The sequence below is a fragment of the Paracoccus aminophilus JCM 7686 genome, assembly GCF_000444995.1.
GTDB classification, from domain to species: Bacteria; Pseudomonadota; Alphaproteobacteria; order Rhodobacterales; family Rhodobacteraceae; genus Paracoccus; species Paracoccus aminophilus.
The window spans coordinates 112,817-168,317 of sequence record NC_022049.1 but is presented as its reverse complement, the minus strand read 5'-3'; the positions used below and the strand labels follow the sequence as shown (position 1 = coordinate 168,317).

Here is a 55,501-nt window from a genome sequence, read left to right as displayed (position 1 = left end):
GGATTTCGGCCTGATCCCAAAGGCTTGGCCTTAAAGCCCGCCGATGCAGGTGTATTTGGTTTCGAGGAAGTCATCGATGCCCTGATGGCCACCCTCTTTGCCCATGCCGGATTCCTTGATGCCGCCGAAGGGGATCTCGGGGGCGACGATCAGCACCTCATTGATCCCGATCAGCCCATATTCGAGCCCGTCTTGCAGCCGGAAGATCCGCGCGAGATCGCGGGTATAGGCATAGGCGGCCAGACCGAATTCGGTGTCATTGGCCGCAGCAATCGCCTCGGCCTCGGTCTCGAACGGATAGATCGCGGCAATCGGGCCGAAGATCTCTTCGCGCGCAATCCGCATCTGCTCATTGGCTGCGGCAACCACGGTCGGCTCAAAGAAAAGCCCGCCGCGCGCATGGCGCTTGCCCCCGGTCGTCAGCGCGCCGCCATGAGAGAGCGCATCGCCCAGAAGCTCCTCCATCTTGGCAATCGCGGCCTCGTCGATCATCGGGCCTTGTTCGGCGCCGGGCTCGATCCCGGGCGCGACTTTCAGCGCGGCGACGCGGTCGGAGAAGGCTTTGACGAAGCGGTCATAGATCCCCGATTGCACATAAAGCCGGTTGGTGCAGACGCAGGTTTGCCCCGCATTGCGGAATTTCGCAATCATCGCGCCGCTCACTGCCGCCTCGAGATCGGCGTCATCGAAGACGATGAAGGGCGCATTGCCGCCAAGCTCCATCGAGACGCGTTTGACCGTGCCCGCGCATTGCCGGATCAGCTCTTTGCCGATCTCGGTCGAGCCGGTGAACGTCAGTTTGCGCACTTTGGGATTGGCGGTGATCTCGCCGCCGATGGCGCGCGCGCTGCCGGTCAGGATATTGACCGCGCCCGCGGGATAGCCCGCTTGCTCGGCCAAATGACCCCAGACGAGCCCCGAAAGCGGGGTCGCGGTTGCGGGTTTCACGATGGTGGTGCAGCCGGTCGCAAGCGCGGGCGCGAGCTTGCGCGCGAGCATCGAGGACGGGAAGTTCCAAGGCGTGATCGCGGCGACGACGCCGACCGGGTGGCGCGTGGTCAAAAGGCGACGGCCTGCCGTCGGCGCGGGAATGATCGCCCCATCGGCGCGGCGGACCTCTTCGGCAAACCACAGGACATAGCCCGCCGAGGAGGTGACTTCGGCGCGCGCCTCGGCCAAGGGTTTGCCCTGTTCGGCGGTCAGCATCGCGGCCATCGGCTCGAGATTGTCCATGATCGCCTGATGAAGACGGCGCAGCAGCGCGACGCGCTCGCCCAGAGCCATGCCCGAGAGGATCGGGAAGGCGGCATGGGCGGCCTCAATGGCGCGCTGGGTTTCAGCGGCGCCGCAATTCGGCACGCGCGCAATCACCTCGCCGGTCGCGGGGTTCGTCACCTCGACGGTGCGCCCGTCATCGGCCTGAACCCAGGCCCCGTTGATCAGGTTCGCCTCGCGGACCAGTGCGGAAAAATCGGTCATGGGAAGTCCTCGTCCTCGACGTTGTTGCGAAATCCGGCATGCGGAAACGGGCGGCGCGAGGGGCTCGCGCCGTCTGGGCCGACCGCAAGGATCGGCGGGACTTTGGGGCGGGCTTTAGCCGCCCAGAACCTCGGTCACGGCGGCTTTCAGGACCGCGACGGTCTGATCGACCTCGGCGCGGGTGAAGCACAAGGGCGGCGCAAAGCCGATGATATTGCCCTCGGGCATGGCGCGCGCCATGACCCCGCGCGCAAGCATCGCCGCCGAGATCTTCGGCCCGACCGTCATCGGCTCGAACCAGCGCATCGCGGCGGGATCCTCCATGAACTCGATCGCGGCCATCAGCCCGACGCCGCGGATCTCGGCGACATTGGCGTGTTGGCCCAGTTCGGCGCGCAGGCGCTCGATCAGGTAAGGCCCGACTTCGGCCGCATTCTGGACGAGGCCAAGACGGTCCACTAGATCGAGCGTCGCCACCCCTGCCGCCGCCGAAACCGGATGGGCGGAATAGGTGAAACCATGGGCGAGAACGCCATGCTCCTCTGATCCCGCGACCAACACATCCATCACCCGCTGCGAGATGATCGAGCCCGAGAGCGGCGCGTAAGCCGAGGTCAAGCCCTTGGCAATGGTGATGAAATCGGGACGCAGCCCGAATTTGTCGGAACCAAACATCGCGCCGGTGCGGCCAAAGCCGGTGACGACCTCATCGGCGATCAGCAAGATGCCGTGGCGGTCCAGAACCTCTTGCACGCGCGCCCAATAGCCCTCGGGCGGGGGCAGGATGCCGCCCGTGCCCATGACCGGCTCGCCGACGAAAGCGGCGATGGTCTCGGGGCCCTCGGCTTGGATCATCGCCTCAAGCCGCTCGATCAGCCAGTCGAGGAACTGCGCCTCGGACATCGATGCATCGGGTCGGCGCAGGTAATGGGGCGCATCGGTGTGCAGGAACCCCGGCAGCGGCAGGCCCATGCGGGTGTGATAGCCCGCGAGCCCGGTCATCGAGCCCGAGACGATCCCCGAGCCGTGATAACCGCGCCAGCGCGAGATCACCTTGCGCCGTTGCGGCTCGCCGCGCAGGATATGGTAATGCCAGGCCAATTTCACATTGGTTTCATTGGCATCCGAGCCGGCAAGACCGAAGAAGACCTTCGACATATGGGCGGGCGCGCGCTCCATGACCATTTTGGCCAGACGGATCGCGGGCTCGTTCGAATTGCCGCCGAAGGTGTGGAAAAACGCGAGATCCCGCGCCTGTTTGGCGATGGCATCGGCGATTTCCGTGCGGCCATAGCCGACATTGACGCAATAAAGCGCGGCAAAGGCATCGAGGAAGCGGTTGCCGTCGCGGTCGATGACGGTGCTGCCCTCGCCTCCGGTGACGATGCGCCCGGCCATGATGCCCTTCTGGTGATTGGCAATATGGGTGGTCGGGTGCAGGAAATGTTCGGCGTCCCAAGCGGCGAGATCGTCGTTGATGCGGGTCGTCACGGTCATATCAGGCTCTCCTGCCTCGTATTGGCGATCAGCTCGGGCACGCTTGCCTGATTGGGCAGTTTGAGCAGGAAGCTGACGATCTCTCCGACGGTCTCGGGGGTGAGGCGGTCGGCTTTCGGCGTGGTGCCGGGCAGATCGGCCACCATCTCGGTGTCAATCGCACCGGGGCAGACGGCGGTGGCGCGCACGCCATCGGCCCAAGCCTCGGCGCGGATCGCTTGGGTCAGCGCCATGACCGCATGTTTCGACATGGCATAGCCGACCGAGGTGCCGTTTCTGTAGCGCTTGCCATCGGTCGAGGCGATGTTGATGACCCGACCCCGGCCCGATTGGCGCAGATGCGGCAGCGCGGCGCGGATCAAATGGAAGGGCGCTTTGACATTGATCGCCCAAAGCGCGTCGAGATCTTCGTCGCTGCCCTGATCGACCAGATCGACCATGCGCAGGATCCCGGCATTGTTGACCAGAGCGTCGATCTGGCCAAAGGCCGCGGCAGTTGCCTCGACCCAGGCCTTGCCGCTCGCGGGATCGGTCGCGTCAAACGGCACCGCGATCAGGCGGCTGGGATCGGTTGCGAATTGCTCGGCCTGCGCGAGATCACGCAGCCCCAGTGAGAGGCGCCAGCCGTCGTCAAGGAGGCGCCGGGCAATCCCCGCGCCAAGCCCGCGACCGCCGCCCGAGAGCATCACCACGCCCGCCATCAGAAGAGCCCCTGATAAACGCCACCGTCATTGACGATGTTCTGGCCCGACATGAAGCCGCTTTGCGCCGAGCACAGAAACGCGATCAGATCGCCGCATTCCGAGGGATCGGCGAAACGACCCGCCGGGCAACCTTTGATGCGGTCGGCGACAATCGCCTCATAGGTGGTGTTGCCGCGCGCCGCATGGGCGTGAAGATTGGTCTGCAGCGCATCGGTGTCGAAAAGCCCCGGGCAGACCGTGTTGATCGTGACGTTATGGGGCAAGAGCTCGCGCACCATCGCCGCCACTGCGCCCGAGAGCGCCAGCCGCGCCGCATGGCTATGGGCAAAGCCCACCTGCGGGAATTTGATGAAGCTCACCGACATATTGACGATGCGGCCGAATTTGCGCGTGGCCATGCCGGGCGCGACCGCCTGGATCATCTCGATCGACGAGAGGAAATGATCTTCCAGCCAGCGGCGCCAGTCATCGGCGGTGATCTGGTCGTAAGGCGTGGGCGTCTGGCGCACGCCGGGGTTGTTGACCAGAATATCGGCCTCGCCGCCCGCCGCGGCAAGGATCGCCGCGCGGCCCTCGGCGCTGGTGAAATCCGCGGCAATCGGCGTCACCTTGACGCCGAATTCGGCGCGCAGCGCCTCGGCCGCCGCTTCGAGCGGGGCTGCGGTGCGGGCGTTGATGACGAGATCAACCCCTTCCAGCGCCAAAGCGCGGGCGGTGGCCAGACCAAGGCCACGGCTTGCCGCCATGACGATGGCCTTGCGGCCTTTGATGCCAAGATCCATTACGCGACCTTTCCATATTGCGCGAGCAGTGCGTCCATACCGGCGAGAAGTTCGGCCTCTTGCGCGCCGGTGAGCGGGCGCAAAGGCGGACGGGGGAAGCCGCCGCCGGGCAGGCCGAGGTGGTTCATCACGGCTTTCGTCGAAGGATAAAGCGTACGCCCGCCCGCGACGAACAGCTGGGTCATGGCGATGCCGATGCGCTGAAGCTCCCAAGCCTCCTCCATCCGCCCGGCTTTGGTGGCGTGCCACAGATCAAGGCAGCCCTTGTCCCAGACGTTGGGGAAACAGTCGATCAGACCATCCGCCCCCGCCAAGGTCGCGGCAACCCCAAAGACCGAGGAGGGCCCGCAATAGACCCGGATGCGCTCTTTCACGCGCAAGAGCGTGTCGTGGAAATTCGTCCAATTGCCCGAGGATTCCTTGATCGCCACCACCTTGTCGAGATCGGCGAGCCGGTCGGCAATCGCGGGGGTGATCGCATTCCCGGCATTGCCCGGAATGTTGTAAAGGATGATCGGCAGGACGGATTTGTCATTCACCGCCTCATAATGGGCGATGATCTCGGATTCGGTCAGATGGGCGAAATAGGGCGGCAGCACCAGAACGCCGTCGATACCGGCCTCTTTCGCGGCATGGATCTGCTCGATGACCTCGCCTTCGAGGATGCTGCCGGTGCCGAGAATGGCCGGGCCTTTGCCCTGGCAGGCGGTGGCGGTGAGCTTGGCCAGATGCGCGCGCTCGGCGAGCGACAGCGTCCAGAATTCGCCCGTGCAGCCGCCAACGACCATGCCGGTCGCGCCGGCGTCGAAAAGCCGCTCCATATTGGCGATCAGGCTTTCCTCATCAATGCTGTGATCGGCGCGAAATGGCGTGGTGACAGCCGGCATCGGCCCCGTCCAAGCGATGGAGGTACGGTTCATGTCTTGCTCCTTGAGATGTCTTGGCCTTCGCCGCAGCCAGAGGCCGGGGCGAAGGGCCGGGCTACCCCTTGGGGTCAGTCCCGGTTCAGTCTGGCGCCGTTGGGTCCGGTCTCGAAGACATGGACGCGGCGGGTGTCGATGCGCAGGGGAAGCTCTTCGCCCACGCGGTAGATTTCGGTTCCGGGGACGCGGACGATGAGGTGGTGACCCTCGCCCGCGATCAGAGTGATGATGTTTTCATGCCCGGTCTGTTCGACCAGAATGACGCGACCGCGCAGATCGCCTTCGCCCAGATGAATATCCTCGGGGCGGATGCCGTAAGCGGCGGCGCCGGGACGCGCCTTGTCGGTAAGCGCGGGCAGACCAAGCGAGAGGCCCGGCGCGCGGAAGGCAAGACCGCCCGCCTCCGAGACCAGCTCGCCGTCAATCAGCGTCATGCCGGGCGTGCCGATGAAGCTTGCGACAAAGCGATTGGCGGGCTTGGCATAGACCTCGGCGGGCGGCGCGAATTGCTGAAGATTGCCGCCTTCCATGATTGCGATGCGATTGGCCATGGTCATGGCTTCAAGCTGGTCATGGGTGACATAGACCATGGTGCGGCCAAGCGTGCGGTGCAGCTCGATCAGCTCGGCACGCATATGGCCGCGCAGCTTGGCGTCGAGGTTCGAGAGCGGCTCGTCGAGCAGGAAGACCTTGGGATCGCGCACCAACGCGCGGCCAAGCGCCACGCGCTGCTGCTGCCCGCCCGAGAGCTGGCGCGGCTTGCGTTTCAGCATCGGCTCGAGATGCAGCATCTCGGCGATGCGCGCGACCTTGGCGGGATGCTCGGCCTTGGGCACGCCGCGTTTCTTCAGCGGATAGGCGATGTTTTCTGCAACGGTCATATGGGGATAGAGCGCATAGCTCTGAAACACCATCGCAATGTCACGCTCGCCCGGGGCCATGTCATTGACCCGGTTCTCGCCGATGCGGATATCGCCCGAGCTCGGCGCTTCCAGCCCGGCAAGCATCCTGAGCGTCGTGGTCTTGCCGCAGCCCGAAGGCCCGAGCAGCGCCACGAATTCGCCCGAATTGATGGTGAGGTTGAGCCCGTTCAGCGCGGTATAAGCACCGAATTCCTTGCGGACGTTATCGAAGACGACTTTGGCCATAGGTATCAGCCCTTTACAGCGCCCGCGCCGAAGCCGCGGGTCAGATAGCTTTGCAGGAATGCGAAGACGATGATCAAAGGCACGCTCATCATCACCGAGGCGGCCATCAGAAGCGACCATTCGATGTTGAAGGCCGAGACCAGCATATTCATCACCCCGGTGGTCAGCGGGCGGGTGTCATCCGAGTTCACCAACACCTGCGCATAGAGATATTCGTTCCAGCTGAGGATGAAGGTAAAAAGCGCGGTCGAGATGATGCCCGGCAAAAGCTGGGGCAGGATCACATCCTTGAAGGCTCCCATCCGCGAGGCGCCATCGACCAGCGCCGCCGATTCCAGATCCTCGGGAATGCCCGCCATGAAAGAGCGCATCAGCCACAGCGCATAGGGCAGCGCGAAGGTGGTATAGGCGATGACGAGGCTGAAAATCGTATTCGAGAGCCCGAGATTCACCAGCATCAGGTAAAGCGGCAGGATCAGCACGACCGAGGGCAGCAAATAGGTGAAGAGCACCAGAAAGGCCAAGCTCTCGCGCCCCCGGTATTTGAAGCGGACCAGCGAATAGGCGCCAAGGGTGGCGACGACAATCACCAGCAGCGTGGTTGCCCCGGACAAGACGACCGAATTGCGGAAATAGGTCAGGAATTTCGTCTGAGTCAGCAGCCGCTCGTAATGCTCGAAGGTCCAGCTTTGTGGCAGCAGGGTCGGCGGGCGCTTGAAGAGCTCGGACTGGGGTTTGAACGAGGTGACCACCATCCAGAAGAGCGGGAATGCCACGGCAAGGATGACCACCCAGGCGGCGATATTGAACGCGATGCGGCGGATCATAGGGAGTCCTTCTCGCGGCTGCGGCGGATGTAGAAGACCATGAAAATCAAGAGGATCGCCATCATCGAGACGGCATAGGCCGCGGCCATGCCCAATTGGTTCAGCGAGAAGGCCTGTTTATAGACCATGAGCGGCAGGGTCTCGGTCGAGGTGACGGGCCCGCCTCCGGTCAGCAGATAGAGCAGGTCGAATTCTTTGAAGTCCCAGATCGCGCGCAGCATGATGATGACGACCAGCACGTCGCGCAATTGCGGCAAAGTCACATCGGTGAAGCGCGCAATCGGTCCGGCGCCGTCGATGCGGGCGGCCTCGTAAAGCGAATCCGGGATGGTTTGCAGCCGCGCCAGCACGGCGATGACGACGAAGGGGAAATATTTCCACGCCCCGACAATGATGACCGAGAGCATCGCATTCGGCATCACGCCAAGAAAGTCGATCGGCATCGAGATCAGCCCGCTTGAGATCAGCAGGTGATTGAGCACGCCGTAAAGGTCGTTGAAGACCCATTTCCACACCAGAACCGCAACCACGGTCGAGAGGAAATAGGGAAAGAGGATCAGCGAGCGCGCAAGCGAGCGGAACCACAGATTCTGGTGCAAAACCAGCGCCATACCGACGCCGAAGATGATCTGAAGGGTCAGCGTGCCGACGGTCCAGACCAGCGTGGCGACCAGGCTCCACCAGAAGGCGCTTTCGCTCAGCAGTTTCTGGTAATTGCCCAAGCCCACCCAACTGCTTTGCAGCGTCGGCGTGAAGACTTGAAAGAGGGAGAGGTAGATCGCTGACAGCAGCGGATAGACGATGACCGCACAGAAGATCAGAACGGTCGGCGCGATCAGCAGCAGACCCAATGCTGCATATCGGCGCTCGAGGGGATTGGAAGTGTGTCGGGACATCGGATTTCCTGATGCTAGGGCGAACCGCCAGCGCGGCGGTTCACCAATGCCATGCCTTGATCAGGCTTTCATGATGCCGTCGATCGCCTTCACGCAATCGGCAAGGGCGGTGTCGACATTGTCGTTGTTCAGGATGACGCGCTGAACCAGATCGGCGATGGCATTCGAGGCAATGATCTCGCCCGCCTTGGTGTTCGAGCGATGCGCCGCGCTTTCAAAGCCAAGGTTGAAGCCCGCCGCCGCCGCATTGGCCATCAGATCGACCTCGGCGCTGTATTTGCTGATGATCGGATCCTGCTTGTAAAGCGGGTTGTCATTGATCGTCTTCAGCACCGGCAGAACATGGCCCGGCGCGGCGTGCAACTGCTTGATGTAGCCTTCGGGCTCATAAAGGAAGGCCGCGAATTTTTTGGCCAAATCCTTGTTCTTCGACTTTGCGGGCACGAAAATCGCCGGGAAGTCGTTGAAGGTCCAAGGCGCGATCTCTTTCGACATGCGCGGATAGACGGCGCAGGTGATGTGATCGGCGATATCGGGGTTTTGCGCATTCACATTGGCCAGAACCCGGCCACCATAGATCCCGGTCGCGGTCGCGCCCGAGACGAAAGCGGTCAGGCTTTCGCCCCAGCTGTAGTTGGTCGAGCCCGAGGGGCAGAATTCGCGCATCGAGCGGTAGAACTCCAGCGCATTGCGGGTCTCGGCGCTGTCGAGCGCGATTTCCAGATCGGGGGTAAAGATCTGCCCGCCTGCTTGATGGATGAAGCCGATAAAGACCAGCGAAGTCATCGAGTTGCGCCCGAACGGCAAAGGCGCACCAAAGACGCCGCCGGTCTGCATTTTCTGGCAGGCCGTGCGCAGTTCGTCCCAGGTTTCCGGGATCTCGGCGATGCCCGCGTTCGCCATCAGATCGCGGCGGATCCACAGCATATTGGCGGCAGTGTTGCCGATGCCGGTCGCGCAATATTTGCCATCGGCGGCGCGGAAGACGTCATTGGCGCCGGGGAAATAATTATCCGGCCCGACCGCGGCGATCACATCATCCATCGGCTCGAGCAGGCCGTTCGCGTAATAGCTTTGCGCCGCGAAGGAGGGCAGATGGGTGATGATGTCGGGGACTTCTCCGCTCGAAAACGCGGCGGCGAGCTGGGCGGCATAGCCCTCGTCCGAGGTGGTCTCGAAAACGACCTTCACGCCGGGATGAGCGGCCTCGAATGCGGCGATCTGGAAGCGGTAGGCATCAACCTGCTCGGGTGCGGCCTGCGTCGACCACCACCGCAGGGTGGCATCCTGCGCATAGGACATGCGGGGCAGCAAGGTGACCGCGGAAGCTGCGGCGAATCCCGAAAGCACGGTCCTGCGGGATATCTTGTTCGGAAATGCGATCTCTTTCATGATTTTTTATTCCTCCCTGCGCACGTTTGTTCATATAGCGCACTCTTGTTCGCAATATTGCTTTTCACTACAGTCTGGCAAGAAGAAATTTGTGGCAGGGCCTTCGCTTCATGCGAAGCTCTTGTGGTAGTCAGATCGAGAGTTCGACCAAGGATGGCGTTAGGATGACGAAAAAGACCGATGGGGCTGAAGACGAGACCTCTCAGGCGGCAAAGCGCACGGGCCCGGCCCGTTCCGGATTGATGACGGCCGCACCCGATAGCGCGGATGACACCGAGGGCTCTGAACTAAGCCCCCGTGATTACGTCAATTCCTTGGCGCGCGGCCTCGACGTGCTGCGCGCCTTCAATCGCACGCGGCGCAAGATGACGCTTTCCGAGATGGCGGTCGAGACCGGCAACACCCGCGCGGGCGTGCGTCGGATTTTGCTGACGCTGGTTCACGAGGGCTATGCGGTCGCCGATGGCAAGCTTTTCGATCTGACGCCGCAGGTGCTTGAGCTTGGCTATTCGGTGCTGTCCTCGAAAGGCGTCTGGGACATTGCCCGGCCCTTCATCGACCATCTGTCGGAAGAGCTGCGCGAATCGGTCTCGGCGGCGGTGCTCGACCGATTCGATGTCGTCTATGTTTCGGGCACGCAATATCACCGCGTGATCAGCGTCGGCATCTCGGTCGGCTCGCGGTTTCCGGCCCATACGACCGCCACCGGCCGCGTCCTGCTGGCCGCCCAGCCGCCCGAGATGTGGCCCGGCATGATCCAGAATATCCCGCTGACGCGGATGACCGATTTCACCATCACCGACCGCGAGGCGTTCCGCCGCATCCTCGAAGATGTGCGCGACAAGGGCTGGTCTCTGGTCGTCGATGAGCTGGAAATCGGGCTGATGTCGATGGCCGTGCCGCTTTACAATTCGCATGGCAATCTGGTCGGCTCGATCAATGTCGGCGCGCCGACGGTGCGGATGACGCCCGACATGATGGTCGAATATATCCTGCCGAAATTGCAGGAAACCGTCGCCAATATCAGCCGGGCGCTCAAGCAGTAATCAGATCGCGAACCGCGCCGGGCTATAGGGCGCGGCGTCCTGCGGCGGGGTCTGCCCCGTCGCAATCGCCACTGCCATGCGCGCGACCAGCGGCCCAAGCGTATAGCCCGCATCTCCGGGCAAGGCCGTGATGATGCGCGGATGGCGGGGCAACCGCCCGATCACCGAGGCGCCGTCGATCGTCGTATTCATCCCCGCCCAAGTGCGGATCACGCGCAGCCCGCCAAGCGAGGGCACCAGCTGCGCCGCCAGCCCGACATTGCCCAGAAACGAGCCCGCGAGCACCCCCGGCGGCATCCCCCTGCCCCGATCCTCGGCCGCCCAGCCGCCACCAATGACGATCTGGCCCTGACTGAGTTGTTTCAGTGTGATCGAGCGTTCCGCGTGCTGGATCAAATGGCCGATCCGGGGCGCGGCGGCCTCGGTGATGTTCATATGCAGCGGCTCGGGTTTCGAGGGGATGTTGACGCCCAGACCCGCGACGACCTCGCCCGCGCCCCAAGCGGCGGCGACGATGACCTCGGCGGCCTCATAGCGCCCCGCCGCGCCAATCGCGCAGATATGGCTGCCGTGATCTTCAAGCGAGAGCACGCGGTCGGTGAGGATCGTCAGCCCAAGGCTCGCCGCATAGGCGCGCAGTTTCGCATTGGCAATCAACGGGTTGAGCTTGCCCTCATTGTGGCAGATCTCGGCCCCCACGATCTGATCGCCCAGAAAGGGCGCGATCTGGTCCAACTGGGCGCGGTCAAGGATCTCGACCGAGAGGCCAAGCTCTTCCTCGCGCCGCGCCTTCTTTTCCAGAAAGGCCAATTGTGCGGCGCCCTCGGCCACCATCAGCCCACCCTTGCGCACCAGCTCGAACGAGCCATGACGCGCATCGAGCGCGATCCATTCCTCGGCGGCGGCGGCATAAAGCGGCAGCGAGGCTTCGACCTGCGGCACCTGATCGGGATAAAGCCGCATGAACCGGCTTTGCATCTGCACATGCAGGCTGCCCGCATTGGCCCAAGTGCCCGCATTCTCGCCCGAATCGACCAGAGCGACGCGCGCCCCGCTTTCGACCAGATGGATCGCCGACATCAGCCCGGAAATCCCCGCACCAATGACCAGAAAATCAGGACGCATCGTTCAGAGCCTTTTCAGCGGCAAGAATGGTGGCAATCGCCACGGGTTTCACCGGCACGCGCGGCGCGAAATACGAGCGGTCTCCGACCGGCTGGCCGGTGGTCTCCGCGACCATCCGCGCCATCGTCGCCGCGCAATAACGGCCCTGACAGCGGCCCATGCCGACGCGGGTCGCGCGCTTCATATTGCCCGCATGTGGGTGGGCGGTGCTGGCCATTTCCGCGCGGATCTGGCCGAGCCGGATCTCTTCGCAGCGGCACAGGATGGTCTCGTCGGGCAGAGTGGCGACGGGCGGCGGCGCGATGTCGTGAAAGGCCCAAAGTTTGGCCTGAAAGCGCCGGTGCTGGGCCAAAGCGCGCTGATCGGCGGCGCTGTCGCTCGCGCTATGTCCCGCCGCTTGCGCCGCAGCCCGGCCCGCAATCCGGCCCTCGACCATGGCGGCTGGCGCGCCGCCAAGACCCGCGCAATCGCCGATGGCGTAAAGCCCCGCGACCGAGGTCTGGCCCTGCGCGTCGCGCTGGCAGCACAGATGCCCGCGCGCCGCGTCATAGCGCATCTCGGCGCCCAAAAGCCGCAAGAGCTCGTTCTGAGGATCAAATCCCGCATTCATCAAAACCGCATCGACCTGCGCGGTTTCGCGGCCATTGGCTGTGGTGACAGTGACCTCAAGCCCCTCGGCCAGCGGGTCGATCCGGGTCAGGCGCGCGCCGTAATGGATCGGCACGCCGCGCCGTTTCAGCCCGGCGAGCATCCGCAGCCCCTTGAGCGTCAAGCCGGGATCTGCCGCGGCCAAAGCCAGCGCTTGCGCGGGGCTCGACCAGGGCGCAATCCCCGCCTCGGCGATCAGCACGATCTCTGCCCCGCCCTGCGCAAGCTCTTGCGCAACCTGCAAATTCAGCGGCCCCGAGCCGCAGATCGCGATGCGTTTGCCGGGCAGCGTGCGATAGCTGCGCCAAAGCGTCTGCGCCGCGCCCGAGGTCATCACGCCGGGCAAAGTCCAGCCCGGCACGACGATCGGGCGCTCATAAGCGCCGGTGGCGATGATCGCGGTTTTCGGGCGCAGAAGCAGCGGCGTGCCGTTTTGCGCGGCGATGAAGAAGAGCCCCTCGAAGCCGCCCCAGACCTCGGCTTCCGAGATGATTTCGGCGCCGCTCGCTCGGGCGCGGGCGATCAGATCGGCCCCCGCCGCCTGCTGCGGATCAAGTGCCGGACCTTCGGCCGATTGCTTGAAAAACTGCCCGCCCGCGACCTTGCGCTCGTCCAAAAGCACGACCGAGGCCCCGCTGACGCGCGCGGTGATCGCCGCCGAAAGTCCAGCCGCGCCGCCGCCGATAATCAGCACATCCGGCGCGAGATGACGCGCCTCGGCCACAGGGGGCGTCGCGCGGGTCTCGCCAAGTTCGGGCAGCGCGATCTGCGTCTGCACCGCGGCCCCGGGCTTGGCGGGCGTCATGCAGGCGCGCTGATTGGGCTGGCCGTCGACTGTGACCAGACAGTCCTGACAGACGCCCATCCCACAGAAAATGCTGCGGTTTTCGCCCTTGGCGGTCTCGCGGAAACTGCGAATGCCCGCCTCGGTCAGCGCGGCGGCAATCGACTGGCCCGAACGGATTTCGATCCGGCGGCCATCGAAGGAAAAACTCTTATCGCTCATCATTCGGCCCCATCAAAGCATCGCGTGCCGCCACCAGTTTCGCGACCGAGGCCGCGCGCCAATCCCGTTTCGCGGCGAGATCATCGGCGGCGACCATGGCGCGGCGCTCGGTCTCAACGCGCGAGATCAGCGCCTCGTGCCAATCAACGGCTTCGCCGCGCTCGGCCCCCATGCGGGCATAGGCCGGACCCATGCGCGCGGCATGGGCGCGGATGCCGCCGGGGGTGTTCAGCTCGGCGGTCTCGAACGGCCCCGAGAGCGCCCAACGCGGCGCAAGCCCCAGCCGCATGATCGCCTCAAGCCCCGCGACATCGACGACGCCCTCATCGACCAGCCGATAGGCCTCGCGCAGAACCGCGCCTTGCAGGCGGTTGAGCACGAAGCCCTCGATCTCATGGCCCAAAAGCACGGCGTGAAAGCCCGCCTGCGCGAAAAATTCGCCCGCACGTGCGGTGACGGCGGGGTCGGTTCCGGGCGCGGGGCAAATCTCGATCACGCGCAAGACCGCAGGCGGATTGACCGGATGGGCGACAAGACAGCGCCTTTGCTGGGCGGGATCAGGCAGAATCTGCGAGGCCGGAATCGCCGAAGAGGCGGTCGCAAGGATGCACTCCGGCCCGGTTTTCGCCAGAAGATCCGCGAAGATCTGCTGCTTGATCTCGAGCCGCTCGGGCCCGCATTCGATGACCAGATCGGCGCGGGCCAGCGCGTCCGAGGGATCGGCGGTAAAGGCAATTTCACCCGCGCCGCCGCGCAGCAGACCGGCGCTGGTGATCGCCGCGATCTGAAGAGCGATCCCCGACGCCGCATCGCCAAGGCGGTCCGCATCGGGATCGGCCAAGCTCACCGACCAGCCCGCATCGCGGAAAACCGCAGCGAAAGAGATGCCGATCGAGCCGGCCCCCAGAACCACGAGGTGACGCTTTCTCACAAGATGATGCTGTCCGGCATCGCCAATGGACGACATGGCACGACCTTTTGCTTGCGTTTGTTCATATTACGCACAACTGTGCGCGAATAGATGAACTCCTAACAAGAAGAAGGAAACCACGCAATGACTGCCGCACAGGATCTTGAAGGCCGCACCGCCGTCATCACCGGGGGAAGCCGGGGCTTGGGCCGCGCCGTGGGGCTGCGGCTGGCGGCAGCGGGTGCGCGGATCCATGTCCTTGATCTGCCCGGCACTTTGGACGATCTGCCCGAGGGCTGGCAGGGTCATGCGCTGGATCTGGCGCAGCGCGATGCGCAAGACAAGCTGAAAACCCTCGCCGCCGAGATCGGTCCGACCGCGATTCTGGTGGCAAATGCCGGGCTGGTGCCGCCGTGGCGCGCGATCGACGGGCTCGATTATGCAGAATGGCAGCGCGTGATGGATGTCAATGTCTGGGGTGCGGCGATCACCCTCGGCGCCTTTGCCGAATCGCTGGCGGCCTCGCGCCATGGTGCGGCGGTGCTGATGGCCTCGATCAATGGCTATCGCGCGGCGGCCCAGCAGGTGCTTTACACGGCGTCAAAACATGCCGTTGTCGGGATTATGAAGGCCGCCGCCCATGATCTGGGTCCGCGCGGCATCCGCGTCAATGCCGTGGCGCCTGGTCCGATTGCAACCGAGGCGCTGGTTGAGCGTTTGAAAACACGAGAGAAAAACGGCGGCGCGACCATGCAAGAGGCGCTCGACGGGCTGGCCGCTCAGACCATGATGCGCCAGATCGCGACCGAAGAAAATGTCGCGAATACCGTCTATTTTTTGGCTTCCGATGCCTCGACCGGCGTGACAGGCTCACTTCTGCCGGTCGAGGGCGGTTTGATCTGACTTAGCCGAGCGGCGCCCAGCCGCTTGCGGCCAGGATCGCATGAGAGGCCCGGATGTCACCATCCGGGTCAACGCCGGGTTGGCGCGCATCGGTGATGATTTCCATCACGGTCGCGCCTTGATAGCCGATCTCTTTCAGCGCTGCCGCCGCCGAAGCCGGATCGACCATGCCGGTGCCGAGACGGTCGTGCTTGAACTCGCCATAGCCCGAATCCGAGATATGGACGTTCTTGATCATGCTGGCATAGGTCCGGATCGCCTCCGCCGGGTCTTCCTTGATGAAGGCGGCATTGCAGATATCGAAGTTAATTCCAACCTCTGGGCCGATCATCGCAGCGACCTCGGCCACTTCTTTCGTGGTCGGAAGGAAGGCGAAAGGCACGTTTTCCAGCAGGATCTGAACGCCGGTGCCGCGCGCATGTGCGACGAGCTCGGTGACGCCCTCAACGAACCACTCCAGCATCCATTCGCGCGGCGGGTTGATCAGGCTGTTGACCGGGCCCGGGATGGCGACGACATAGGGGCACGAGGTTTCTGCTGCAAAATCAATCGCTTCCTTATAGCGATCCAAGGTATATCGACGCATCAGCTGATCGACGCCATTCGGGTTATTGTCGAGCAGCGGATAGCACAGCGAAGTCAGCCGCAGGCCCTCGCCTTTCAGCCAATCGGCATAGGATTTGCGCGTTTCGGCCGACATTTCGCGCGGCCAGCAATGGGGCGGAAAGATCATCAGCTCGAACTCGCGATAGCCGAGGCCGCGCAGATGTTTCAGCGCGCCAAGGCCATCATGCGAATAGAGAAAGGGAAAGGTGCTCGCGGCAACCGTCATCTCGGTCATGGGATGTTTCCAGTCTTGGGTCAGAATAAGGGGTTTGCGCACAGATGTTCACGAAACTGCCGCGACATCTGTGCGATGGGCGAGCCCTGCCCGCCCCTGAAAGCTTAGGCTTTGGCAGCGGCTCGCTTGCGCTGATAGGCGCGCCAGGTCATGGCCCACCGGCTGGGATCGTCGAAAACCTCGCCCTTCACTTGCGCGATCGGCTGGTTATGCGGCGCGGTCTTAACGAGTTCGGGTGTCTCGCGCGCCTCCTCGACAACCTTGGCCAGAACCGCGATCCAGAGGTCGATATCCTCTTTTGACCACAGCTCACCCGCCTCCGGCGTGAAAGGTTGCGGCACGAGCCACGGCTCATGGCTCATCCAATAGGGATCGATGCCATAATCGGCCATGCGGTTCGCGACCGCGAATGTGTCGACCCCGGTTTCCTCATAAAGCGGCTGAAGCGACCAGCGCGTCATCTCCATTCGGCGGAGGCTGATCTCCGGGTTCGAGCGCGCCAGCCCAGAAATTTCGCCGAGCTTTTTATCCATATAATTGTTGGCAACGACCGAAATATCTGACGCCAAATTGATCCCTTCGGCGCCCATGCCCCGCGCCCAGGCATAGGCTTTCACCACCTGAGGGACATTGCCCCAGAACTCACGGATCTTGCCGCAAGACTTGGGGCGGTCCTCGTCGAGCACATAGGTCTCGCCCGATTTGGCGATGATGGGCGCGGGCAGATAGGGCGCCAATTCGGCCGAACAGCCATAGGCCCCGACCGCCGGACCGCCACCCGCTTTGGGCGCGCCGAAGGTCTTGTGGAGCATGAACATACAGGCATCAAAGCCCAGTTCACGCGCCGAAAGCTTGCCCATGACGCCGTTGAAATTGGCATGATCATAGAAGCACAGCGCCCCGGCTTCCTTGGCAACCCGCACCCATTCCCGGATTTCCGGGTTATAAATGCCCATATCATCGGGATTATTGATCATGATCAGCGCGGTGCGCTCGCTGACCGCGGCCTTCAGCGCCTCAAGCGAGGGATAGCCGTTTTCCTCAAGCGGCAGGTTGATGACGGTAAAGCCCGCCGAGGCCGCCGTCGCCGGATTGCAGGGATGGGCCTGGATCGAGGTCACCATTTCGGTGCGCTGATGCAGCATCCCGCGATCCTGCCAATAGGCGCGCGCGACCGCGGCCATCGTATAGGCCGCATCCGCGCCGCCGCCCGCCTGAAAGATGAACTGATCCATGCCCGAAAGCGCGCGCAGAATCGCATCGAGATCATGCATGATCTCCAGAACACCCTGTAGCGTTTCGGGATGTTGATAGGGGTGAAGCTCGGCCAGCTCGGGGCGCAGCGTCGCAAACTCCGAGGTTTTTGAATTATATTTCATGGTGCAGGTGCCAAAAAGGCTCACCCCCATCATGCCAAGCGTCATCTGGCTGAGGTGGAGATAATGGCGCTGTACCTCGAATTCAGTGAGCTCGGGAAGCGCGGGACGATCGCTGCGCAACAGCGCTTCGGGCAGAGCGGTATCAACCCCGCTCTCTGGATCGGGCAGCGTGAAAAGCTGGCCGCGCGCGCCGGGGCGGCCCAGCTCCATCACCAGCGGTTCGTCCCATTTCGCGGCGTGAAATTGCGGCAAACGGGTCATTTCAGCACCTCTTTCAGCGTATCTGCCAAGCGAAGCAGATCGGTGGTCGTGTGGATCTCGGTCACGCAGAAAAGCGCGGATTGTCCAAATCCGAGCCCTTCGCCTGATAGATCCTTACCGCCAAAAATCCCCTTGGCGCGCAGGCGCGCGTTGATCTCCGCGACGGTCTGGCCGGTGCCATCAAATCGGACGACGAATTCCTTGAAGCCCGAGGCCGGCCAAAGGATCTCGACCCCCTCGATTTCGGCGAGCAGCTTTTCGGCAAGACGCGCGCGCGCAAGGATCAGGCGACCCAATTCCGCAAAACCTTCGGGGCCAAGCAGGCTCATGTAAACCGCGCCCGCAATCGCCCAAAGATAGGTCGAGTTTCCGGTCCAATCCTTGCCGTGCTCGCGCGAACCGTAAGAGTTCTGATGCGAGGAGGCTAGGCCGAAGCCGAATTGGCCCGGGGTGAGCGTCTCGGCGATAGAGACGAGAAAGCCATTATATTCACGGACATAGCGCTCTTCGTCGCGGGTCGCGATAAAGCCGCCAACTCCACCGCCGCAGTTCATATGCACGCCAAGCGGCTGGACCGGACCGGTCACGATATCCGCGCCATAATCCCCCGGCGCCTTGACGATGCCGAGGCTTAGAGGATCGACGCCGACGATGGTTTCCGCGCCCGCAGCACGCGCGAGCCGCGCAATTTCCGCAGCATTCGCTTCAAAATTACCAAGGTAAGCGGGATTTTCGAAGTAAACCGCCGCGACATCAGGCCCAAGTTTGGCGATCAGATCTGCCAGATCAATTTGGCCGGTATGGGTCGAGTTGGCGAGGCAAATGATCTCGATCGCGCCTGCAAGTTCCAAAGGCTGGCAATAGCTGTGCAGGACGCTGAGACGCTCAGGGTCCATGAATTGCGGCACCAGAATTTTACGCCTTCCGGTCAGACGAGCCGCCATCCGCGCCGCATGGCCAATCGCGCAACCCCATGAATAGACGGGTAATTGCACGACATCGAGGTTCAAAAGTGCACCGAGTTGCGAGGCAAATTCGAACCAAGCCTGATTGCGCCCGTGGTCCGATTGATAGCTGCCCCAGACATTGGTCGCGAATTCGGTGCGGCCGATAATCTCGTCGACAATCGCCGGGACATGGTGCTGCCAAACGCCCGCACCAAGGAAGTTGAGATTGTCCTCGCAACTCTTGTTCTTCTTCAGCTTACTCAGAAGATCGCGCTTGAGCTCGATCTCAGAGCCCAGCTGTGGCGGCAAATTTAGCAGGCTTTTTCGGAAATGATCCTGCGGGATTTGCTCAAAAACCTCAGCGACGCTGGCCGCGCCAATCTCGCGCAACATGTCTTCGATGACACCCGGCGCGGAACTTCCCATCCACGGGTGAGCGCGAACGCTCGCTGCCATAGTGGCCTCCCCAATTCACTTTGATTCGGAGGCAATATCGCACATCTGTGCGATTAGCGCACATTAATTCGCTTTGCGCACGCGCATCATCAAGCGGCGACCGGCACCCGTACGGATCTGAGCAAAGCCCTCCAACTCCGCGTCGAGCGTCGGATCCCCGGTGTCGACCCATAAAGCGGGCTGTGCGAGGGCGAGTAATTTCGGCTCTGACGCCAGAACGATCAGGCCTTTAAACCCCGCGCGAGCAATCAGTTCCGGGCTGATCTGCTGATTGCCGCGGCCAAGCAAAAAGCCCTGCCGCCCGGTAATGCCGAGCACGATCCGAACCTCACCCTGCCCAGCCAGAGCCTCTAGCTCACCGCGAGAGGCGTCGCGGGCAACAAGTCTGCGGTTCCGAATGGCGTCGACGCCAAGGAGGGTCGAGCGCAGGGCAAGCGCCTCTGGAACCGCCATCGCGCTGGTTCCCGGGCCGATGATATAGAGCGTCTCCGGCTCCATCTCGGCGGCGATTTCCGCGGCTGCGGAATGCATCATCTGCGACCAATCCTGCCGTGGTCCGCCCTTCGACGCTTGCATGCGATTGCGCGCGATAGGAACGCGGACGTGTGAAAAGATGCGAGGTGACAGGCGCCCGAGTCGCAAAGAACTCTCATCAATATCAACTATTTCTGCGTTATTCATCCAGTCGATTTGGGATGGGTTGGTCTCGATTTCAGCCCAGATTCCCCCCGCCGCTTCTGGCGAAATCGCAAAGACGGCAGAGTGCATCTTGACCCCGCTTGGAATGCCCAGCAGCGCGAGCTCGGGCGGGGCGATTGCCGCAATGTCACGAGCTGTGCCGTCGCCACCGGCAAAGACAATCAGCTCGCAGCCAGCCGCCAAAAGCGTACGAACCGCGTCGCGCGTGTCTTCAGCCGTGCCGGTTGAGATTGCCGGATTCAGCACTGTTGTCGTCAGGTCGAGCCCGTCCAGCCAGTCCGCGCCAAGTGCGCCCGGTATCGTCACGACCTCGGATTTTGGGGCGCGCGCAGCAAGCACTCGCAAGGCGCGCCGAGCCTTGGGTCCAGCGACGGGGATTGCGCCCTGCGCGCGTGCGATCGCCAGACTTTGCCCATCCGTCCCCTTCAGGCCGAGGGCCCCTCCCATGCCCGCGAAAGGGTTCACGATCAATCCTATCCGCATCGCGCCAATCTCCTAGAGTGTCGATATAGCGCACGTTTGTGCGATAATGACGAGAAAGTCGATGCCGAACTACTTAGCCCGCGGAGCCTGCGGGATGTTGCGGCGACGGCGACATATCGCGGGAGCGATGACGGAAATCTTCGCATTGTGTCTGTTGCAGAGCAGCGCGGATGACGGCCGATCCAAATGTTGACCGATGCTTTGGTCGGCCATAGTGTTGCGGATAAGCAGGCTGAAAACTTTCGATATTCCGGAGATGTCCTAAGCGCGCTGGATCGCCGATTTTTCATTGAAAGGTTTGTGCGACATGACAAGAGATCACGCGATTCAGATCGGAGTTTTATTTTCATCCTCCGGTTCGACCTCGGTCACCGAGCAAACCATGCTGTCAGCGACCAAGTTTGCGATTGATGAAATAAATGGCGGTGGCGGTATTCGCGGTCGTGCACTCGCGCCGATTTATTGTGACCCGGAAGGAGAGCCCGAGCTTTATCAGCAGCAAGCGGAAAGGTTGCTGACAGATAGCAAGGTGCGGGTCATTTTGGGTTGTTACACATCCCGACAGCGTAAGGCGGTTTTGAGCGTTCTTGATCGGGCTTCGGGTCTACTTTGTTATCCCGCGCAATATGAAGGCTTTGAATATTCCGAGAATGTCATCTATTTCGGTGCGGTTCCCAATCAAAACAGCCTGTTTCTCGCGCAATATCTTCTTCAGAAAGAGGCGCCGCGCCTTTTCATTGTTGGATCGGATTATGTTTGGCCGCGCGAATCCGGAAGGATCATGGCGGATTTGATCAAATCTGGAGGTGGCGATGTCTTGGGGCAGTGCTATCTGGGCGATGATGCGACCGAGCATGAATTTGATGCGTTGATTAAGCGGATCGAGGCCGCTAAACCCGATTTCATCTTCAATAATTTTGTTGGCCGGTCGAATGTCCAATTCTACCGAGCCTATGTCGAGAATGAGCTCGATGCGGGACAGATTCCGGTTGCGAGCCTGACCACGAGTGAATCCGATATCAAGGAAATTGGCGCCGCTGCGACTGTTGGACATATCACCGCGGCCAGCTATTTTGCGACGCAAAGCAACAGATCCAACCTCGCTTGCCTTGAAAGATACCGCGATTTGCGCGGCGCTCGTCCGGATGCGAATATGTGCTGGGATGCGGCTTATACGCAGACCCATGTCGTGGCGCAGGCCATGCGCGAGAATGATCCCGACAATATCAATGCGATCCGGTCGGGCATTCTCGGGCGTTCTTTTGACGCGCCGCAGGGTAGGATTTCGATTGATCCGCTGAACGCGCATTGCTGGGTTTGGCCGAAAATTGGCATTGCCCGCGCGGATGGCCAATTCGACATTGTCGCCGAAACCACGCAAGCGATAAGACCAGATCCCTATCGCACAACCTATGCGATGACGGAGGGAGATGAGCCGCTGATGCAGCCGTCTTTAAGCGCATCAGACGGGTCTTATGGGCTGAGGGTTCGCAGATAATCGCACAGATCCGGAGATGGGCGTTGACCGAAATAAGTCTTGGACGGCACATTTTCTTGAGCGAAAAGGACCTGACATGCGACCCGGACGAAGCGAGCCCTTTGTAAGCGAAAAAGAGCAGCCTTTTCTCATTAAGGATCTGCGCTCGCTCAAGGTGCTGCTGGTGCAACCCGAGAATAACGATGGGGTGGCGCTGCGTTCACATCTTGAGCGGATCGGATGTCACGTGCAAGAAATCTGGCCGCCGCCGCCGTCTTATTCCGACGAGATCGATATTGTGTTCGTCATGGTCGATCGAGTGATCGAGAATAAGCAGATCTTTCATTGGCAGGTCGAAAACCCTTCCGCGGTTTTGATCGCGGTCATCGATTATGAAAGCCCTCTGGCAATTGACCGGCTTTTGCAGATGCGGGTCAATGCGGTTATCGGTTTGCCGATCCGGCCTTTTGGTATTCTCACAAACCTTTTGGCGGCTGTCAACAATCACCGCCGGGAACAAAGATTGCGGCTTAATCTCGATCGGCTTCAGGCCAAGCTCGAATCCTGCCAGGTGATTGAACGCGCCAAGCTGGCGATTATGCTGACCGCGCCGCAATCGGGCAAAGAGGCCTATGGGATTTTGCGCCAGCTTGCGATGAAGCACCGCACCACCGTCGAGGCGGTGTCCAGCGAGATCCTGTCCGGGCTTCATGCGCCTGAGGGGGACTGAGCGCGGCGGGGCTCAGCCGACAAGCCGGCTCGCGCGGTTGCGCCACAGAAGCAGCGCGAAGACCGGGGTGCCGATCAGCGCGGTCAGGATGCCGAGGGGGATTTCCGACGACGAGAGGCTGCGCGCCAGATTGTCGACCATCAGCAGAAACAGCCCGCCGAGCAGCGCCGAAGCGGGCAAAAGGCGGCGGTGATCGGCGCCGACCAGCATCCGCGCGAGATGCGGCACGACCAGCCCGACCCAGCCGATCATCCCCGAAACCGCGACCTGCGACGAGACCAGCAGCGCCGTCAGCACCAGCAAAAACCAGCGCAGCGCCGTGACCGGCACGCCAAGCGCGCGGGCATCCTCATCGCCCATCGCCAGCAGATTGATGCGCCAGCGCAGCAACATCAGCAGCGTGCCGCAGACCAGAACCGGCCCGGTGAGCAGCAGGGCCTTGGCGCCATTGGCGGTCGCGAAACTGCCCAGAAGCCAGAAGACGATCACCGGCAGCTTGTCCTGACTGTCGGCGAGAAACTGCACGAGGCTGACCAGCGCGCCGAAAAAGCCCGAGACGATGACCCCGGCCAGCACGAGGACGAGGATATTGTTCTTGGCGACGAGCTCGCTCATCAGCCAGACCGTCACCAGCGCCAGAAGGCCGAAAGCGAAAGCCGCGCCGATCAGCCCGGCCTGTTGCCAGCCAAAGAGGATCGCGAGCGTCCCGCCAAAGGCCGCGCCCGAGGTGACGCCGACCACCTGCGGGCCGACCAGCGGGTTGCGAAACACCCCTTGCAGGGCCGCGCCCGCGACGGCCAGCCCTGCGCCCGCAAGCACCGCCATGACGATGCGCGGCAGGCGCACCACGACAACGACGCTCCATTCGGCGGGGGAGACCGGGACGCTTGGCGCGATCCAGGGCGAGGCGAGGATCTCGACCACGCGCAGGAAGGACAGATCGAACCGCCCGATCCCAAGCGAGGCGATCGCGGCGAGCCCGAGCAGCAGGGCAAGCACCGGGCTCACCCCACGCGCGCTGATCCCGCGCGGCTGCGCCGCCCTGCCCGCCAGTTCAGCCGGGCTCACGGCTTATAGGGCACGCGGTAGAATTCCTTGTAATAGGCATCCGCCCGCGCCTCCATGTCGATATCCTTGAAGCGCTCGGGGTAAAGCGTCTTGGCCATCCACAATTCGCCCAGAGCCATGGCTTCGGGCATCGGATAGCCCCAGGCCTTGGCATATTCCGGCATCAGCCAGACCCGGTCGTTCTTGACCGCGTCGATCGGCGCCCAAGCGGCATCGGCCTTGATCTCGCCCACGACCTCGGGATAGCGGTCCTGCACGAAGATCACCTGCGGGTTCCAGCCGATGATCTCTTCCATCGTCACCTGCTTATAGCCCTTGATCGTGGCCGCCGCGACATTGAGTGCGCCCGCGCGCTGCATCATCAGCCCGGTATATTTGCCGCTGCCATAGGTGGTCAGCTCGGGGTTGGCCATATAGGCGCGGACCCGGTCCTGTTCGGGCAGATCAGCCAGACGTTCCGCGACCAGCGCGCGCGATTCCGTCGCGGCCTTGATCAAAGCCTCGCCCGCCGCATCCTTGCCAAAGACCTCGGCGATCAGATGGACGCCGTCCTTGAAGCCTTTGTCATAGGCCTCGGCCTCGTTCTTGACGCTGGGGCTTTGCTTGACCGCCTCTTCGGGCGGCACGTCGAGCAGCGAGATTGCGACGACCGGCAGGCCGACCGCCTCGATCTGCTGGCGCATCTCTTCGGGGGCGTAATTGGTGACGAAGACGACATCGGGCTTCAGCGCGAGCAGTTCCTCGATATTGACCTTGGTCAGCCCGCCCGGCATCGCCAGCTTCTCGATACCGGGATCGAGCCGCGCAAAGCCCGCGCCGAGCTGCTTTTTCCATTCATCGAGCACGCCGACGATCTGGTCTTGCGCGTCAAGCTGGACCGCGATGTTCAGCGTCTGGTGCTGCAAGACCACCGCGCGGCTGATGTGGTCGGGCAAGGTGACCTGTTTGCCAAGCTGGTCGGTGACGACGCGCTCGGCCAAAGCGGGCGAGAGCATCCCCAGCGCAAGGGCAAAACCGAAACCCGAGACGGTCCGGCCAAGCTGGCGCAAGAGGCGGTGATCGAGATGGGACATGAAGCTCCTCTGCCCTGTTCGGGGCCGCGAAATCGTTATATCAGCCGAAGCATATCGTAGGAATTGGACCAAGGTAAATTCAGAAATGACGCAGATCCTGCTCGCCGTCGCCGGCAGCCTTTCCGGCGCGATCTCCGAGCTTGCGGCGCGCGTGACCGCCCGGACCGGGCAAGAGATCACCTTGCGCCACGGCCCGGCGGGCAAGCTGGCCGAGCTGATTTTTTCGGGCTTTCCCGCTGAGGTCTATGTCTCGGCCAGCGCGACCGGGCCGGTCCAGCTTTACGAGGCCGGGCTCTTTTCCCTGCCCCGGGTGATCGCCGGGAACCGGTTGGTCGTGATCGCGCGGCCGGGGCTTTTGGATACCGGGCGTGCCGATGCGGGTCAGGCCGCGCTCGATCTGCTCGCCCGCCCCGATCTGCGCATCGGCATGTCCACCCCCGGCGCTGACCCAAGCGGCGATTACACGCTGGCCTTTCTCAATCGGCTGGCGGGCACGGATCCGGCGCGCTGGCAGGATCTGCCCGCGCGCGCGCACAGTCTTTACGGCGGCGATCTGCTCCGGACGGAGGATTTCGGCCGCAGCCCCGCGCTTGAAGCCTTGCGGGCGGGCAAGGCCGATCTGCTGATCGGCTATGGGACCAGCGCGCAGCGCATCATCGCGGATCTGCCCGGCGCGCAAAGCCTGCCCCTGCCCCTCAGCCTCGCGCCGCCGACCGAGGCCTGCGCCTCGTTTCGCATCGGCGCGAGTGGCGCGGCGCAGGCCTTTTGCAACGAGCTGTCCGGGGCCGAGGCCGCCGAGATCTTCGCGCGCTTTGGCTTCTCTGTGGTCTGATCTCCTGCGGCCTGATTTTCGGCGGCCTGATTTTCTGCGGTCTGGCCTTTGCGCGGAATTGCCATGGCTGGTTAATGTCTATAGGGCTGGTGGTCATTTAGCCTCTGCCGGCCCGCCGGGCCAGAAATGAACCCCGAGATGACCTCTGCTTCCGGCCCGCTTGGCGATGCGCGCCCGCCCGCGACGCGCCCGCTCACCCCCGCCCGCGCGCTGGCCGCGCTCGCGATCACGCAAAATATCGGCTACGGGACGATCTTTTACTCCTATGCGACGCTCAACCGCGCGATGACCGCCGAATTCGGTTTCGAGACCTCGGCGGGCTTTCTGGTCATCTCTGTCGCGATGCTGCTCTCGGGCCTCTGCGGTGCGGGCTTCGGGCGTCTTCTCGATCGCGGAGACCCCGCGCGTTATATGCTCTGGGGCAGTCTGGTCACCGGCCTGCTCTACGTCCTGCTCGCCGCCGCGCCGAGCTATTGGGTCGTCGCCGTGGCGATTGTCGCGCTGCAGATCTCGGGGATCGCGGTGCTTTACAGCACCTCCTTTCCGCTCCTCTCGCGCTTTCCCGAAGCCGAGGCGCGCCGCGCCATCACTCGGCTGTCGCTGATCGCAGGCTTTGCCTCGACGCTCTTCTGGCCCTTGGTGATCTGGGGCACGGAAACGCTTGGCTGGCGCGGGCTCACGGCGGTTTATGCCGGGCTGCATCTCGGGGTGGCGCTGCCGCTGCATCTGTGGATGGCACGCCAAAGCCTGCCCGCGCCGCGCCTCGCGCCGGTCAGCGCCAGCCCCGAGACCGATCGCGCCTTGCGCCAACGCCGCTTCTGGCCGCTGGCGATTTCCTTTGCCGCGACCGGCTTTATCGGCACGGTGCTGATGGTCCATCTCGTGCCGCTCCTTGAAGGCCTGCGCATGGGCGCGGCGCTTTATCTCGCGACCACGGCGGTCGGCCCGGCCATGGTGCTGGCGCGCATCGTCAGCGCGGTTTTCTGGCCCGAGGTCCATCCGCTGAAGCCCGCTTTCGTCGCGGCGCTGCTTTTTCCCTTTGGCATCGTGCTCTTGCTGATCCTGCCCCAGCCGGTCGCCGCCGGGATCGGACTTTGCATCGCTTACGGCATCGCGCATGGGCTTTTCGTCATCATCGGCGGCACGCTGCCGCTCGCGGTGTTTGGCCCCATCGGCTACGGCGAGATTCTGGGCCGGATCAACCGCGTGCGCATGGTCACCGGCGCCTTCGCGCCCGCGCTTTTCGCCTATGCGCAAAGCGGGCTTGGGCCGAACGCGGCGCTGGTCCTTCTGGTCGGAATCGGCGGGGTCGGGATCTTGTGCCTGATCGACCTCGCGCGCCAGATCCAACCCGGCAGAGAAGGAAATCCCCCGAGCGGCGCTCTGGCGTAAGCGATTGATCTAGAGGCCGGGCCAGCTTCGGAATTAAACATACACAGGTTTAGTGTATGAATGAGAAATCCCTTATTCCGAGCCTGACTGATGAGCCAAGACACATCCCGCCCCCTCGCGCCCCGCCTTTCCCGCCGTTTCCTGCTGCAATCGGCGGCCCTGACCGCGCTGGTCGGCGCCTTCAGCGGGCTCGCCTCGCCGCTCCGCGCCGAAGAGCCCCGGCGCGGCGGTTCGCTGACCATGAACATCGGGACCGAGCCGCCGGTTCTGCTGCTTCTGGCCCATACCGCGGGCGCCGCGACCTATATCTCGGGCAAGACGACCGAGGGGCTGCTGACCTATGATTTCGACTTCACCCCCAAGCCCTTGCTGGCGACCGAATGGACGGTTTCGCCCGATGGGCTTCGCTATTGGTTCCGCCTGCGCGAGGGGGTGAAATTCCACGACGGCACGCCCTTCACCGCCGAGGATGTCAAGTTCTCGATCGAGACGCTGAAAGAGCATCACCCGCGCGGCCGCGCCACCTATGCCCATGTGACGGCGGTGAATGTGCTCGGCCCGCATGAGATCGAGCTGCTGCTCGACCAGCCCGCGCCCTATCTGCTGACCGCGCTTGCCTCGTTTGAAAGCCCGATCGTGCCCAAGCACATCTATGAGGGCAAGCCGATCCTTGAAAACCCCAACAACAGCGCGCCGATTGGCACCGGGCCCTTCCTCTTCAAGGAATGGGTGCGCGGCAGCCATGTGCTTTTCGTGCGCAACCCCGATTATTGGGACGCGGGTAAACCCTATCTCGACCAGCTTGTCGTGCGCTTCGTCGGCGATGCCGCGGCGGGGGCAGCGGGGCTCGAGACCGGCGAGATCCAGCTTTCGGCCAATGCGCCGGTGCCGCTTTCGGACATCGCCCGGCTTCAGGAAAACCCGCGCCTCGGCTTCGAGACCCGCGGCTATGCTTTCACCAATTCGATCTCGCGCGCCGAATTCAACTTCGAGCGCCCCCATCTCGCCGATCTGCGCGTGCGTCAGGCCGTGGCCCATGTCGTTGACCGCGATTTCATCGTCGCCGCTGCCTATCAGGGCCATGCAACGCCGCTTTACGGGCCGGTCAGCCATACGCTCGAAAAGTTCTTTATCCCCGATCTGCCGCGCTACGAGATCGACACCGCCAAGGCCGAGGCGCTGCTCGAAGAGGCGGGCTATCCGCGCGGCGCCGATGGCTGGCGCTTCTCGCTGGTGATCGACCCGACCCAGCCGGTCGGGCCGCCGAAGCTCTCGGCCGATTACATTGCGCAGGTCCTGCAAAGCATCGGCATCAAGGCCGAGGTGCGCACGCAGGATTTCGCGACCTTCGTCAAGCGCGTCTATACCGACCGCGATTTCGACATTGCGGTCGAGGGCATGGCGAACCTCTTTGACCCGACGGTCGGCATCCAGCGGCTCTATTGGTCGAAGAATTTCAAGCCCGGCGTGCCTTTCACCAATGGCGCGAAATACGCCTCGGAGCGGACGGACAAGCTGCTTGAAGAGGCGGCGGTCGAGATTGATCCGAAGAAGCGTTTCGATCTCTTCGCCGAGTTCCAAAAGCAGGTCATCGCCGATCTGCCCGCGCTCGATCTGGTCAGCCCGACCGCCTATACGATCTATGACAAACGCGTGCACAATCACACGATTGGCGCCGAGGGGCTGAATGCCAATGGCGCCGAGCTCTGGGTCGCGGAAGGCTGAGGCCGCCCCGAAATGCACAAGGCCCGGAGTTTTCTCCGGGCCTTTTTGCTTGCCGCGGCGGGGTGGCGTTAAAGCTCGGCCCCGCGCCAACCGGCCTTGCGGGCGGCGCGGCGTTCGGCGATGCGGAAGGCGTCGTTGATCAGGATCGCGAGCAGGCCGACGATGAGGCCGCCTTGCAAAACGAACGCGGTGTTATTGGCCATGAGCCCCGCCATGATGACCTCGCCCAAGGTCTGCGCGGCGACGGTCGAGCCGATGGTCGCGGTCGCCAGCGAAATGATCGTCGCGAGCCGGAGCCCCGAGAGGATCGCGGGCAGGCTCAGCGGAAGCTCGATCTGCCAGAGCCGCTGGCCGCGCGTCATGCCGGTGCCGCGTCCGGCGTCGAGAACCTGCGCGGGCAGGGTCGAAAGACCGGTCAGCGCGGTCTCGAAAACCGGCAGCAGCGCGTAAAGAAACAGCGCGATCAATGTCGGTTTTGAGCCAAAGCCGAAGATCGGCACCGCAAGCGCCAGCACCGCGACCGGGGGGAAGGTCTGGCCGAGATTGGCGATCGAGCGCGAGAGCGGCAGGAACTCGCGCCCCGAGGGCCGCGTCGTCAGGATCGCGAAACCGACCCCGGCGATGCCCGCCAAAGTCACCGCGATCAGCACCAGCCCGAGATGGTTCAGCGTCAGCTGCCACAGCGGCGTCTGCGTATAGATCGCGGGCTGGCCGTTCTTGGTCAGCCAGTTGAACAGCCAGCCGAAGCGTTCGGGCGCGGCAAGCAGCGCCAGAAGAAAAGCCAGCAAAGACAAACGGATAAGCGCGCCTCCTCGGCTCATCTCTGCGCCCCTTCAAAGTTGTCGAACCGCGCGGCGCGCTCGATTTCCGAGCGGCGGATGCGGCCGATCAGACGGCCCTCCGAGGTGATCGGCAGGGTCTCACGGCCCGACCACAGGCATTCCGCCAAGGCCGATCGCAGCGAGGTCGCCGCGTCAATCGGACTGCCTTCGGCCTCGCCCGGCTCGATCAATTCGGCGACATCGCGCAGCGACAAAAGCCGCAAGGCGCGGTCGCCGGATTCCAGAAGCTCGCGCACGAAAGGCGTCGCGGGATGGGCGATGATTTCGGCCGGTGTCGCAAATTGCTGCAATTGGCCCTTGTCCATGACCGCGATCCGGGTGCCCAGACGCATCGCCTCATCCATGTCATGGGTCACGATGACGACGGTCGTGCCGTAGCGGCGCTGGATCTCCAAAAGATCGGCCTGCGCCTTGTCGCGGATGATCGGATCGAGCGCCCCAAAAGGCTCGTCCATCAGCAAAATCGGGGGTTCGGCGGCCAAAGCACGGGCAACGCCGACGCGCTGCTGCTGCCCGCCGGAAAGCTCATGCGGCATCCGCTCGCGAAAGATCGCGGGGTCGAGGTTGAAGATCTTGAGCAGCTCGTCAACCCGCGCCTTGATGCGATTTGCGTCCCATTTCAAGAGCTTCGGGACAGTCGCGATATTCTCGCCCACGGTCTTGTGCGGGAAGAGCCCGTGGCCTTGAATGGCGTAACCGATGCCGCGGCGAAGTTCCTCGGCGGGGATCTCACGGTTGTCGCGCCCGTCGATCTTGATCGAGCCCGAGGACGGCTCGACGAGCCGGTTGATCATCCGCATCAGCGTCGTCTTGCCCGAGCCCGAGGTCCCGACAATCGCCACGATCTCGCCCGCGTTGATCGCGAGCGTCACGTCATTGACGGCAATATTCGCGCCATAGATGCGGCTGAGGTTCTGGATCTCGATCATGACGAACGGCCTTTTTTGCGGCTTTTGCGCGAGAATTCAATGAGGGCGTCCAGCACGATTGCGGCGGCGAAAGCCATGACCACGGTCGGAAGGGCGCCGAGAAGGACAAGATCGGTGGCGGTCTGGCTGATGCCTTGGAAGACGAAAACGCCCAAGCCGCCGCCGCCGACAAGACCGGCGATCACGGTCATGCCGATGTTTTGCACCAGAACGATGCGCACGCCGGTCAGGATCGCGGGCAGGCTCAGGGGCAGCTCGACCCCCCAAAGCTTCTGGCGCGGCGTCATGCCCATGCCGTCCGCCGCATCGAGCACATCGGCGGGCAGACCGGCAAGACCGGCGAGCGTCGAGGACACGATCGGCAAAAGCGAATAGGCGAGGAGCGCGATAAAGGCAGGCGCGGGGCCGATCCCGGCAATGCCAAGCGCCGAGGCGCCGGGCAGATGCGCCGCGATCCACGCCAAAGGCGCGATCAGAAGGCCGAAGAGCGCCATCGAGGGGATGGTCTGAATGATGCTCAGGACCGGCAGCAGCGCATCGCGGAGCGTGCGGTTGCGCGCGCAGAAGATGCCAAGCGGCAGGCCGATGACGCAGGCGGCGAGCAGCGAGCCGACGGCGAGGAAGAGATGCGTCTTGAACTCGCGCGCGAAAGCATCGGCCCGGCCCGCATATTCCTTCATGATCGAGAGGTTTGCCCAAGTGCCCGACAAGAGCAGCGCGGCCAGTGCGCCAAGCGCGAGGGCCAGCACCAACAGCCGCGCGCCCGGACCCAGACGCAGCCGCACCAGAGCGTCGCCGGTCGACAGCGCGAAAGCCGCGAACAAAAGCCAGGCGCCGCCGCCGACCGAGACGCGGGCAAAGCGGTTATCCGGGGGCAAGAGCCCGCCCGCCGCCCAGCCAAGCGTCAGCGCGACCAGAACGATCCCCGCGACCGAGGCAAGGAGCCTGCGCGAGACCGGCCCTTTCAGCGCGAGCACTACGGCGAGCGCCGCGAAAGCCGCCGCCAATGCCCAGCCCTTGATCGAACCCGGCCCGAAAGCCGCGCCGATCTGGACCGGCTCGGCCTGCGCAATCCGGCTCATCCGCATCAGCAGATAGGGCAGGAACACCAAAGCCGACAGGATCATCACCGCAAACAGACTGCCGATGCGGTCGAGGGGCAGAGAAGCCCTCTCAGCGATCTCTTCGCTCAGAGACACGTCCATCTTACCTCCCTTATTCTTTTGGCCCGGCCCCCGTGGCGCAAAGGCAAAGCGGGGGCCGGACGGTCTTTCTTACTTCACGAAACCGTTCTGGGTCAGGAAGTCATGGGCGACGGCGGCGGCGGGCTCGCCCTCGACCTGAACGCGACCGTTGAGATCCTGCAAGGTCACCATGTCGAGCTTCGCGAAGATCGGGTCGAGAATGGTCTCGATCTGCGGATATTCCTTCAGCGTCGCTTCGCGCACGATCGGGGTGGGCTGATAGACCGGCTGGACGAATTTATCGTCCTCCATCACCACCAGACCGCCCGGCCCGATGCCGCCATCGGTGCCGTTGATCATCGCCGCATTCGCGCCCGAGGTCTGCTGGGCGGCTGCCGCGATCGTGGCCGAAGTGTCGCCACCCGAAAGCGTGATCAGCTGGTCGGGCGAGAAGGTGAAATCATAGGCTTTGTAGAAGGCCGGAAGTGCCGCCGGAGAGGTCACGAATTCCGCCGAAGCCGCCAGCTTGACCGTGCCGCCCTTTTTCACATAGGCGCCGAAATCGGTCAGCGTGTGCAGATTTTCCTTTTCCGCCAGATCCTTGCGGACCGCAATCCCCCAGGTGTTGTTGGCGGAGGCGGGCTTCAGCCAGACGATCTTATTGGCCGCGTAATCGAGCTCTTTGGTCTTTTCCCAAGCGGCTTGCGGGTCTTTCCAGATCGGCAGATCGGCCTGATTGAAGAAGAAGGCGCCATTGCCGGTATATTCGGGATAGATATCGACCTGCCCCTGAATGATCGCCTCGCGCATGATCGGCGTGGTGCCAAGCGAGACCTTGTCGACCACCGGAATCCCGTTCGATTTCAGCGCTTCGAGGATGATATTGCCCAGAACGCTGCCCTCGGTGTCGATCTTCGAGGCAACGGTGACATCGGCCAAGGCGGGCAGAGCTGCGAAGGCCGACAAGGCCACCGCCGAAACCAGAGCTTTGATCTTCATTCCCAGTCCTTTCCAGAGAGAATGTCGCGAAAGAGCGGCAGTGGGCGCGGGGTGTTGCGGCAGGAATGTGACGACCTCGACCGAGGCTCTGGCCCTGCGGCCGCCTCTGGCAGAAGGCATGTCCTATCCTTGTGCGAACCCATGCCGATGACGCCCCCTTACGCATGGATTTCATCATGGAAAACGCTAGCATGCACCAAAAATTCGCGCGTATATCCCAAACTGCGAACAGATGATCGTCCCATTCTCCGCCTGATTGAGAGAACAGCGACCTCGCGCCCTGCCAGAAGCGAGAAGATCCGCCGCGCGATGCGTCGCACGGGTGGCGCGGAGGGTGGTTTGAGCGGGGGTCCGCGCAGAATCGCCGCGTGCAAAATCTTGGGTGAGATTCTTGGTGCAGGCCCTTGACGCCGCATGAAAAAGGGCGCGCCCAAAGGTGCGCCCCTTTCCGTTTTTGCGCGGGTCAAAGGCCGCGATGTCTCAGCGCGTCTCCGGCTCGACCACGAGCTGGGCCAGACCGTTCGAGGTCTTGGCGGGCGAGATCCCGTCGAGATCGACCACCGCCCGGATCTGGCGGCGGAAGTTCGAGAAATGCTCGGATTCGACCACATCCACCGCCTCGTCAAAGCGGATCGTGACCTCGTAATTCTGCCCCATGACGGCGATCGCAATGATCTCTCCGGCGAAGGGCTGGCCAAGATAGCGGCCGCGCACGCGCTGGTTCAGGCGCAAAGGATCGGGCGTGTTGCGCATCAATTGCGCATGAAGCGTGTTCCAATCCCGCGCGCCGTTTTGCTTGGCGACCATCTCAAGCGACTGGGCATGGTTGATCGCCACGCCCTCGGCCTCAAGCGCCGCACGCAGCGCCTTGGCCTGTTCCTTGGCTTCCGCAACCGATCTCATGGCTGGGCTCCTTGCAGCGTGGCCGGGGCCGCGCTGCGCGAGTTGGCGCTGAAGACCAAGCCTGCAATGACCGCGATGACCGCATCCACCACCGGATAGATATACCAGATCCCGGTGGTGCCCCATTGGCTCGCGGCAAGCGCGATCCCGGCGGGGACGAGCAGATAGGGCTTCACCAGCGTCAAGAGCGCCGCCTGAGCCGGTTTGCCAAGCGCCTGGAAGTAGAGCGCCAGAACCAGCACCGGCCCGGTGAAGAGATAAAATCCCGTCATCGGCCGGATGATCGTGCCGACCATGGCGACCACCGCCGGATCATCGACAAAGGCGCGGCCAAGGCTTTCCCCGGTCAGGAAAAACACGATCTGGACCGCCAGCGAATAGACGAGCGCGGTGCCAAGCGCGATGCGCAAGACCTGCCGCACGCGGTCCATCTGCCCTGCCCCGGCATTGTTGCCGACGATGCTTTGCGTGGCCAAGGCCATGGCCATCATCGGCAGGAAGACAAAGCCCATGAGCCGGGTGACCAGACCGTAAGCCGCGACCGTTTCCGCATAGGCCGCGCCCGCCGTCAGCCGGATCGCAAGGATCGCGCTGAAGGCCGACAAAGCCACGCCGATGAAGCTGAGGCTCAAGGGCGCGCCGAGGCCTGCAATGGTCTTCCAGCCGCCGCGCCACGAATGGCGGCCAAGCGCCGTGATCGGCAGCCGAGTCCCGGCGCGCTCGCGCAGGAAGACCAGCAGCGACAGGCCAAAGATCTGCGCGACGGTCGAGCCCATGGCCGAGCCCGCAACCCCCCAGTCGAAGACCGCGATGAACAGGTAATTCAGCGCGATATTGGCCAGAGTGACGCCAAGCGACATCATCGCCATCATGCCCGCGCGACCTTCATTTCGGCAGGTATCGGCATGAATTCCCAGCAGAAACTGCACCGGGGTCGTCAAAACGACGATGGTCAGGAAGGCATAGGCCATCCGCGCGATCACCGGATCGCCGCCCGAGAGAGCATTGATCATGCTGTGACCGAAAAGCAGTTGCAGCGCGATCAGCACGGCGGCAATCGTCAGCGCCAGACCATGGGCGCGGGCGAAGGTGGTCTCGGCCGCGTCCTGCGCACCGGCGCCAAGCTGGCGGGCCATCAGGCTCGACATGCCGCCGCTGACCAGCGTCGACAGTGCGATCAGGATCATGGTCAAGGGAAAGACCACGCCGATCGCCGACATCGCCTCGGCGCCGACGAAATGGCCAAGGAAAGCCGCATCGACGACATGCAACATCCCGTTCATCAACATGATCAGGATCATCGGCACAGCCGTCTGGGCAAAGATCTTTGCAGGCGGGGCCTGCAGAAAACGGTTTTGGGGCGATTGTCCTTCAGACATCACTCACTCCTCATCTGAGGCATTTCAAACTTGATGGGTGCCCGCATTGCCACCAACGAAATGCATCGAGGGTGAAGTCGTCTCAAACCCGAGCTTCACCATGACTTGCGTCGGCAGGCGGCAGGTGCTCGGAACCTTGCCGCCTCATATGCGCCGGTCGCGGGCTGCGTCAATCCGCCGCGCGATCATTCTTTTGTGAAGCCGGGCCCTGCGCCGCCGGAGCCGCGGGCGGCGTGACGGTCCCGGGCAGGGTCTCGGCCAGCGCCGCAATCGCGCCCATCACCCGGTCCCAATCCTCGGGCGGAAGATCGAGCATCCGGAAGCTCTTGAGATAAAACGCCCCTTCCGCCGCCAGAAAGGCCAAAGCGAGCTGAAGCCCCTCGGGCGTGGTCAGGTCGAGCCGCGCGAAATAGCTGCCATACCAGGCGCGCGAGATCTCCATATCTTCGGGGCTTTGCAGCAAGGCCGTCATCATCGTGGCCGAGCGCGCATTCTCGGCCTCGTCGGCATCGCGCTCGGCGGCGATATGGGCGCGGATCAGGCCCTCGATGCTGTCGTCATCGCCCTGATGGGCCGCAATCGCCGCGTCGAAGCTTTCGCCCCAACGCGCGATCATCGCCCGCAGCAGGTTGCCGCGCGTGCCATAGCAATATTGCACGCCGCTTTTGGTCACGCCCGCCGCCTTGGCCAGCGCGTCAAAGGTCAGCCCGGCCGCGCCATGCTGCGCGACGATTTCCTCTGCCGCATCCAGAATCTTGTCGCGGTCAATGCTTCTGGGACGTCCAGACATTTCGCCTCTTTCATTTCAATACGAACGTATTTATATGCCTTCTCAGCTTTTGCAATCCTATGCCTGTATTTGAGGATGATTCCCATGTTGCCCCGGAGCCGCTGGCTGATGCTGGCCGTGATCTCGAGCGCGCTGTTCCTGATCGTGATCGATATGACCGTGCTTTACACCGCACTGCCGCGATTGACGCGCGAGCTGAATGCGACGGCCAGCGAGAAACTCTGGATCGTCAACGCCTATCCGCTGGTGGTGGCGGGGCTTTTGCCGGGGCTTGGCACGCTTGGCGACCGCGTCGGCCACCGCCGGATGTTTCTGAGCGGGCTCGTGGTCTTTGGCATCGCCTCGACCATCGCGGCCTTTTCGCCGACGCCGGCCGTGCTGATCGGCGCGCGCGTCCTCCTTGCGGTTGGCGCGGCGATGATGATGCCCGCGACGCTGTCGCTGATCCGGCTGACCTTCACGGACGAGCGCGAGCGAGCGCTGGCGATTGGCATCTGGGCCGCGGTCGCCTCGGGCGGCGCGGCTTTGGGGCCGGTCGTCGGCGGCGTGCTGCTGGAGTTCTTCTGGTGGGGCTCGGTCTTTCTCATCAACGTGCCGGTGGTCCTGGTCGCGATTGCCGCCGCCTGGACCCTGATCCCGCATCGCCCGGGCGAATCCAAGCGGCCCTGGGATCTGATCGCCTCGGTCCAGATCATGGTCGGGCTGGTCGGCGTGGTCTATGCGATCAAGGAAATCGCCAAACGCGAGCCCTCGCTTCAGGCGCTTTTGATCGCGCTGGTGATAGGTCTGGGCGGGCTTGCGCTTTTCGTGCGCCGTCAGGCGCGCAGCGCCCATCCGCTGATTGATTTCTCGCTGTTTGCCAACCGTCGCTTTTCGGCAGGCGTGATGGCGGCGCTGACTGCCTCGGCGGCGCTGATCGGCTTTGAGCTGGTCTTCAGCCAGCGCCTGCAACTGGTGCAAGGCTATTCGCCGCTGGAGGTCGGGCTGTTGTTGCTGCCGATCCCGCTGGCCTCGTTTATCGCGGGTCCGGCGACCGGGCTGGTGCTGCCACGTCTGGGCGCCGAGCGTCTGGTCAGCGGCGGGCTGTTGATGTCGGGGCTGGCGCTGGTCGTCTATCTGCTGAGCGAGGGGATTTCGCCGGTGATCTGGCTCGCGGCGCTTGCGGTGATGGGCTTTGGCGTCGGCGCGTCAATGACGGCGGCCTCAAGCGCGATCATGCTTTCGGCCCCCGCCGATCGCGCGGGCATGGCGGCCTCGGTCGAGGAGGTTTCCTATGAGCTTGGCGGAGCGCTTGGTGTGGCGATTCTCGGCAGTCTGATGTCGGCGCTTTATACGACCGGGCTCAAGATCCCGGCCGCGATCCCGGCCGATCCGACGAGCTTTGACAGTCTCGACGAGGCACTGATCCATGCCGCGCGCCTGCCCGCCGATCAGGCCGCCGAGGTCAGCGCGCTGGCGCGCAGTGCCTTCGAGGGCGCCTTTGTCGGGGTCACGGCGGCGGCCGCCGCGATGCTGATCGCTGTGGCGCTGGTGATTATCTGGCGCCGCCGCGTGCCCGTTGCCGCCTGATTGCGAAAGGCCGCCCTGCGGGGCGGCCTTTCCCTTTGGTTTCAAGGATGTGCCTTGATGATCTCGACAGAGGCGAGGGCGCGGGAGCTGCGTGGCGCGGCGCTTATGCCCCAGCCGCCCCGAGGTTTTTCTCAAAGAAAAGATCAGGATAGGGATCGTCGTTGAAGCGTGGGATCTCGGCCCAGCCAAGGGCGCGATAGAGCGCGACCGCCTCGGGGAGCGCGCTGTTGGTGTCGAGCCTGAGACAGCTGATGCCAAGCGCCGCCGCCCGCGCCTCGAGCCCCGCCATCATCTGCCGTGCAAGCCCGAGCCCGCGCGCCGATGGGGCGACCCAGACGCGCTTGATCTCGGCATAACCCTTGTCGGTGCCCTTGAGCCCGGCGCAACCGATCACCATCCCATCCGAGCGCGCCACCAGAAAAGCGCCGCGCGGCGCGGTCATGGCCCCGGCCTCGGGATCGCAGGAAAGGTTCACGTCAAAACCTTGTTTCAGGCGATGGCCGAGCTCGGTGTAATAGGCGTGAAGCGCCAGCTGCGCCTCGGGCGCGTCAGGCGGGACTTCGTCCAGCGCGATCCGCGTCCGGCCAAGCGCCGAAGCCACGAGATCCATCGCCGCCAAAAGCGCATCGGGCCGGGGATGGGCTGCGAGAATGGTCGTGGCCTGCTGGTCGGACAGCGCCTCATAAATCGCGACTTCGGCGGCACCCGAGTCTGTCAGCCGCGCGCGGCGCTTGCGGCTGTCCCCAGGATCGGCATCGAGCACGATCAGCCCCTCGGTTTCAAGCCCGCGCAAAAGGCGGCTCATCAGCCCGGAATCGAGGCGGAGATAGGCGCGGATTTCACTGATTTCGCGGATCCCCTGCCCGATCGCATTGAGAACGCGCGCGGGCCCAAGCGGACGGCCGCGGCCCAGAAACGAGGCATCGAGCAGGCCGACCTCGGTGGTGACGGCGCGGTGAAAGCGGCGGATGCGGGCGATGTGATCGGCGGGGATCTCAGCTGCGGATTTTGGGGTCATGGCGGGCCTTTGGGAATACATCTGACTTATGTCAGGTATAATTCGCGACAGCAAGAGGGTGCTTGGCGAGGGGGTGTTGGCCCGTGGGGGCGCGCAATTGGCCGCGCCTCGCGGATGGCGGGGCCGGATTTGGGTATTTGGATGATGAAGAAAGCGCCTGGGCCGGTTTTGCGGCGCGGGAGGTTTGTGACAGAGATGCGACGATAAAGCGCTTTACAAGCGTCGCGCGGTCTTAGTAAATCGGTTTACCGACGGGAGGCGGTGTGGATTGGCGAATCTGAAGCAAGTGGCAGAGCGGGCGGGCGTCTCTTCGGCGACGGTCTCGCGTTACCTGAACGGCTCGCTCAGCCTGCCTGAGGCGACGCGTTCGGCGGTGGATGCCGCGATTGCCGATCTGAACTATCGTCCCAATCCTTTCGCGCGCTCGCTGAGCCGGGGGCGCACCGATCTCATCCGCATGGTCGTGCCCGAGATCAAGGCGCCGTTTTTTGCGGCTTTGGTCGCGGCGGTCGAGAATGAGGCGTTTTTGCGCGAGCAGGAGCTTGCCTTGTCGGTCACGCTGAACCGGCCCGGGCGCGAGAGCCGCTATCTCGACAGCGTCTCCGACCGCCATGTCGATGGGCTGATCTTTGTTACCAACCATCCCGATGTCGCGCCTTTGACCGGGCGGATCACGGCGGCGCGCCGGGTCGTGCTGCTGGACGAAGATGTCCCGGGGGCGATTGCGCCGCGGCTCTTTTGCGACAATGACGGCGGCGGCTATCTGGCGGGCGCGCATCTGGCCGCACATGGTCATGCCTGCGTCGCGGTGATTGGCGCGGGCGATGAGATGCATTCCGGGGCCGAGCGCTTTCGCGGCTTTTCGCGCGCCATGACCGAGGCTTTTGGCGCGGATGTCCAGATCACCCGCAAGAGTGGCAGCTATTCGCGCGAGGATGGCGAGCGTCATTGCCGCGAAATATTGGCCGAGGGCCTGCCGGTCACTGCGATCTTTGCCATGTCCGACGAGCTGGTGATCGGCGCTTTGGATGCGCTGATGGCGGCGGGGCTTTCGGTGCCTGCCGATGTCTCGCTCATCGGCTTTGACGATATTTTGCCACTGGATCATTTCGCCACCCCGATCACCGCGATCCGTCAGCCGGTCGAGGCTTTGGGCGTGCGGGCGGTCTCGATCCTGCTGGATACCGATTGGGAGGATCCTGCGGCCCGCAGACGGGTCGAGATCTTGCCCGTGACCTTGGTCGACCGGAGTTCCGTTGCCTCCGTCGCCAGCCTTCAAACCGCAACGGACCCTCAGGAGGAACACAGATGAAACTTGGAATGACCCGGCGCGGCCTTCTGGCCGTCACCGCCGCCGTAGCGGTCTTTGGTGCAACTGCCGCTTCGGCGCAGGAAAAGACCTATGCGCTGATCCAGATCAACCAGCAGGCTTTGTTCTTCAACCAGATCAATGAGGGCGCGCAGAAGGCTGCGGATGCCGCAGGCGTCAAACTGGCGATCTTCAACGCCAACAACGACCCGCAGGCGCAGAACTCGGCCATCGAGACCTTCATTCAGCAAAAGGTTGACGGCATCGCGGTTGTCGCCATCGACGTGAACGGCATCATGCCCGCCGTCCAGCAGGCCGCTGACGCCGGTATCCCGGTCGTCGCCATCGACGCGATCCTGCCCGAAGGTCCGCAAAAGGCTCAGATCGGCGTCGACAACACCAAGACCAGCGAAGATTTCGCGAAATTCGTCCTTGAGCAGCACAAGGATCAGGACGTGAAGATGGGCGAAGTCGTGGCCCTGAACTCGTTCATCCAGAACGTGCGCAAGGATGCGTTCAACGCCGTGCTGAAGACCGATCCGAAGGTCACCGTCGCCAGCGAAGTTGACGGCCAGAACGTGCAGGACGTGGCTTTGGGCGCGGCGGAAAACCTGCTGACCGCGAACCCCGATCTCACTGCGATCTATGCCACGGGCGAGCCCGCCATGGTCGCCTCGGTCGCGGCTGCCGAAAGCCAGGGCCGTCAGGACAGCGTCAAGGTTTACGGCTGGGATCTGACCTCGAATGTCATCGACGGCATCGACGCGGGCTTTGTCGGCGGCGTCGTTCAGCAGGATCCGGCTGGCATGGGCAAAGCCGCCATCGAGGCTCTGGTCAAGGTTGCCGCCGGTGAGAGCGTCGAGCCGGTGATCTCGGTCCCCGCCACCATCGTCACCAAAGAGAACGTGGACCAGTTCCGCGACCTGTTCAAATGAGTGAAGCTTCTCAAAGCTTGGAGCGGGGTGGAGCAATCCACCCCAATTCCGCCACGCCTCTCGTATCGCTGCGCGACATCCGGCTGACCTTCGGCTCGCATCAGGCGTTGCGGGGGGTGGATCTGGATATCATGCCCGGCGAATGTCTGGCCCTTCTGGGCGACAATGCCGCCGGTAAATCGACCCTGTCGAAGGTGATTTCGGGCACCTATATCCCGGACAGCGGCACGATTTCGGTCGCGGGCGAAGTGGTGCGTTTCTCGGGTCCGAATGATGCGCGCTCGCGCAATATCGAGATGGTGTTCCAGGATCTCGCGCTTTGTGATCACATCGACGTGGTGGGCAACCTCTTTCTGGGTCGCGAGCTCCATAAGGGCCCCTTCCTTGACCAGAAGGCGATGTTGACGCGCGCTCAGGAAATGCTCGATGCGCTGGAGATCCGCATTCCGCGTCTGACCGCGCGGGTGGAAAAGCTGTCGGGCGGCCAGCGTCAGGCGATTGCGATCGCGCGCGCGGCCTCGTTCCAGCCCAAGGTCCTGATCATGGACGAGCCGACCTCGGCTTTGGCCGTGGCAGAGGTCGAGGCGGTTCTCTCGCTTATCAACCGCGTCAAAGCCAAGGGCGTCGGCGTCGTGCTGATCACCCACCGTCTGCAGGACGTGTTCCGCGTCTGCGACCGCGCCGCCATCATGTATGAGGGCACCAAGGTCGCCGAGCGCATGATCGCGGATACCAATCTGCAAGAGATCGTCAATCTGATCACCGGGGGGCACTGATGGCCAACTATACCGAACGCGCCAAGCAGAGCCAGTTTGTCGAATGGCTGAACGACAATGCGCAGGTGCTGTCGATCGCGCTGTTCTTTGTCGCCTGCATGGGCTTTTTCTGGGCGCTCACCGATACGTTCATGACGACGGGCAACCTTTTGAACGTCGTGCGTCAGGGCGCGCCGGTGCTGATCGTTGCGGTCGCGATGACCTTTGTCATCATGACGGCCGGGATCGACCTCGCGGTCGGCTCGATCGTCGCGCTGATCAACGCTTTGGCCGCGATCCTGATGGCCAATGGCTTTGACTGGGTCACGACCTCGCTGATGATGGTCGCGGCTGGCGCGATTGTCGGTCTGGCGCAGGGCTGGTTCATCTCTTTCCAAGGCATTGCTGCTTTCATCGTGACGCTGGCGGGCATGTCGATCCTGCGCGGCATCGCGCTTTATATCACCGAGGGCTATTCGATCCCGATCAAGGATCAGCCGGGCTTTTTCTGGCTTGGCCGCGGCACGCTGGCGGGCATTCCGGTTCCCGCGATCCTCGCTGTGCTGATCGCCATCCTTGGCTTTATCATCATGCGCAATACCCGCTATGGCCGTCAGGTCGTGGCCGTGGGCTCGAACCTTGAAGCGGCGCGCCGCGTCGGTATGCCTGCGCGCTGGATCGTCTGCTCGGTCTATATGGCCTCGGGCATTGCCTGCGCGATTGCCGGTCTCCTGATCGCTTCGCGTCTGGGCTCGGGCTCGTCGAACGCCGCGGTCGGTTTCGAGATGCAGGTCATCGCCGCCGTGGTTCTGGGGGGCACCTCGCTCATGGGTGGGCGCGGCTCGATCCTGGGCACCACGCTTGGCGCGCTCACGATCCTGATCATCGGCAACGGGCTGATCTTGATGCATGTCTCGCCGTTCCTCACGCAGATCGTCACCGGCGTCATCATTCTGCTGGCCGTTTGGATGAACACCCGCCTCTTTGGCAGCGGGTTCAAGCTTGGCAAGAAAGGCTAAACCATGTCGGAACCCAAGTCGGAACTGTCGCAGGCGCATGTCAATTCGGGGCTGGTGATGACCGTGAACGGTCCGGTCGCCGCTTCCGAGATCGGCATCACCTTGATGCATGAGCACCTGAACAACGATTGCTCGTGCTGGTGGAACCCGCCGAGCGATCCGGCGCGCGACTATCTGGTCGATGCCCCGATCACGCCCGAGATCTATTCCGAGCTGTTGCAAGACCCCTTCGTCAACCGCGCCAATCTGGGTGTGGATGAACCCGAGGTTGTCGCGAAAGAGCTCGGCTATTTCACCCGTCAGGGCGGGTGCACGGTGATTGATCCGACCTGCCGCGGCATCGGGCGCGACCCCAAGGTCTTGCGCCAGATCGCGAAAGACGCGGGCGTCAATATCGTCATGGGCGCGGGCTATTATCTCGGCACCTCGCTGCCCGATTACTTCCATGATCTGAGCGTCGAGGACATCGCCAATCAGATCGTTCAGGAAGCGACCGTCGGCGTGGACGGGACCGATGCCAAGATCGGCCTGATCGGCGAGATCGGCGTGGGCTCAGACTTCACCGCCGCCGAGGAGAAATCCCTGCGCGGCGCGGCCCAAGCGCAGGCCCGCACTGGCCTGCCGCTGATGGTCCACCTGCCCGCATGGTTCCGCGTGGCCCATAAGGTGCTCGATATTTGCGAGGCCGAGGGCGCGGATCTCAAGCACACGATCCTGTGCCATATGAACCCATCCTGGGCCGATCGCACCTATCAGCATGAGCTCGCCGCGCGCGGGGCCTTCATCGAATATGACATGCTCGGCAACCTCTTCTATTACGCCGATCAGGATGTCGATTGCCCGGCGGATGCCGATAGTGCCCGCGCCATTCAGGGCCTGATCGAGGCGGGCTACAGCCGCCAGATCCTGCTCAGCCACGATGTCTTTTTGAAATGCATGCTGCGCCATTATGGCGGCAACGGCTACGGCTTCGTGAATGCCCACTTCCTGCCGCGCCTGAAGCGGCTGGGTCTCGACCCCGCACTGGTCGACAGCCTCATGGTGGTGAACCCGCGCCGCGTCTTTGACGCGCGTTTCGCCGCCCAAGAAAACTGAAAGGAATACTCTCATGACCAAAAAAGTGTTGCTCGTCGGCGAAAGCTGGCTGTCGTCTTCGACCCATTACAAGGGCTTTGACCAATTCGGCTCGGTCACCTTCCACACCGGCTGCCAGCCGCTTCTGGATGCGATGAAGGGCACGGATTACGAAGTCACCCATATGCCCGCGCATGAAGCGCAAGACGGTTTCCCCTTCGACATCGAGGGCATCCGCGCTTGGGACATCATCATCATCTCGGACATCGGGTCGTCGACCTTCCTGCTGCCGCAGAAAGTCTGGATCCACAGCCAGACCGCGCCGAACCGCCTGCGTTTGCTCAAGCAATGGGTCGAAGAGGGCGGCAAGCTGATCATGGCGGGCGGTTACTTCTCGTTCCAGGGGATCGACGGCAAGGCACGCTGGCGCAACACGCCGGTCGAGGAAGTTCTGCCGGTCAAATGTCATCCGTGGGATGACCGCATCGAGATCCCAGAAGGCGCGATTGCTGATCTGGTCGCCCCGGCGCACCCGATCCTCAAGGACATGCCCGCCGCATGGCCGCCGGTTCTGGGCGTCAACGAGGTTGTGCTGAAAGACGGCGCCGAGCTGATCGCGCGTCTGCCCGAAGATCAGGGCGGCCATCCGCTGCTGGTGGCGGGCAAATTCGGCAAGGGCCGCTCGGTCGTCTGGACCTCGGACATGTCGCCGCATTGGCTCTCGCCCGCCTTCTGCGCTTGGGAAGGCTACCGTCAGCTCTGGCTGAACATGTTCGCTTGGCTCGAAGCCAGCGAGTGAATGACGGGGGTGCGCCAGTGGCGCACCCTCCCCTTACGCCGTGAAAGCGGCTTGGAATTCAGCCACGGTCGGAAAGGCGCTTTGCGTGCCCAGTCGCGAGACACATAGCCCCGCCGCCCAAGCGGCAAGGTCGAGATCCTCGGCCTCGGGCAGGATCGCGCCGCGCCGGATCATCGCCGCGACCAGCGCCGCAAGGAAGCAATCCCCTGCGCCAGTCGGATCAAGCGCCTCGACCGCGACACCCGCAACCTTCAAGACCAGCGCACCCTCCTGCCAGACCTCGGCCCCGCGCGGCCCCAAGGTCCGCACCAGAACCTTGCCCACCGACAGATGCGCCGCGCCGCCAAAGGTCTCGGCCTCGCCCTCATTCACGACCAGCAGATCGCAAGCGGCCAGCATCTCGGCGGTGCAGCCCTCGACTGGCGACGGGTTCAACACCCGCCAAATCCCGCGCGCCTTCGCGGCCTCAAGGACCGCAAGCGAGGTTTCCGCGCGCAGATTGCCCTGCAAGACCAAGGCATCGCCCGGCCCATATTCGGCCAGCACCGCAACCGCCTCTTCGCCGGTGATCGAGCGCGCGCAATCCTGCGTCGTGACGATGGTGTTCTCGCGGTTTTTGTCCCGCAAAATCACCGAGAAATCCGTGGGCAGATCGCGCGAGATCAACCGCGCCTCGAGCACCTCGCCCTCGATCCCCGCGCGCAGCCTCGCGCCGCGCAGATCGCCGCCAATCGCTGCGACAAACCGCACCGGAGCCACGCCTGCCAGCGCCCGCGCCATGGCAATCGCCTGGTTCGCGCCCTTGCCGCCGACGCCTTCCGAGAGCGCGGATCCGGCAATCGAGGCACCGGGTTCGGGAAACGCCTCGACCGCCAAGGTTTCATCCAACGCGATGTTTCCAATTACGACGACTTGAGCCATGAACATCATTCCTAAACTTCCAGAAGGGCAGCCCATGCAACTGATTTCCGACCGTCCCGCAAATGCGATATTCGACATCTTCGGGCGCGACAAGGCGCTGATCGGGATGATCCATTGCCCGGCCTTCCCCGGCGCGCCGCGCTATCGCGACCAGCCGGTGACCGAGATCTATGACGCCTGCCTGCGCGACGCCGAGGCGCTGATCTCGAACGGGATGCACGGGCTGATGATTGAAAACCACGGCGACATCCCCTTCCTCAAACCCGATGACATCACCTGCGAAACCGCCGCTTTCATGGCCGTGGTCACCGACCGCATCCGTCAGGAATTCGGCGTGCCGCTTGGCATCAGCGTTCTGGCCAACGCGCCGATCCCGGCGATTTCGATCGCGGCGGCGGGCGGCGCAAGCTTCATCCGCGTCAATGAATGGGCCAATGCCTATGTCGCGAATGAAGGCTTCATGGAAGGCCGCGCCGGCGAGGCGCTTCGCTTCCGCGCCCGTCTGCGTCAGGACCAGATCAAGGTCTTCGCCGACAGCCATGTCAAACACGGCGCCCATGCCATCGTCGCCGACCGCACCATCGAGGAACTGACCCGCGATCTCGCGTTCTTCGACGCCGATGCGGTGATTGCGACCGGCCAGCGCACCGGCGATGCCGCGAACCCCGATGAGATCCGGACCATCCGCGACGCCACCCATCTGGCGCTGCTGGTCGGTTCTGGCGTGAGCGAGGACAATGTCGAGCTGATCCTGTCGCTGACCAATGGCGTCATCGTCGCCTCGTCCCTCAAAGAGGGCGGCGTGTGGTGGAACCCGGTCGATCCGGCCCGCGTGAAAAGCTTCGTCAACGTGGCCTCGCGCGCCTTGGAGGCCTAAGCCATGACGCGCGTCCAAAGCGAACTCGACTGGCTCGCCGCCGAGCACGCCCGCTTTTGCGAGATCCGCCGCGCCTTCCATCGCCACCCCGAAATCGCTTTCGAGGAGGAATGGACGTCGCAGGAACTCGCCAAGCGGCTGGAGGCCTTGGGCTGCCAGATCTCGCGCAGGATCGGCGGGACGGGCTTTGTCGCGACGCTTGGCGGCGGCAATGGCCCCGCCGTCGCGCTTCGCACCGATATGGACGCGCTGCCCCTGACCGAGGCGACGGGCCTGCCCTTCGCCTCGGAAATCCCCGGCCGGATGCATGCCTGCGGCCATGACGGCCATATGACTTTGCTGCTCGCGGTGGCCGAGCTGCTCGCGCGCCGCGCCACGGGCGGCGAGCCCCTGCCCGGTCCTGTCCATTTCATCTGCCAACCCGCCGAAGAGGTCGGGCGCGGCGCGGATGCAATGATCGCGGACGGGCTTTTCGACGAGATCGCGCCCGCGCTGACCTTCGGTTTCCACAATTGGCCCGAACTGCCGCTCGGCACGGTCGCGGCGCGCGAAGGTGCGATCATGGCGGCCTATCACCAGATTGGCTTCACGCTTGACGGCAAGGGCGGCCATGCGGCTTTGCCCGCGCTCTCGGACGATCTTTACGGCGCGATGGCCGCGCTGATCACCCGGATGAACGCCCGGTTGCGCCATGAGCTGACCGGCGCACCGACCGCTTTCGCCTTCACCCAGAACATGGGCGGGACGGCTGCGAATATCATCCCGAGCCATCTCGAGGTCTCGGCCTCCTTCCGCTTTGTCGATCCCGCGCATGGCATTGCAGCGGCCGGGATCGCGGCTGAGGTCGCGGCCGAGATTTCGGCGGCCTTCGGGCTCAGCGTCGCCCCGGTCATCCGCCGGATTTTCGACCCGACCAGCAATGCCAGCGCGGCGGTCGATCTGGTAGCGGAAGTGACGGCAGCGGCCGCACGCGGGCTCGACTGGCAAGAGGCCCCGGCGCCCTCGATGGTGTCCGAGGATTTCGGCGCGATGATCGCCGAGCGCCCGGGCTGCTATTTCTGGCTCGGCGCGGGGATGGAGGCGGGCGCGCTCCACAACAACCGCTTCAACTTCAACGAGGCGCTGCTTTTGAACGCGCCGCAACTCGTGGCGGATGTCCTGCGCGCGGCTTCGGCGGAGGCCGCAACAGCCTGAAGCTGGGGGGCCCAAAGCCCCCCTTTCACGCGCGCTGGGTCAGCGCCAGGCGGCAGGCGAGCCCCGCGAAAACCGTCGCCATCAGATATTGCGGCAGGCGCGGGAAGCGGCGCGGGCGCGACAGGCGCGCGCGGATCCGGCTTCCGAGCACGATCACCGAGCTGTTGATCGCCAATGTGATCACATTGAGAACCAGCGCCAGCACCATCATCTGGACCAGCACCGAGCCCTCGCCCGGATGGACGAATTGCGGGAAGAGCGCGAGGATGAAGAGCGCGACTTTCGGGTTCAGCAGATTGGTCAGAAGCCCCTGCATGAAAATCTTCACCGGCGCGATGGCGGGGGTGGTCACGACCTCGCCATCGGGAGTTTTGGTGCGGATCGCCTTCCACGCCAGATAAAGCAGATAGGCGCAGCCCGCCCAACGCACGATTTCAAAGGCAATCGGCACGGTCAGAAAGAGCTTCGAGAGCCCCAAAGCCGCGAGCACGGTATGCACGACATAGCCCGCCGAGATGCCAAGGCAGGTCAAAAGCCCCGCGAGACGCCCCTGCGTCAGACTGCGCGAGGCAATCAGGAAGACATCCGGCCCCGGCGTCACCGCCAGAATGAACGCCGCCCCTGCGAAAATCGTCAAAGTGGTGAAATCCGGCATCGAGCTCTCCCCCAACCTGCGCCGCCTGCGCCACTCTAGCAGCGCCGCGCGACCGGGCAAGATCGCGCAGCGCGCGAGCGCGGGCCAGAATCATGCACTCTCGCGGGGCAAAGGGGCGCGTAGGGAAAATGATTCCTCTCGCGAGAGGGTTTTCAGGGGAAGGAATTTTCCCAAGCCGTGCCCAAGTTTGGAAGCAAACCGCCCGAAAGAGCATCTATAAAGACGATCAATTGAATCGTCTTAATTTCGGTGGCGCCGTGTCCCGCTCCTCTCGTCCTGCTGTCGCGCGACAGCATCCCCGCTTGGGCCGGTCTGGCCGCGCAAGACATGCGGGCCCCGTTGATGACGCTTTGCCCTCTCTCTGACCGGAATTGCTAGATGACGACCCCGAACGGCGCGAAAAAGCCCTTTGTCCTCAATGCATTCACCATGAATGCCGTGTCCCATGTCGCCTATGGCCTCTGGCGGCATCCCGAGGATCAGCATTACCGCCACACCGATCTCGACTATTGGCAAGAGCTCGGGCGGCTGCTCGACGGCTCGGGCTTTGACAATCTGTTCATCGCCGATGCTCTGGGGCTTTTGGACACCTATGGCGGCAATGCCGGGGCGTCTTTGGCGGCGGGCGTGCAATCGCCGCTGACCGATCCCTTGCTCATCGCCTCGGGGATCGCGGCGGTGACCGAAAGCCTTGGCATCACCATCACGGTGTCCACGACCTACGAGCATCCCTGGCTCTTGTCGCGCAAATTCACCACGCTTGACCATGCGACCGAGGGGCGGATTGGCTGGAACCTCGTGACCTCGCAGCTTGAAAGTGCGGCGCGCAATCTGGGCTATGACACGCAGGTCGATCACGATCTGCGCTATGACCGCGCCGATGAATTCCTCGAGGTCGCCTATAAACTGTGGCTGTCCTCGTGGGAGGACGGCGCGGTTTTGCGCGACAAGGGCAGCGCGGCCCATCCCGAAGGCATGTTCACCGATCCCGCCAAGGTCCATCCGATCGACCATGAGGGGCGCTTCTTCACCGTCCCCGGCCCCTATATCGCCGAGCCGAGCCCCCAGCGCGTGCCGGTTCTGATGCAGGCCGGAGGCTCGGCGCGCGGCGTGGAATTCGCCGCCCGCCATGCCGAGGTGATCTTTGTCGTCGGCGCCGATGATGCCGCGATCCGGCGCAATATCGCCAAGGTCAAGGCCTTGGCCGAGGCCGAGGGGCGCGGCCCCGATGCGATCAGCTTCATCACCTCGGTCGCGATCGTGACCGGGGAAACCGACGCCGAGGCCGAGGCCAAGCTTGCCGAGTATCAGCGCCATTTCGACTTCGACGGCGCGGTCGTCCATTACGCTGCCTCGACCAATATCGACTTCTCCGATTACGGCCCCGAAACCCCGATCCGCTATCTCGACACCGCTTCGGGGCGCGGGCTTCTGGGGATGTTCGCCAAGGAGGAAACCGGGCGCGACTGGACCTTGCGCGACGCTTTGGCGCCTGCGGGCGGGCTGGGGCGCTCGCGGCTTTTCGTCGGCTCGGGCGCGAAAGTCGCGGCGGAGCTTGACCGTTGGGCCAATGAGACCGGGCTTGACGGGTTCAACATCCTCCATGTCGTCAGCCCCGGCTCTTATGCCGATGTCATCACCCATGTCGTGCCGGAATTGCGCAAACTGGGCCGCATCCGCGCGCCCCGCGACCCCGGCACCAGCCTGCGCGCGCGGCTTTTCGGGCAAGAGAGCGCCCGGCCCCGCGCCGATCACCCCGCCCATCGGCTGGCCGCGATCCCGGCGCAGGCGAAACCCGCGAAAGAATTCCAGAAGGACGATGCGCAATGAAAGACCTGAACCCCAGCCAAGGCGGGATCGAGGATTGGCTCGAGGCCGCGACCCGCGTCGGCGCGGCCTTGGTCAAGACGGCGGTGGCGCGCGACCGTGAGGGCCGCGATCCGGTCGAGGAAATCGCGCTTTTGCGCGCCTCGGGCCTGCTGACCATCGCGATCCCCTCGGCGCAGGGCGGCGGTGGCGCGACCGCGTCGGAAATCCTGCGCGTCATCCGCAAACTGGCCGAGGCCGATACCTCGCTGGCGCAGCTCATGTCCTATCACCTCTTCGGCACGCGCATTGGCCTCGGCGGCACGAATGAGGATCTGCGCGCTCGCCGGCTCGAGGGATTTCTGAAGCAGGGCTGGTTCCATGCGGGCATTGCGCAGGCCGCCTATCCGCCGCTTCTCGAGGCGAAAAACGACGGCGCGGGCTATGTCATCAATGGCGCGAAGCCCTTTACCTCGGGCGCGGCGGTGGCCGATACCCTGCAAGTCTGGGTGCGCTTTGCCGAAGGCGCGACGGTGGACGGCGCGGATGTCTCGTGCCAGATCGGCCAGTTCATCGTCGCCAATCCGACCGAGGGCCTTCGCTTTGGCGGCGATTGGGACGCGATCGGTCAGCGCCAGACGGTGAGCGGCGGCGCGACGCTTGAAAATGTCCGCGTCTCCCGCGCCGATCTGGTCAATGCCGCGCCCGAGGGCACCGCCCATCCGCCCCATGTCACCGTCCATGTCCCGGTGATCCAGCTGTCCTTTGCCGAGCTTTACATCGGCACCGCCAAGGGCGCCCTGCGCGCCGCGCGCGATTATATCGCGACGCAGGGCCGCGCTTGGGTCTCCTCGGGCTATGCGAAAGCCGGGGATGACCCGCTGATCGTCGAGCGTTTTGGCCGCCTTTCGGCCCAGCTTGCCGCCGCCGAAGCCTTGGCCGATGCCGCAGGCCAGCGCGCCGATGCGGCCTTGGCCCAGGGTCCGGCGCTGACCGAGGGCGGACGCGGCGCGCTTGCCGTCATCGCCTATCAGGCGAAGATTGCCGCCCATGAGGCAGGCCTCGAAGTCACCTCGCGGATCTTTGAGCTGATGGGCGCGCGCGCCGCCGCCCGCAGCTATGGCTTCGACCGCTTCTGGCGCAATATCCGCACCCATACGCTGCATGACCCGATCCATTACAAGACCCACGAGGTCGGCGATTGGGCCCTGAATGGCCGCTTCCCCGCGCCCGATTATTACCGCTGAGGCGCCAAGATGAGCGATCACATCACCACAACTTCTGCCAAGAAACCACTGATCCTGAACGGATTTGCCATGACAGTGCCCGGCCATGTCTCGGCCGGGGTCTGGCGTCATCCGAGCGATCAGTCGCAAAATTACACCAAGCTCTCCTATTGGACCGGGCTGGCCGAGCTGCTCGACAAGGGCGGCTTTGACAACCTATTCATCGCCGATGCTCTGGGCCCGCTCGATGTCTATGGCGGCTCGCCCGACGCGGCTTTGCGCAGCGCCGCGCAGCAGCCGCTGAATGACCCGCTTGTGCTGGTCGCGGCAATGGCGGGGGTCACGAAACGGCTGGGATTTGGCGTGACGGTTTCGACAAGTTACGAGCAACCCTATCTTTTAGCTAGAAAATTCTCGACGCTCGATCACCTGACCAAGGGCCGGGTCGCGTGGAATGTCGTGACCTCGATTCTTGAATCGGCGGCGCGCAATCTCGGCCATGACGCGCAGATGGAGCATGATGAGCGCTACGAGCGCGCGCAGGAATTCGTCGATGTCTGCTTCAAGCTTTGGGAGGGCTCGTGGGAGGAGGATGCGCTGGTGCGCGACCGCGCCTCGGGGCTTTATTCGCGCCCCGAAAAGGTCCATCCGATCCACCATCACGGGAGCTATTTCTCGGTTCCCGACGCCCATCTGAGCGCGCCCTCGCCCCAGCGCACGCCGCTGATCTTTCAGGCGGGCACCTCGCCGCGCGGGCGCGAATTCGCCGCGCAAAATGCCGAGGTGGTCTTTCTGGGCGGCACCAATCCCGCGCAGATGCGCGCCTCGGTCGAGGCGATCCGGGCGCGTGCGGTCGAGCTTGGCCGCGATCCGCAAAGTCTGAAATTCATCACCGCGATCCTTGCCATCCCCGCCGCGACCGAGGCCGAGGCCCGCGCCAAAGAGGCCGATTATCTCGCCCATACCAGCATCGAGGCGGCGCTGGCGCTTTTCTCGGCCTGGACCGGGGTCGATTGGGCGCAATATGACCTCGACCAGCCGCTCGAATATATTGAAACCAATGCGGGCCGCTCGGCTTTGCGCGGGCTGACGGCCAAGGATGCCGGGCGGCGCTGGACGGTGCGCGACATCGCCGAATATATCGGCCTTGGCGGCATCCATCCGAAGTTCGTCGGCACTGGCGCGCAGATCGCTGACCAGATGGAGGCTCTGGCCGAGGAGGCCGGGGTTGATGGCTTCAACATCGCCTATGCGGTCAGCCCGGGCTCGTTTGAGGATTTCATCACTTATGTCGTGCCGGAACTGCGCGCGCGCGGCCGTCTGACGCCCGAAGGTGCGGGCCAGACGCTGCGCGGGCGGCTTCTGGGCCATGACCGGCTCGGCCCCGATCATCCCGGTGCGGGGTTCCGCGCGCTTTGGGATGGGCCCTCCGTGCTCGATCAGGATTACCGAGCGGCCTCGGCACCGGAAAGGCTGAAAGCATGAGCAATCAGGGCAATACGAACAAAACCTCGACGGGCCGCATCCATCTGCACTGGTATCTGCCGACCAATGGCGACAGCCGGGGGCTGACCGGCTCGGGCAATGACAGCCATCTGGTCGGGGCCTCGGGCGGGTTTCGCGCGCCCACCCGCGCCTATCTGGCAGAGGTCGCCCGCGCCGCCGAGGCGCAGGGCTTTCACGCCGTGCTGACCCCGACCGGGACCTGGTGCGAGGATGCCTGGATCGCGACGGCGGCGCTGTCGGCTGACACCGAACGCCTCAAGTTTCTGGTGGCCTTTCGCCCGGGCCTGATCTCGCCGACGCTGGTCGCCCATCAGGCGGCGAGCTTTCAGCGCATGACCGGCGGGCGGCTTTTGCTCAATGTGGTGACCGGCGGCGACCGCTATGAGCAGGCGCGCTTTGGCGATCACCTCGACCATGACGCGCGCTATGCGCGGACCGAGGAGTTTCTCGCCGTGGTCCGGGGCGTCAGCGCGGCGCCTGCCGATCAGCCCTTTTCCTATCAGGGCGCGCATTTCGACATTCGCGAGGCCCGCATCGACCCCGCGCCCTACGCCCTGCCCGAGATCTTCTTCGGCGGCGCGAGCCCTGCCGCCGAGGCGGTCGCGGCGGCTCAGGCCGATGTCGCGCTCAGCTGGGGTCAGCCGCCCGAAATCGAGGCCGCGCGCATCGCCCGTCTGCGCGCCGCAGCAAGCGCGAAAGGCCGCAAGCTGAATTTCGGCATCCGCCTGCATGTCATCTCGCGCGATACCGAGGCCGAGGCTTGGGCGGTGGCCGATAAGCTCTTGTCGTGGCTCGACCCCGAGGCGGTGAAAAGCGCGCGCAGCCTGCTTGCGAAATCGGAATCGGTCGCGCAGGCGCAGATGTCGGCGCTGCATCAAAGCCATGAGGGCGTGCCGCGTTCGGCGCGCGAGCTCGAGATTTACCCCGGCCTCTGGTCCGGTTTCGGCCTTGTGCGGGGCGGCGCGGGGACCGCGATCGTCGGCAGCCATGCGCAGGTCGCGGATCTGATCGAGACCTATCACCGGACCGGCTTTGACCATTTCATCCTCTCGGGCCAGCCCCATCTCGAAGAGGCCTGGCATTTCGGCGAGGGCGCGGCGGCGGTCTTGCGCGCGCGCGGGCTGCTCGCCCCGGTAACGCTGTGAGAGACAAGGAGAAATCGCGATGACCCTGGATCTTGCCCCCGCGCCCGCGCAGGGCTTAGCCGAGCTTTATCAGGGCATCGCCGCGCCCGAATTCGCGCGCTGGAAGATCCGCGCCCGCGCGATTGCGGCCGAGTTGGCCGCGACGATTTCGGCCCGCGACCGCGCCAATCTCGACCCCCATGCCGAGATCGAGCTCTTGCGTCAGGCCGGTCTTCTCGGCCTTGCCGCGCCGCGTGATTTCGGCGGCGGCGGCGCGAGCCTTTTGCAAGCGATGGAGATCGTGCGGCTGATTTCGGCGGGCGATGGCTCGATCGGGCAGCTCATCGCCTATCATTATTCGAACGGCGTCTGGACCTATATCCTCGGCACGCCCGCGCAATGGGCCGAAACCACGCGCCATGTCGCGGAACGTGGCTGGTTTCAGGGCGGCGTCTCGAACCCGCGCGATCAATGGTCGGAAATCGAGACCGAGGGCACGCGCCGCTTCATCTCGGGCAAGCGCAGCTTCGCGACCGGCACGGCGATTTCGCAGATCATCACTGTCAGCCTCTGGGACAAGGGCCGGCGCGTCCATTACCAGATCCCGACCGACCGCGCGGGGATCAGCTTTGGCAACGATTGGGACAATCTCGGCCAGCGCCTGACCGCCTCGGGTTCGGTGACCTTCGACCGGGTCGAGCTTTTCGAGCATGAACGCCTCTCTGCCCTCGATCACTGGCCGGGCGAGAGCGCCGAGCGCGACGGGCTGCGCGGGCTCTTCAGCCAGATCATTTTCGCGCAATTCTATCTGGGCATTGCCGAGGGCGCGCTAGAGGCCGCCGAGACCTATATCCGCGAGGAAGGCCGTCCCTGGCCGGAATCGGGGCTGAGTTCGGCGGTCGAGGATCCCTATAATGCCGTGATCCTTGGCCGCTTGTCGGCGCAGGTCGAGGCCGGGATTGCGCTGGCCGACCGCGCGACCTTGGCCTTTCAGGAGGCGCTCTTCGCCGGGCCGGATCTGGCGCGCGACGACTGGGGCCGTCTGGCGGTTCTGGTCGATCAGGCCAAGGTCGTCGCCAATGATGTCTCGCTTGAGGTGACGGCCCGGATTTACGAGCTGACCGGCGGGCGCTCGACCGCAAACCGCTTTGGTCTCGACCATTTCTGGCGCAATATCCGCACCCATACGACCCATGATCCGGTCTCTTACCGCGCCCGCGAAATCGGTCTGGCGCGGATTTCCGGGACATTGCCGGTGCCTCGGGTCTATACCGAGCCGCCGAAAGCCGCGACGTGAAAGCCAACTGACATGCTTGACACTGCCCTGACCATCCGCCCGCTGGAAAGCGAAGCCGAGAAACGCGCGGCCTTCGCGCTTTTTCGCCGTTCGATCCTGATCCTGCCCGATCTGGCGCGGCTCGCCCCGGATCTCGAGACCCGTTTTCTGGCGCAAGGCGCGCCGATCGGTGCCTTCGAGAATGATGAACTTTTGGGCACAGTCAACGGATATCCCGGCGAAATTGCTTTGCCCGGCGGGGAATGGGTGCGCCATCTTGGCGTCACCCATGTCGGCACCGCGCCCCATGCGACACGCCGAGGCGTTGCGCGCAGGTTGCTGTCCCATCAGCTGCAAGCGGCGCGCCTTCAAGGCTATGCGGTCGCCGGGCTGCGCGCCTCGGATGCACGGATCTATGGCCGCTATGGCTATGGCATCGGCTCGCAGGCCTTGCGGATCGAGCTGGATCTGAGCCGGAGCCGTCTGGCGGTTCCGACCCGGCGCGATGAATTGCGGCCGGTCGATCCCTTGGCCGATCTGCCGCTTTTGCAGCGCATTGCCGCCGAAACCCCCGCGCGGCGCGGCGCGCAGTTGCGGCGTTGGGACAGCTGGTGGGCGATGCAAGAGTTTCGCACCCGCAACGGCGCGACGCCCCATCACGCGATCACGCTTGGCCCGAAAGGGCGCGAGCGCGGCTATCTGCGCTTTCATCCCGAGCCCTCCGACAACTGGCTGGTCGCGCGCGATCGCGGCGTCATCATCG

Annotated in this window: 50 protein-coding genes (1 of these 50 only partly in view); 22 read left to right on the top strand and 28 right to left on the bottom strand. The window is 63.8% G+C overall.

The annotated features are described in order from the left end of the window. Positions 1–30: 30 nt before the first annotated feature. The 9 genes from JCM7686_RS18895 to JCM7686_RS18855 all read right to left on the bottom strand — a co-directional run bounded on the left by JCM7686_RS18895 (position 31) and on the right by JCM7686_RS18855 (position 9,648). Positions 31–1,479 carry an NAD-dependent succinate-semialdehyde dehydrogenase gene (locus tag JCM7686_RS18895; RefSeq protein ID WP_020952323.1) on the bottom strand — a complete coding sequence of 483 codons (1,449 nt, stop codon included), beginning with the start codon at positions 1,477–1,479 and terminating at the stop codon, positions 31–33. 114 nt (positions 1,480–1,593) lie between these two features. Further along, the gene (locus JCM7686_RS18890; protein WP_020952322.1) at positions 1,594–2,976 is read right to left on the bottom strand and encodes an aminotransferase class III-fold pyridoxal phosphate-dependent enzyme; all 1,383 of its coding nucleotides are present in this window, start codon (positions 2,974–2,976) and stop codon (positions 1,594–1,596) included. Continuing rightward, on the bottom strand, positions 2,973–3,677 hold the full coding sequence (locus tag JCM7686_RS18885; protein WP_020952321.1) for an SDR family NAD(P)-dependent oxidoreductase: 705 nt from the start codon (positions 3,675–3,677) through the stop codon (positions 2,973–2,975). Before JCM7686_RS18885 ends, JCM7686_RS18890 begins: the two co-directional genes overlap by 4 nt. Continuing rightward, positions 3,677–4,462: an SDR family oxidoreductase gene (locus tag JCM7686_RS18880; protein WP_020952320.1), complete on the bottom strand. Its 786-nt coding sequence runs from the start codon at positions 4,460–4,462 to the stop codon at positions 3,677–3,679. The genes JCM7686_RS18885 and JCM7686_RS18880 overlap by 1 nt, the downstream gene beginning before the upstream one ends. After that, positions 4,462–5,382, bottom strand: a complete 921-nt coding sequence (locus JCM7686_RS18875; RefSeq protein ID WP_020952319.1) for a dihydrodipicolinate synthase family protein — start codon at positions 5,380–5,382, stop codon at positions 4,462–4,464. The genes JCM7686_RS18880 and JCM7686_RS18875 overlap by 1 nt, the downstream gene beginning before the upstream one ends. A gap of 74 nt (positions 5,383–5,456) precedes the next feature. Beyond that, complete coding sequence (locus JCM7686_RS18870; protein WP_020952318.1) at positions 5,457–6,533, bottom strand: ABC transporter ATP-binding protein; 1,077 nt, start codon at positions 6,531–6,533, stop codon at positions 5,457–5,459. A 5-nt stretch (positions 6,534–6,538) separates the two neighbouring features. Beyond that, entirely contained in the window at positions 6,539–7,360 is an 822-nt protein-coding gene (locus JCM7686_RS18865; RefSeq protein WP_020952317.1) for a carbohydrate ABC transporter permease, read from the bottom strand. Further along, entirely contained in the window at positions 7,357–8,256 is a 900-nt protein-coding gene (locus JCM7686_RS18860) for a carbohydrate ABC transporter permease (RefSeq protein WP_020952316.1), read from the bottom strand. Before JCM7686_RS18860 ends, JCM7686_RS18865 begins: the two co-directional genes overlap by 4 nt. 60 nt (positions 8,257–8,316) lie before the next feature. After that, positions 8,317–9,648 (bottom strand): ABC transporter substrate-binding protein, encoded by a 1,332-nt coding sequence (locus JCM7686_RS18855; protein ID WP_020952315.1) that lies wholly within the window; start codon positions 9,646–9,648, stop codon positions 8,317–8,319. A 164-nt stretch (positions 9,649–9,812) separates the two neighbouring features. Here JCM7686_RS18855 and JCM7686_RS18850 point away from each other — a divergent pair, with 164 nt between their 5' ends. Then, positions 9,813–10,694, top strand: coding sequence for an IclR family transcriptional regulator domain-containing protein (locus JCM7686_RS18850; RefSeq protein ID WP_051201701.1), 882 nt, complete (start codon positions 9,813–9,815; stop codon positions 10,692–10,694). Here JCM7686_RS18850 and JCM7686_RS18845 read toward each other — a convergent pair whose 3' ends face one another. Genes JCM7686_RS18845 through JCM7686_RS18835 form a run of 3 tightly spaced genes read right to left on the bottom strand, consistent with a single transcriptional unit; the run spans position 10,695 to position 14,440 of the window. Continuing rightward, positions 10,695–11,819, bottom strand: a complete 1,125-nt coding sequence (locus JCM7686_RS18845; protein ID WP_020952313.1) for an NAD(P)/FAD-dependent oxidoreductase — start codon at positions 11,817–11,819, stop codon at positions 10,695–10,697. Next, positions 11,809–13,473: an FAD-dependent oxidoreductase gene (locus tag JCM7686_RS18840; RefSeq protein WP_041528146.1), complete on the bottom strand. Its 1,665-nt coding sequence runs from the start codon at positions 13,471–13,473 to the stop codon at positions 11,809–11,811. Before JCM7686_RS18840 ends, JCM7686_RS18845 begins: the two co-directional genes overlap by 11 nt. After that, entirely contained in the window at positions 13,463–14,440 is a 978-nt protein-coding gene (locus JCM7686_RS18835; RefSeq protein ID WP_020952311.1) for a 3-hydroxyacyl-CoA dehydrogenase NAD-binding domain-containing protein, read from the bottom strand. The genes JCM7686_RS18840 and JCM7686_RS18835 overlap by 11 nt, the downstream gene beginning before the upstream one ends. Positions 14,441–14,527: 87 nt before the next feature. Between JCM7686_RS18835 and JCM7686_RS18830 the strand changes: the two genes are divergently transcribed. After that, the gene (locus JCM7686_RS18830) at positions 14,528–15,286 is read left to right on the top strand and encodes an SDR family NAD(P)-dependent oxidoreductase (protein ID WP_020952310.1); all 759 of its coding nucleotides are present in this window, start codon (positions 14,528–14,530) and stop codon (positions 15,284–15,286) included. Position 15,287: 1 nt separating this feature from the next. Here the strand turns inward: JCM7686_RS18830 and JCM7686_RS18825 are convergent, their stop codons facing one another. From JCM7686_RS18825 to JCM7686_RS18810, 4 genes are all read right to left on the bottom strand, one after another. Further along, positions 15,288–16,127: a sugar phosphate isomerase/epimerase family protein gene (locus JCM7686_RS18825; RefSeq protein ID WP_020952309.1), complete on the bottom strand. Its 840-nt coding sequence runs from the start codon at positions 16,125–16,127 to the stop codon at positions 15,288–15,290. A gap of 104 nt (positions 16,128–16,231) precedes the next feature. Further along, complete coding sequence (gene gcvPB / locus JCM7686_RS18820) at positions 16,232–17,767, bottom strand: aminomethyl-transferring glycine dehydrogenase subunit GcvPB (protein WP_020952308.1); 1,536 nt, start codon at positions 17,765–17,767, stop codon at positions 16,232–16,234. Then, on the bottom strand, positions 17,764–19,170 hold the full coding sequence (gcvPA, locus tag JCM7686_RS18815; RefSeq protein ID WP_020952307.1) for an aminomethyl-transferring glycine dehydrogenase subunit GcvPA: 1,407 nt from the start codon (positions 19,168–19,170) through the stop codon (positions 17,764–17,766). The genes gcvPB and gcvPA overlap by 4 nt, the downstream gene beginning before the upstream one ends. A gap of 63 nt (positions 19,171–19,233) precedes the next feature. Next, positions 19,234–20,334 (bottom strand): ATP-NAD kinase family protein, encoded by a 1,101-nt coding sequence (locus JCM7686_RS18810; protein WP_158442381.1) that lies wholly within the window; start codon positions 20,332–20,334, stop codon positions 19,234–19,236. A gap of 325 nt (positions 20,335–20,659) precedes the next feature. Between JCM7686_RS18810 and JCM7686_RS18805 the strand changes: the two genes are divergently transcribed. After that, entirely contained in the window at positions 20,660–21,850 is a 1,191-nt protein-coding gene (locus JCM7686_RS18805; protein WP_020952305.1) for a transporter substrate-binding domain-containing protein, read from the top strand. A 76-nt stretch (positions 21,851–21,926) separates the two neighbouring features. Continuing rightward, complete coding sequence (locus JCM7686_RS18800; RefSeq protein ID WP_020952304.1) at positions 21,927–22,559, top strand: ANTAR domain-containing response regulator; 633 nt, start codon at positions 21,927–21,929, stop codon at positions 22,557–22,559. A gap of 12 nt (positions 22,560–22,571) precedes the next feature. On the opposite strand, the gene JCM7686_RS18795 is transcribed toward JCM7686_RS18800, so the two are convergent. Both JCM7686_RS18795 and JCM7686_RS18790 read right to left on the bottom strand, forming a co-directional pair. Next, entirely contained in the window at positions 22,572–23,582 is a 1,011-nt protein-coding gene (locus tag JCM7686_RS18795) for a FecCD family ABC transporter permease (RefSeq protein ID WP_041528211.1), read from the bottom strand. Between the two features lie 41 nt (positions 23,583–23,623). Next, complete coding sequence (locus JCM7686_RS18790; RefSeq protein WP_201769445.1) at positions 23,624–24,622, bottom strand: ABC transporter substrate-binding protein; 999 nt, start codon at positions 24,620–24,622, stop codon at positions 23,624–23,626. 163 nt (positions 24,623–24,785) lie between these two features. Between JCM7686_RS18790 and JCM7686_RS23640 the strand changes: the two genes are divergently transcribed. The 3 genes from JCM7686_RS23640 to JCM7686_RS18775 all read left to right on the top strand — a co-directional run bounded on the left by JCM7686_RS23640 (position 24,786) and on the right by JCM7686_RS18775 (position 28,649). Next, a complete protein-coding gene (locus JCM7686_RS23640) occupies positions 24,786–25,532 on the top strand; it encodes a substrate-binding domain-containing protein (protein ID WP_051201699.1) in 747 nt (248 codons plus the stop codon). Positions 25,533–25,670: 138 nt separating this feature from the next. Then, on the top strand, positions 25,671–26,924 hold the full coding sequence (locus JCM7686_RS18780) for an MFS transporter (RefSeq protein ID WP_158442380.1): 1,254 nt from the start codon (positions 25,671–25,673) through the stop codon (positions 26,922–26,924). Between the two features lie 90 nt (positions 26,925–27,014). Next, on the top strand, positions 27,015–28,649 hold the full coding sequence (locus JCM7686_RS18775) for an ABC transporter substrate-binding protein (protein ID WP_020952299.1): 1,635 nt from the start codon (positions 27,015–27,017) through the stop codon (positions 28,647–28,649). 68 nt (positions 28,650–28,717) lie between these two features. Here JCM7686_RS18775 and JCM7686_RS18770 read toward each other — a convergent pair whose 3' ends face one another. The 7 genes from JCM7686_RS18770 to JCM7686_RS18740 form a co-directional block, all read right to left on the bottom strand. Next, a complete protein-coding gene (locus JCM7686_RS18770) occupies positions 28,718–29,470 on the bottom strand; it encodes an ABC transporter permease (protein ID WP_020952298.1) in 753 nt (250 codons plus the stop codon). After that, positions 29,467–30,420 (bottom strand): ABC transporter ATP-binding protein, encoded by a 954-nt coding sequence (locus tag JCM7686_RS18765; RefSeq protein ID WP_020952297.1) that lies wholly within the window; start codon positions 30,418–30,420, stop codon positions 29,467–29,469. Before JCM7686_RS18765 ends, JCM7686_RS18770 begins: the two co-directional genes overlap by 4 nt. Further along, the gene (locus JCM7686_RS18760) at positions 30,417–31,625 is read right to left on the bottom strand and encodes an ABC transporter permease (protein ID WP_020952296.1); all 1,209 of its coding nucleotides are present in this window, start codon (positions 31,623–31,625) and stop codon (positions 30,417–30,419) included. The genes JCM7686_RS18765 and JCM7686_RS18760 overlap by 4 nt, the downstream gene beginning before the upstream one ends. Positions 31,626–31,694: 69 nt before the next feature. Beyond that, positions 31,695–32,603, bottom strand: a complete 909-nt coding sequence (gene osmF, locus JCM7686_RS18755; RefSeq protein ID WP_041528145.1) for a glycine betaine ABC transporter substrate-binding protein OsmF — start codon at positions 32,601–32,603, stop codon at positions 31,695–31,697. Positions 32,604–33,083: 480 nt separating this feature from the next. Continuing rightward, entirely contained in the window at positions 33,084–33,506 is a 423-nt protein-coding gene (locus tag JCM7686_RS18750; RefSeq protein ID WP_020952294.1) for a glyoxalase superfamily protein, read from the bottom strand. Further along, entirely contained in the window at positions 33,503–34,885 is a 1,383-nt protein-coding gene (locus tag JCM7686_RS18745) for an MATE family efflux transporter (RefSeq protein ID WP_020952293.1), read from the bottom strand. Before JCM7686_RS18745 ends, JCM7686_RS18750 begins: the two co-directional genes overlap by 4 nt. A 169-nt stretch (positions 34,886–35,054) precedes the next feature. Further along, positions 35,055–35,675 carry a TetR/AcrR family transcriptional regulator gene (locus JCM7686_RS18740; protein ID WP_020952292.1) on the bottom strand — a complete coding sequence of 207 codons (621 nt, stop codon included), beginning with the start codon at positions 35,673–35,675 and terminating at the stop codon, positions 35,055–35,057. Positions 35,676–35,759: 84 nt separating this feature from the next. Between JCM7686_RS18740 and JCM7686_RS18735 the strand changes: the two genes are divergently transcribed. Further along, positions 35,760–37,244 (top strand): MFS transporter, encoded by a 1,485-nt coding sequence (locus JCM7686_RS18735; protein WP_020952291.1) that lies wholly within the window; start codon positions 35,760–35,762, stop codon positions 37,242–37,244. Between the two features lie 103 nt (positions 37,245–37,347). Here JCM7686_RS18735 and JCM7686_RS18730 read toward each other — a convergent pair whose 3' ends face one another. After that, positions 37,348–38,262 carry a bifunctional helix-turn-helix transcriptional regulator/GNAT family N-acetyltransferase gene (locus JCM7686_RS18730; protein WP_041528144.1) on the bottom strand — a complete coding sequence of 305 codons (915 nt, stop codon included), beginning with the start codon at positions 38,260–38,262 and terminating at the stop codon, positions 37,348–37,350. A 268-nt stretch (positions 38,263–38,530) separates the two neighbouring features. Between JCM7686_RS18730 and JCM7686_RS18725 the strand changes: the two genes are divergently transcribed. The 6 genes from JCM7686_RS18725 to JCM7686_RS18700 are packed head-to-tail and all read left to right on the top strand — an operon-like array spanning position 38,531 to position 44,153. Continuing rightward, positions 38,531–39,574 (top strand): LacI family DNA-binding transcriptional regulator, encoded by a 1,044-nt coding sequence (locus JCM7686_RS18725; protein WP_020952289.1) that lies wholly within the window; start codon positions 38,531–38,533, stop codon positions 39,572–39,574. Next, positions 39,571–40,506 carry a substrate-binding domain-containing protein gene (locus JCM7686_RS18720; RefSeq protein ID WP_020952288.1) on the top strand — a complete coding sequence of 312 codons (936 nt, stop codon included), beginning with the start codon at positions 39,571–39,573 and terminating at the stop codon, positions 40,504–40,506. Before JCM7686_RS18725 ends, JCM7686_RS18720 begins: the two co-directional genes overlap by 4 nt. Further along, positions 40,503–41,282 (top strand): ATP-binding cassette domain-containing protein, encoded by a 780-nt coding sequence (locus tag JCM7686_RS18715; protein ID WP_020952287.1) that lies wholly within the window; start codon positions 40,503–40,505, stop codon positions 41,280–41,282. The genes JCM7686_RS18720 and JCM7686_RS18715 overlap by 4 nt, the downstream gene beginning before the upstream one ends. Further along, positions 41,282–42,280 carry an ABC transporter permease gene (locus JCM7686_RS18710; protein WP_020952286.1) on the top strand — a complete coding sequence of 333 codons (999 nt, stop codon included), beginning with the start codon at positions 41,282–41,284 and terminating at the stop codon, positions 42,278–42,280. Before JCM7686_RS18715 ends, JCM7686_RS18710 begins: the two co-directional genes overlap by 1 nt. Before the next feature lie 3 nt (positions 42,281–42,283). Beyond that, entirely contained in the window at positions 42,284–43,375 is a 1,092-nt protein-coding gene (locus JCM7686_RS18705) for a phosphotriesterase family protein (RefSeq protein WP_020952285.1), read from the top strand. Positions 43,376–43,388: 13 nt separating this feature from the next. Further along, positions 43,389–44,153, top strand: coding sequence for a glutamine amidotransferase (locus JCM7686_RS18700; protein WP_020952284.1), 765 nt, complete (start codon positions 43,389–43,391; stop codon positions 44,151–44,153). Positions 44,154–44,186: 33 nt separating this feature from the next. Here JCM7686_RS18700 and JCM7686_RS18695 read toward each other — a convergent pair whose 3' ends face one another. Next, entirely contained in the window at positions 44,187–45,074 is an 888-nt protein-coding gene (locus JCM7686_RS18695; RefSeq protein ID WP_020952283.1) for a PfkB family carbohydrate kinase, read from the bottom strand. 34 nt (positions 45,075–45,108) lie between these two features. Here JCM7686_RS18695 and JCM7686_RS18690 point away from each other — a divergent pair, with 34 nt between their 5' ends. Both JCM7686_RS18690 and JCM7686_RS18685 read left to right on the top strand, forming a co-directional pair. After that, complete coding sequence (locus JCM7686_RS18690) at positions 45,109–45,951, top strand: BtpA/SgcQ family protein (RefSeq protein ID WP_020952282.1); 843 nt, start codon at positions 45,109–45,111, stop codon at positions 45,949–45,951. A gap of 3 nt (positions 45,952–45,954) precedes the next feature. Beyond that, positions 45,955–47,145 carry a M20 metallopeptidase family protein gene (locus JCM7686_RS18685; protein ID WP_020952281.1) on the top strand — a complete coding sequence of 397 codons (1,191 nt, stop codon included), beginning with the start codon at positions 45,955–45,957 and terminating at the stop codon, positions 47,143–47,145. 25 nt (positions 47,146–47,170) lie between these two features. On the opposite strand, the gene JCM7686_RS18680 is transcribed toward JCM7686_RS18685, so the two are convergent. After that, positions 47,171–47,800: a LysE family translocator gene (locus JCM7686_RS18680; protein ID WP_020952280.1), complete on the bottom strand. Its 630-nt coding sequence runs from the start codon at positions 47,798–47,800 to the stop codon at positions 47,171–47,173. A 378-nt stretch (positions 47,801–48,178) separates the two neighbouring features. Here JCM7686_RS18680 and JCM7686_RS18675 point away from each other — a divergent pair, with 378 nt between their 5' ends. The 6 genes in view from JCM7686_RS18675 to JCM7686_RS18650 are tightly spaced (at most 19 nt apart) and all read left to right on the top strand, a layout consistent with a single transcriptional unit that may run on beyond the window. Beyond that, positions 48,179–49,630 (top strand): NtaA/DmoA family FMN-dependent monooxygenase, encoded by a 1,452-nt coding sequence (locus JCM7686_RS18675; RefSeq protein WP_020952279.1) that lies wholly within the window; start codon positions 48,179–48,181, stop codon positions 49,628–49,630. Next, on the top strand, positions 49,627–50,853 hold the full coding sequence (locus JCM7686_RS18670; protein ID WP_020952278.1) for an acyl-CoA dehydrogenase family protein: 1,227 nt from the start codon (positions 49,627–49,629) through the stop codon (positions 50,851–50,853). Before JCM7686_RS18675 ends, JCM7686_RS18670 begins: the two co-directional genes overlap by 4 nt. A 9-nt stretch (positions 50,854–50,862) precedes the next feature. Next, on the top strand, positions 50,863–52,317 hold the full coding sequence (locus tag JCM7686_RS18665; protein ID WP_020952277.1) for an LLM class flavin-dependent oxidoreductase: 1,455 nt from the start codon (positions 50,863–50,865) through the stop codon (positions 52,315–52,317). Then, positions 52,314–53,483 carry an LLM class flavin-dependent oxidoreductase gene (locus JCM7686_RS18660; protein ID WP_020952276.1) on the top strand — a complete coding sequence of 390 codons (1,170 nt, stop codon included), beginning with the start codon at positions 52,314–52,316 and terminating at the stop codon, positions 53,481–53,483. The genes JCM7686_RS18665 and JCM7686_RS18660 overlap by 4 nt, the downstream gene beginning before the upstream one ends. A gap of 19 nt (positions 53,484–53,502) precedes the next feature. Continuing rightward, positions 53,503–54,759 carry an acyl-CoA dehydrogenase family protein gene (locus tag JCM7686_RS18655; RefSeq protein ID WP_020952275.1) on the top strand — a complete coding sequence of 419 codons (1,257 nt, stop codon included), beginning with the start codon at positions 53,503–53,505 and terminating at the stop codon, positions 54,757–54,759. Positions 54,760–54,771: 12 nt separating this feature from the next. Continuing rightward, positions 54,772–55,501: the 5' portion of a GNAT family N-acetyltransferase gene (locus JCM7686_RS18650; RefSeq protein ID WP_020952274.1), read on the top strand. 488 nt of this gene lie beyond the right edge of the window; 730 of the gene's 1,218 nt are visible here — the first part of the coding sequence; it begins with the start codon at positions 54,772–54,774; its stop codon lies beyond the right edge, outside the window.

What these genes read in the sequence shown, in the direction of transcription:
- JCM7686_RS18895 (WP_020952323.1), bottom strand. Translation starts at nt 1,479, where the DNA reads ATGACCGATTTTTCCGCACTGGTCCGCGAGGCGAACCTGATCAACGGG.
- JCM7686_RS18890 (WP_020952322.1), bottom strand. Translation starts at nt 2,976, where the DNA reads ATGACCGTGACGACCCGCATCAACGACGATCTCGCCGCTTGGGACGCC.
- JCM7686_RS18885 (WP_020952321.1), bottom strand. Translation starts at nt 3,677, where the DNA reads ATGGCGGGCGTGGTGATGCTCTCGGGCGGCGGTCGCGGGCTTGGCGCG.
- JCM7686_RS18880 (WP_020952320.1), bottom strand. Translation starts at nt 4,462, where the DNA reads ATGGATCTTGGCATCAAAGGCCGCAAGGCCATCGTCATGGCGGCAAGC.
- JCM7686_RS18875 (WP_020952319.1), bottom strand. Translation starts at nt 5,382, where the DNA reads ATGAACCGTACCTCCATCGCTTGGACGGGGCCGATGCCGGCTGTCACC.
- JCM7686_RS18870 (WP_020952318.1), bottom strand. Translation starts at nt 6,533, where the DNA reads ATGGCCAAAGTCGTCTTCGATAACGTCCGCAAGGAATTCGGTGCTTAT.
- JCM7686_RS18865 (WP_020952317.1), bottom strand. Translation starts at nt 7,360, where the DNA reads ATGATCCGCCGCATCGCGTTCAATATCGCCGCCTGGGTGGTCATCCTT.
- JCM7686_RS18860 (WP_020952316.1), bottom strand. Translation starts at nt 8,256, where the DNA reads ATGTCCCGACACACTTCCAATCCCCTCGAGCGCCGATATGCAGCATTG.
- JCM7686_RS18855 (WP_020952315.1), bottom strand. Translation starts at nt 9,648, where the DNA reads ATGAAAGAGATCGCATTTCCGAACAAGATATCCCGCAGGACCGTGCTT.
- JCM7686_RS18850 (WP_051201701.1), top strand. Translation starts at nt 9,813, where the DNA reads ATGACGAAAAAGACCGATGGGGCTGAAGACGAGACCTCTCAGGCGGCA.
- JCM7686_RS18845 (WP_020952313.1), bottom strand. Translation starts at nt 11,819, where the DNA reads ATGCGTCCTGATTTTCTGGTCATTGGTGCGGGGATTTCCGGGCTGATG.
- JCM7686_RS18840 (WP_041528146.1), bottom strand. Translation starts at nt 13,473, where the DNA reads ATGAGCGATAAGAGTTTTTCCTTCGATGGCCGCCGGATCGAAATCCGT.
- JCM7686_RS18835 (WP_020952311.1), bottom strand. Translation starts at nt 14,440, where the DNA reads ATGTCGTCCATTGGCGATGCCGGACAGCATCATCTTGTGAGAAAGCGT.
- JCM7686_RS18830 (WP_020952310.1), top strand. Translation starts at nt 14,528, where the DNA reads ATGACTGCCGCACAGGATCTTGAAGGCCGCACCGCCGTCATCACCGGG.
- JCM7686_RS18825 (WP_020952309.1), bottom strand. Translation starts at nt 16,127, where the DNA reads ATGACCGAGATGACGGTTGCCGCGAGCACCTTTCCCTTTCTCTATTCG.
- gcvPB (WP_020952308.1), bottom strand. Translation starts at nt 17,767, where the DNA reads ATGACCCGTTTGCCGCAATTTCACGCCGCGAAATGGGACGAACCGCTG.
- gcvPA (WP_020952307.1), bottom strand. Translation starts at nt 19,170, where the DNA reads ATGGCAGCGAGCGTTCGCGCTCACCCGTGGATGGGAAGTTCCGCGCCG.
- JCM7686_RS18805 (WP_020952305.1), top strand. Translation starts at nt 20,660, where the DNA reads ATGACAAGAGATCACGCGATTCAGATCGGAGTTTTATTTTCATCCTCC.
- JCM7686_RS18800 (WP_020952304.1), top strand. Translation starts at nt 21,927, where the DNA reads ATGCGACCCGGACGAAGCGAGCCCTTTGTAAGCGAAAAAGAGCAGCCT.
- JCM7686_RS18790 (WP_201769445.1), bottom strand. Translation starts at nt 24,622, where the DNA reads ATGCTCTCGCCCGCTTTGGCCGAGCGCGTCGTCACCGACCAGCTTGGC.
- JCM7686_RS23640 (WP_051201699.1), top strand. Translation starts at nt 24,786, where the DNA reads ATGACGCAGATCCTGCTCGCCGTCGCCGGCAGCCTTTCCGGCGCGATC.
- JCM7686_RS18780 (WP_158442380.1), top strand. Translation starts at nt 25,671, where the DNA reads ATGACCTCTGCTTCCGGCCCGCTTGGCGATGCGCGCCCGCCCGCGACG.
- JCM7686_RS18775 (WP_020952299.1), top strand. Translation starts at nt 27,015, where the DNA reads ATGAGCCAAGACACATCCCGCCCCCTCGCGCCCCGCCTTTCCCGCCGT.
- JCM7686_RS18770 (WP_020952298.1), bottom strand. Translation starts at nt 29,470, where the DNA reads ATGAGCCGAGGAGGCGCGCTTATCCGTTTGTCTTTGCTGGCTTTTCTT.
- JCM7686_RS18765 (WP_020952297.1), bottom strand. Translation starts at nt 30,420, where the DNA reads ATGATCGAGATCCAGAACCTCAGCCGCATCTATGGCGCGAATATTGCC.
- JCM7686_RS18760 (WP_020952296.1), bottom strand. Translation starts at nt 31,625, where the DNA reads ATGGACGTGTCTCTGAGCGAAGAGATCGCTGAGAGGGCTTCTCTGCCC.
- osmF (WP_041528145.1), bottom strand. Translation starts at nt 32,603, where the DNA reads ATGAAGATCAAAGCTCTGGTTTCGGCGGTGGCCTTGTCGGCCTTCGCA.
- JCM7686_RS18750 (WP_020952294.1), bottom strand. Translation starts at nt 33,506, where the DNA reads ATGAGATCGGTTGCGGAAGCCAAGGAACAGGCCAAGGCGCTGCGTGCG.
- JCM7686_RS18745 (WP_020952293.1), bottom strand. Translation starts at nt 34,885, where the DNA reads ATGTCTGAAGGACAATCGCCCCAAAACCGTTTTCTGCAGGCCCCGCCT.
- JCM7686_RS18740 (WP_020952292.1), bottom strand. Translation starts at nt 35,675, where the DNA reads ATGTCTGGACGTCCCAGAAGCATTGACCGCGACAAGATTCTGGATGCG.
- JCM7686_RS18735 (WP_020952291.1), top strand. Translation starts at nt 35,760, where the DNA reads ATGTTGCCCCGGAGCCGCTGGCTGATGCTGGCCGTGATCTCGAGCGCG.
- JCM7686_RS18730 (WP_041528144.1), bottom strand. Translation starts at nt 38,262, where the DNA reads ATGACCCCAAAATCCGCAGCTGAGATCCCCGCCGATCACATCGCCCGC.
- JCM7686_RS18720 (WP_020952288.1), top strand. Translation starts at nt 39,571, where the DNA reads ATGAAACTTGGAATGACCCGGCGCGGCCTTCTGGCCGTCACCGCCGCC.
- JCM7686_RS18715 (WP_020952287.1), top strand. Translation starts at nt 40,503, where the DNA reads ATGAGTGAAGCTTCTCAAAGCTTGGAGCGGGGTGGAGCAATCCACCCC.
- JCM7686_RS18710 (WP_020952286.1), top strand. Translation starts at nt 41,282, where the DNA reads ATGGCCAACTATACCGAACGCGCCAAGCAGAGCCAGTTTGTCGAATGG.
- JCM7686_RS18705 (WP_020952285.1), top strand. Translation starts at nt 42,284, where the DNA reads ATGTCGGAACCCAAGTCGGAACTGTCGCAGGCGCATGTCAATTCGGGG.
- JCM7686_RS18700 (WP_020952284.1), top strand. Translation starts at nt 43,389, where the DNA reads ATGACCAAAAAAGTGTTGCTCGTCGGCGAAAGCTGGCTGTCGTCTTCG.
- JCM7686_RS18695 (WP_020952283.1), bottom strand. Translation starts at nt 45,074, where the DNA reads ATGGCTCAAGTCGTCGTAATTGGAAACATCGCGTTGGATGAAACCTTG.
- JCM7686_RS18690 (WP_020952282.1), top strand. Translation starts at nt 45,109, where the DNA reads ATGCAACTGATTTCCGACCGTCCCGCAAATGCGATATTCGACATCTTC.
- JCM7686_RS18685 (WP_020952281.1), top strand. Translation starts at nt 45,955, where the DNA reads ATGACGCGCGTCCAAAGCGAACTCGACTGGCTCGCCGCCGAGCACGCC.
- JCM7686_RS18680 (WP_020952280.1), bottom strand. Translation starts at nt 47,800, where the DNA reads ATGCCGGATTTCACCACTTTGACGATTTTCGCAGGGGCGGCGTTCATT.
- JCM7686_RS18675 (WP_020952279.1), top strand. Translation starts at nt 48,179, where the DNA reads ATGACGACCCCGAACGGCGCGAAAAAGCCCTTTGTCCTCAATGCATTC.
- JCM7686_RS18670 (WP_020952278.1), top strand. Translation starts at nt 49,627, where the DNA reads ATGAAAGACCTGAACCCCAGCCAAGGCGGGATCGAGGATTGGCTCGAG.
- JCM7686_RS18665 (WP_020952277.1), top strand. Translation starts at nt 50,863, where the DNA reads ATGAGCGATCACATCACCACAACTTCTGCCAAGAAACCACTGATCCTG.
- JCM7686_RS18660 (WP_020952276.1), top strand. Translation starts at nt 52,314, where the DNA reads ATGAGCAATCAGGGCAATACGAACAAAACCTCGACGGGCCGCATCCAT.
- JCM7686_RS18655 (WP_020952275.1), top strand. Translation starts at nt 53,503, where the DNA reads ATGACCCTGGATCTTGCCCCCGCGCCCGCGCAGGGCTTAGCCGAGCTT.